The 55,878-nt window shown below is 73.2% G+C and carries 47 protein-coding genes and 1 pseudogene (1 of these 48 only partly in view); 24 read left to right on the forward strand and 24 right to left on the reverse strand.

The window, feature by feature from the left end:
- The first annotated feature begins 404 nt into the window (after positions 1 to 404).
- Complete coding sequence (locus tag ACIQGV_RS38170) at positions 405 to 998, forward strand: TetR/AcrR family transcriptional regulator (protein ID WP_402503734.1); 594 nt, start codon at positions 405 to 407, stop codon at positions 996 to 998.
- 772 nt (positions 999 to 1,770) lie between these two features.
- Positions 1,771 to 2,214, forward strand: coding sequence for a peptidoglycan-binding protein (locus tag ACIQGV_RS38175; protein ID WP_402503736.1), 444 nt, complete (start codon positions 1,771 to 1,773; stop codon positions 2,212 to 2,214).
- 256 nt (positions 2,215 to 2,470) lie between these two features.
- Here ACIQGV_RS38175 and ACIQGV_RS38180 read toward each other — a convergent pair whose 3' ends face one another.
- On the reverse strand, positions 2,471 to 2,959 hold the full coding sequence (locus ACIQGV_RS38180; protein ID WP_402503738.1) for a hypothetical protein: 489 nt from the start codon (positions 2,957 to 2,959) through the stop codon (positions 2,471 to 2,473).
- A gap of 385 nt (positions 2,960 to 3,344) precedes the next feature.
- Here ACIQGV_RS38180 and ACIQGV_RS38185 point away from each other — a divergent pair, with 385 nt between their 5' ends.
- Positions 3,345 to 3,947: a hypothetical protein gene (locus ACIQGV_RS38185; RefSeq protein ID WP_402503740.1), complete on the forward strand. Its 603-nt coding sequence runs from the start codon at positions 3,345 to 3,347 to the stop codon at positions 3,945 to 3,947.
- A 768-nt stretch (positions 3,948 to 4,715) separates the two neighbouring features.
- Here the strand turns inward: ACIQGV_RS38185 and ACIQGV_RS38190 are convergent.
- Positions 4,716 to 5,545 (reverse strand): IS5 family transposase gene (locus ACIQGV_RS38190; RefSeq protein ID WP_402503844.1). Its coding sequence is split into 2 segments (ribosomal slippage): positions 4,716 to 5,209 and positions 5,209 to 5,545, totalling 831 coding nucleotides; the frame shifts between segments, so codons are not numbered across the junction.
- Positions 5,546 to 5,889: 344 nt separating this feature from the next.
- On the opposite strand from ACIQGV_RS38190, the gene ACIQGV_RS38195 reads away from it, so the two are divergent.
- A complete protein-coding gene (locus ACIQGV_RS38195) occupies positions 5,890 to 6,483 on the forward strand; it encodes an Imm21 family immunity protein (protein ID WP_402503742.1) in 594 nt (197 codons plus the stop codon).
- A 59-nt stretch (positions 6,484 to 6,542) separates the two neighbouring features.
- A complete protein-coding gene (locus ACIQGV_RS38200) occupies positions 6,543 to 6,932 on the forward strand; it encodes an ABATE domain-containing protein (RefSeq protein WP_402503745.1) in 390 nt (129 codons plus the stop codon).
- 60 nt (positions 6,933 to 6,992) lie between these two features.
- Here the strand turns inward: ACIQGV_RS38200 and ACIQGV_RS38205 are convergent, their stop codons facing one another.
- Positions 6,993 to 8,153, reverse strand: a complete 1,161-nt coding sequence (locus ACIQGV_RS38205; RefSeq protein ID WP_402503747.1) for a PP2C family protein-serine/threonine phosphatase — start codon at positions 8,151 to 8,153, stop codon at positions 6,993 to 6,995.
- Positions 8,154 to 8,420: 267 nt separating this feature from the next.
- Here ACIQGV_RS38205 and ACIQGV_RS38210 point away from each other — a divergent pair, with 267 nt between their 5' ends.
- On the forward strand, positions 8,421 to 10,118 hold the full coding sequence (locus ACIQGV_RS38210) for a hypothetical protein (RefSeq protein ID WP_402503750.1): 1,698 nt from the start codon (positions 8,421 to 8,423) through the stop codon (positions 10,116 to 10,118).
- Here ACIQGV_RS38210 and ACIQGV_RS38215 read toward each other — a convergent pair.
- The 6 genes from ACIQGV_RS38215 to ACIQGV_RS38240 form a co-directional block, all read right to left on the reverse strand.
- Entirely contained in the window at positions 10,105 to 10,947 is an 843-nt protein-coding gene (locus tag ACIQGV_RS38215) for a DUF817 domain-containing protein (RefSeq protein WP_402503751.1), read from the reverse strand. The two genes, ACIQGV_RS38210 and ACIQGV_RS38215, sit on opposite strands and share 14 nt — an antisense overlap.
- A gap of 105 nt (positions 10,948 to 11,052) precedes the next feature.
- A complete protein-coding gene (locus ACIQGV_RS38220) occupies positions 11,053 to 11,760 on the reverse strand; it encodes a hypothetical protein (protein ID WP_402503753.1) in 708 nt (235 codons plus the stop codon).
- Positions 11,761 to 12,054: 294 nt separating this feature from the next.
- Positions 12,055 to 13,794 (reverse strand): acetyl-CoA carboxylase biotin carboxylase subunit family protein, encoded by a 1,740-nt coding sequence (locus ACIQGV_RS38225; protein ID WP_402503755.1) that lies wholly within the window; start codon positions 13,792 to 13,794, stop codon positions 12,055 to 12,057.
- 421 nt (positions 13,795 to 14,215) lie between these two features.
- Complete coding sequence (locus ACIQGV_RS38230; protein WP_402503757.1) at positions 14,216 to 15,535, reverse strand: NAD(P)/FAD-dependent oxidoreductase; 1,320 nt, start codon at positions 15,533 to 15,535, stop codon at positions 14,216 to 14,218.
- Positions 15,517 to 16,872 (reverse strand): MAB_1171c family putative transporter, encoded by a 1,356-nt coding sequence (locus tag ACIQGV_RS38235; RefSeq protein ID WP_402503759.1) that lies wholly within the window; start codon positions 16,870 to 16,872, stop codon positions 15,517 to 15,519. The genes ACIQGV_RS38230 and ACIQGV_RS38235 overlap by 19 nt, the downstream gene beginning before the upstream one ends.
- Positions 16,865 to 17,452 carry a hypothetical protein gene (locus ACIQGV_RS38240; RefSeq protein WP_402503761.1) on the reverse strand — a complete coding sequence of 196 codons (588 nt, stop codon included), beginning with the start codon at positions 17,450 to 17,452 and terminating at the stop codon, positions 16,865 to 16,867. The genes ACIQGV_RS38235 and ACIQGV_RS38240 overlap by 8 nt, the downstream gene beginning before the upstream one ends.
- Positions 17,453 to 18,102: 650 nt before the next feature.
- Here ACIQGV_RS38240 and ACIQGV_RS38245 point away from each other — a divergent pair.
- Both ACIQGV_RS38245 and ACIQGV_RS38250 read left to right on the forward strand, forming a co-directional pair.
- Entirely contained in the window at positions 18,103 to 18,807 is a 705-nt protein-coding gene (locus tag ACIQGV_RS38245; protein ID WP_402503763.1) for an XRE family transcriptional regulator, read from the forward strand.
- Positions 18,808 to 19,154: 347 nt separating this feature from the next.
- Positions 19,155 to 19,886, forward strand: coding sequence for a helix-turn-helix domain-containing protein (locus ACIQGV_RS38250; RefSeq protein WP_402503766.1), 732 nt, complete (start codon positions 19,155 to 19,157; stop codon positions 19,884 to 19,886).
- 340 nt (positions 19,887 to 20,226) lie between these two features.
- Here the strand turns inward: ACIQGV_RS38250 and ACIQGV_RS38255 are convergent, their stop codons facing one another.
- The 4 genes from ACIQGV_RS38255 to ACIQGV_RS38270 all read right to left on the reverse strand — a co-directional run bounded on the left by ACIQGV_RS38255 (position 20,227) and on the right by ACIQGV_RS38270 (position 25,720).
- Positions 20,227 to 22,293 carry an ABC transporter substrate-binding protein gene (locus ACIQGV_RS38255; RefSeq protein WP_402503768.1) on the reverse strand — a complete coding sequence of 689 codons (2,067 nt, stop codon included), beginning with the start codon at positions 22,291 to 22,293 and terminating at the stop codon, positions 20,227 to 20,229.
- On the reverse strand, positions 22,293 to 22,547 hold the full coding sequence (locus ACIQGV_RS38260) for a hypothetical protein (protein ID WP_402503771.1): 255 nt from the start codon (positions 22,545 to 22,547) through the stop codon (positions 22,293 to 22,295). Before ACIQGV_RS38260 ends, ACIQGV_RS38255 begins: the two co-directional genes overlap by 1 nt.
- An 885-nt stretch (positions 22,548 to 23,432) precedes the next feature.
- The gene (locus ACIQGV_RS38265) at positions 23,433 to 24,257 is read right to left on the reverse strand and encodes a hypothetical protein (RefSeq protein ID WP_402503773.1); all 825 of its coding nucleotides are present in this window, start codon (positions 24,255 to 24,257) and stop codon (positions 23,433 to 23,435) included.
- A 77-nt stretch (positions 24,258 to 24,334) separates the two neighbouring features.
- Positions 24,335 to 25,720: a DUF6777 domain-containing protein gene (locus ACIQGV_RS38270; RefSeq protein ID WP_402503775.1), complete on the reverse strand. Its 1,386-nt coding sequence runs from the start codon at positions 25,718 to 25,720 to the stop codon at positions 24,335 to 24,337.
- A 181-nt stretch (positions 25,721 to 25,901) separates the two neighbouring features.
- Between ACIQGV_RS38270 and ACIQGV_RS38275 the strand changes: the two genes are divergently transcribed.
- Complete coding sequence (locus ACIQGV_RS38275; protein WP_402503777.1) at positions 25,902 to 29,216, forward strand: ATP-binding protein; 3,315 nt, start codon at positions 25,902 to 25,904, stop codon at positions 29,214 to 29,216.
- A 20-nt stretch (positions 29,217 to 29,236) separates the two neighbouring features.
- Here the strand turns inward: ACIQGV_RS38275 and ACIQGV_RS38280 are convergent, their stop codons facing one another.
- The 4 genes from ACIQGV_RS38280 to ACIQGV_RS38295 form a co-directional block, all read right to left on the reverse strand.
- Positions 29,237 to 30,820 carry a DEAD/DEAH box helicase gene (locus ACIQGV_RS38280; RefSeq protein WP_402503780.1) on the reverse strand — a complete coding sequence of 528 codons (1,584 nt, stop codon included), beginning with the start codon at positions 30,818 to 30,820 and terminating at the stop codon, positions 29,237 to 29,239.
- Positions 30,821 to 30,907: 87 nt separating this feature from the next.
- Positions 30,908 to 31,111: a cold-shock protein gene (locus ACIQGV_RS38285; RefSeq protein WP_252425628.1), complete on the reverse strand. Its 204-nt coding sequence runs from the start codon at positions 31,109 to 31,111 to the stop codon at positions 30,908 to 30,910.
- Positions 31,112 to 31,297: 186 nt separating this feature from the next.
- Complete coding sequence (locus tag ACIQGV_RS38290) at positions 31,298 to 31,681, reverse strand: ArsR/SmtB family transcription factor (protein WP_402503782.1); 384 nt, start codon at positions 31,679 to 31,681, stop codon at positions 31,298 to 31,300.
- Between the two features lie 191 nt (positions 31,682 to 31,872).
- Complete coding sequence (locus tag ACIQGV_RS38295) at positions 31,873 to 32,247, reverse strand: hypothetical protein (RefSeq protein WP_402503785.1); 375 nt, start codon at positions 32,245 to 32,247, stop codon at positions 31,873 to 31,875.
- 271 nt (positions 32,248 to 32,518) lie between these two features.
- Here ACIQGV_RS38295 and ACIQGV_RS38300 point away from each other — a divergent pair, with 271 nt between their 5' ends.
- Both ACIQGV_RS38300 and ACIQGV_RS38305 read left to right on the forward strand, forming a co-directional pair.
- A complete protein-coding gene (locus ACIQGV_RS38300; protein ID WP_402503787.1) occupies positions 32,519 to 33,199 on the forward strand; it encodes a HEAT repeat domain-containing protein in 681 nt (226 codons plus the stop codon).
- The gene (locus ACIQGV_RS38305; protein WP_402503789.1) at positions 33,186 to 34,190 is read left to right on the forward strand and encodes a HEAT repeat domain-containing protein; all 1,005 of its coding nucleotides are present in this window, start codon (positions 33,186 to 33,188) and stop codon (positions 34,188 to 34,190) included. Before ACIQGV_RS38300 ends, ACIQGV_RS38305 begins: the two co-directional genes overlap by 14 nt.
- Before the next feature lie 509 nt (positions 34,191 to 34,699).
- Here ACIQGV_RS38305 and ACIQGV_RS38310 read toward each other — a convergent pair.
- The gene (locus ACIQGV_RS38310) at positions 34,700 to 34,906 is read right to left on the reverse strand and encodes an acyl-CoA carboxylase epsilon subunit (protein WP_402503792.1); all 207 of its coding nucleotides are present in this window, start codon (positions 34,904 to 34,906) and stop codon (positions 34,700 to 34,702) included.
- A 69-nt stretch (positions 34,907 to 34,975) separates the two neighbouring features.
- Positions 34,976 to 35,548: a TetR/AcrR family transcriptional regulator gene (locus ACIQGV_RS38315; protein ID WP_402503795.1), complete on the reverse strand. Its 573-nt coding sequence runs from the start codon at positions 35,546 to 35,548 to the stop codon at positions 34,976 to 34,978.
- A 95-nt stretch (positions 35,549 to 35,643) separates the two neighbouring features.
- On the opposite strand from ACIQGV_RS38315, the gene ACIQGV_RS38320 reads away from it, so the two are divergent.
- The 11 genes from ACIQGV_RS38320 (at position 35,644) to ACIQGV_RS38370 (ending at position 51,149) form a co-directional block, all read left to right on the forward strand.
- Positions 35,644 to 35,790, forward strand: a complete 147-nt coding sequence (locus tag ACIQGV_RS38320; protein WP_402503797.1) for a hypothetical protein — start codon at positions 35,644 to 35,646, stop codon at positions 35,788 to 35,790.
- A gap of 194 nt (positions 35,791 to 35,984) precedes the next feature.
- Positions 35,985 to 37,376: an MFS transporter gene (locus ACIQGV_RS38325; protein WP_402503799.1), complete on the forward strand. Its 1,392-nt coding sequence runs from the start codon at positions 35,985 to 35,987 to the stop codon at positions 37,374 to 37,376.
- Positions 37,377 to 38,128: 752 nt separating this feature from the next.
- Entirely contained in the window at positions 38,129 to 39,388 is a 1,260-nt protein-coding gene (locus ACIQGV_RS38330) for a tryptophan 2,3-dioxygenase (RefSeq protein ID WP_402503800.1), read from the forward strand.
- A gap of 30 nt (positions 39,389 to 39,418) precedes the next feature.
- A complete protein-coding gene (locus tag ACIQGV_RS38335) occupies positions 39,419 to 40,294 on the forward strand; it encodes a hypothetical protein (protein WP_402503802.1) in 876 nt (291 codons plus the stop codon).
- A 21-nt stretch (positions 40,295 to 40,315) separates the two neighbouring features.
- Positions 40,316 to 40,612, forward strand: a complete 297-nt coding sequence (locus ACIQGV_RS38340) for an acyl carrier protein (protein ID WP_402503805.1) — start codon at positions 40,316 to 40,318, stop codon at positions 40,610 to 40,612.
- A complete protein-coding gene (locus ACIQGV_RS38345; RefSeq protein WP_402503808.1) occupies positions 40,612 to 45,030 on the forward strand; it encodes an amino acid adenylation domain-containing protein in 4,419 nt (1,472 codons plus the stop codon). The genes ACIQGV_RS38340 and ACIQGV_RS38345 overlap by 1 nt, the downstream gene beginning before the upstream one ends.
- 8 nt (positions 45,031 to 45,038) lie before the next feature.
- Positions 45,039 to 46,571: a hypothetical protein gene (locus ACIQGV_RS38350; protein ID WP_402503810.1), complete on the forward strand. Its 1,533-nt coding sequence runs from the start codon at positions 45,039 to 45,041 to the stop codon at positions 46,569 to 46,571.
- Positions 46,572 to 46,599: 28 nt separating this feature from the next.
- On the forward strand, positions 46,600 to 47,670 hold the full coding sequence (locus ACIQGV_RS38355; RefSeq protein WP_402503813.1) for an SAM-dependent methyltransferase: 1,071 nt from the start codon (positions 46,600 to 46,602) through the stop codon (positions 47,668 to 47,670).
- The gene (locus tag ACIQGV_RS38360; protein ID WP_402503815.1) at positions 47,643 to 48,992 is read left to right on the forward strand and encodes an MFS transporter; all 1,350 of its coding nucleotides are present in this window, start codon (positions 47,643 to 47,645) and stop codon (positions 48,990 to 48,992) included. The genes ACIQGV_RS38355 and ACIQGV_RS38360 overlap by 28 nt, the downstream gene beginning before the upstream one ends.
- Entirely contained in the window at positions 48,989 to 49,759 is a 771-nt protein-coding gene (locus tag ACIQGV_RS38365) for a GNAT family N-acetyltransferase (protein WP_402503817.1), read from the forward strand. The genes ACIQGV_RS38360 and ACIQGV_RS38365 overlap by 4 nt, the downstream gene beginning before the upstream one ends.
- A 97-nt stretch (positions 49,760 to 49,856) precedes the next feature.
- Entirely contained in the window at positions 49,857 to 51,149 is a 1,293-nt protein-coding gene (locus tag ACIQGV_RS38370; RefSeq protein WP_402503819.1) for an acetyl-CoA carboxylase biotin carboxylase subunit family protein, read from the forward strand.
- A gap of 114 nt (positions 51,150 to 51,263) precedes the next feature.
- Here the strand turns inward: ACIQGV_RS38370 and ACIQGV_RS38375 are convergent.
- Positions 51,264 to 52,009 (reverse strand): annotated as a pseudogene (locus ACIQGV_RS38375) (class I SAM-dependent methyltransferase).
- Positions 52,006 to 52,320, reverse strand: coding sequence for a hypothetical protein (locus tag ACIQGV_RS38380; protein ID WP_402503821.1), 315 nt, complete (start codon positions 52,318 to 52,320; stop codon positions 52,006 to 52,008). Before ACIQGV_RS38380 ends, ACIQGV_RS38375 begins: the two are co-directional and overlap by 4 nt.
- 186 nt (positions 52,321 to 52,506) lie before the next feature.
- On the opposite strand from ACIQGV_RS38380, the gene ACIQGV_RS38385 reads away from it, so the two are divergent.
- Entirely contained in the window at positions 52,507 to 52,728 is a 222-nt protein-coding gene (locus tag ACIQGV_RS38385; protein WP_402503823.1) for a hypothetical protein, read from the forward strand.
- Between the two features lie 1,111 nt (positions 52,729 to 53,839).
- On the opposite strand, the gene ACIQGV_RS38390 is transcribed toward ACIQGV_RS38385, so the two are convergent.
- Together ACIQGV_RS38390 and ACIQGV_RS38395 are read right to left on the reverse strand one after the other, a co-directional pair.
- Entirely contained in the window at positions 53,840 to 54,085 is a 246-nt protein-coding gene (locus ACIQGV_RS38390; RefSeq protein WP_402503825.1) for a hypothetical protein, read from the reverse strand.
- A 66-nt stretch (positions 54,086 to 54,151) separates the two neighbouring features.
- A complete protein-coding gene (locus tag ACIQGV_RS38395; protein ID WP_402503827.1) occupies positions 54,152 to 54,469 on the reverse strand; it encodes a hypothetical protein in 318 nt (105 codons plus the stop codon).
- Positions 54,470 to 54,706: 237 nt separating this feature from the next.
- On the opposite strand from ACIQGV_RS38395, the gene cutA reads away from it, so the two are divergent.
- Positions 54,707 to 55,042, forward strand: a complete 336-nt coding sequence (gene cutA / locus ACIQGV_RS38400; RefSeq protein ID WP_402503830.1) for a divalent-cation tolerance protein CutA — start codon at positions 54,707 to 54,709, stop codon at positions 55,040 to 55,042.
- Between the two features lie 3 nt (positions 55,043 to 55,045).
- Here the strand turns inward: cutA and ACIQGV_RS38405 are convergent, their stop codons facing one another.
- Positions 55,046 to 55,878 carry the 3' portion of a transcriptional regulator gene (locus ACIQGV_RS38405; protein WP_402503832.1) on the reverse strand. 409 nt of this gene lie beyond the right edge of the window, so only the last 833 of its 1,242 coding nucleotides appear in the window; its start codon lies off the right edge, out of view; it ends in the stop codon at positions 55,046 to 55,048.

The following is a 55,878-nucleotide window of genomic DNA, read 5'->3' on the forward strand; positions in this document are numbered from 1 at the left end:
GGCAACGCAATGTTCACGATCGTCGCATCCAGCACGACCATCAACTGCGCCAACGCGATGAACACAAGAGCCTTCCACCGACCCGGATCAGGGACACCGGTGGCTGTGACGGTTGGCTGAGACATGAGATACCCACTTCGAGACGTCGGGAATGCGTGCAGCGTCGGCGGGGGACGGAAAGTCCTTGCCGGGCCCGGCGGCGGCAGTGCGTGCGTCGGCCGCCGGGCCGGCAGGCCGCGCCGACCCCGTCCCCACGGGTGCGGCGCGCGACGGGAACACCCCCGCTCAGAGGCGTCCCGGTCTGGGATGAGCTCGGTCCGAGGAGTAACATGAACCTCGGTTCAAGAAACATCATGAACCACGGTTCATGTTGTTGCAAGTCCATTTCGCACCGAGGAGTGCCCATGACTCGGACGCAGTCCCCGCGCGCCGACGCCGTCCGCAACCGCAAGAAGATCCTCGACGCCGCGCGCGAGCAGATCACCCGTCATGGATCCGACGTCGGGATGGACGAGATCGCCGCCACGGCCGGCGTGGCCGTGGGGACGCTGTACCGGCACTTCCCCACCAAGAAGGACCTGGTCACCGCGGTCGTGAACGAGCACATCGCGCAGCTCACCGAGGCCGCCGAGTCGGCTCAGGCACGCCAGACGGCCGGATCGCGCGCGCTGGAGGAGATCACCGACCTGCTGACGCGGCTCATCGAGGCGACAGCCACCAACCACGCCGTGAAGGCCGCCGCCCACTCCCTCGGGGCCGACCTGGTCGACAAGGACGCCAAGGCGCGGGGCGCCGCCGCCATCGCCGCCCTGATCGCGGCAGGCCAGTCCGACGGGGACATCCACCAGGACGTCACCGTCGACGACATCTTCCTGCTCTTCTCCACGGCCCCCGCCGACCAGTCCCCCGCCGAGCGCGCCCGCTGGCTCACGCTGATCCTCACCGGCCTGACCACGCACAGCCGCGTCACGGACGGCACCGCGAACCCCTGCCGGTAAGAAGGCGTCGACCGCCCCGGACCACCCTCGTCCGCGGCTCGGGCCCCACGCTCGCACCGGGCGGCCGCGCCCCCGGTGCGCTCTGCGGGGCGCGGACCCGGCAGGCGGGGGACGACGTCGCAGTCGGGCGAGCTGTGCGAGAACGCGTGCGGGGCGTTCGAGCCGGTCGGCTGATGCCCGGTGTGAGCCGGCCCCGCCACCCGGGGGGACGGGGTGGCGGGGCCGTCGGCTGCCCGGGCGCCTCGGGGGGACGGGCGGCCGGGCATGGTGTTCCGGTGCCCTGGATCGCGGGGCGTATGCACGGCCGGACGGCCCGGAGCCTCACAGGCGGCCCCGCCGCCGGGAGGCCGGCCGGAGCATCCGCATGAAGGCCGCCGGCACCGGCGACCTCACCGGCTCCGGCGACGTGGCCCGCGCCGGCCTCGGCCGTGTGCCCGGCTCCGCACCGTTCCTCCCGGCCGGCGTCGGAAGGGAGCGCGTACCGGGACGTACGCCGGGACGTCCCTGGGACGCCGAGGGACGGACCGGGCGCGCGGCGGCCCGCGGAACGGGCGAGGCCCTGCGGACCGGCGCACGGCCTTCCGCAGTGGTCCTCCCAGCGGTCCTTCCCGGGACGTCGGCAGTGCCCGGGACGCCCTGCGGAAGGCGGAACCCGAGGGGCCGGAGCGCTTAGGTTTCTCGGCGTCGTACGGCAACACGCCGGCCGCTCACATCCGTTCGCTTCCGATCGCCACCGCCCGCATCGGACCACACCTCGGGGGACGACCACACCATGAAGCTCAAGCGCACACTCGCCACCCTCGGCGCCGCCGCCGCGATCACCGCCGGCATGTTCACCGTCAGCCCGGCCGCGCAGGCCGCGATCCCCGGCTGCACGGCCTACACGACGTACTTCAGCGGCGACTTCTACACGAAGATCCCCACGATCGGCACCAACGGCACCCCCTACTGCACCCTGCGCTCCGGCGCCAGCGGCATGCAGGTCTACTACCTCCAGGAGACCCTGAACCACTGCTACCGCCAGGATCTCGGAACCCTCGACGGCAAGTTCGGCCCGAGGACGGCGGCCGCCCTCGCCCGTGTCCAGGCGAGCCTCGGCCTGACCGCCGACGGCATCTACGGCCCGCAGACCGGCGACAAGCTGAAGTGGCACTGGCTGACCCTGAGCGGCACCAGCCACTGCACGACCCTGCCCGAGGCCCGCCCGCACACCTGATCCGCCCCACGGGGAACAGGCCCTCCCGGACGGGGGTCGGGAGGGCGGTCACGGGAGCCGGACGTGCTTGACGTCGGCTCCCGTTCCCCGTTCCCGTTCCCCGTTCTCGGAGCCGTCCGTCCTCCACCGGCGTGAGCGGGTCCGGTGTCCGCCCTGTGTGCGCACTGTGCCAGGGGCGACGCGCCCTCTTGTCCGCGGTGGGTGGGGAGAGGTCCGCCGTCGGCCGGTCGCCGATGCGCCGCCAGGGCTTTCGGGGTCAGATCTCGTCGATCTCCCAGGCGACCATGCCGGTGGCTCCCGCACGGCCGTCGACGTCGATCCGCAGAGGCCCGTCAGCCGTGATGCGCTGCTGGACGACGGAACCGTCGCACGGCACGGCGGTCTTGTCGCCCGCCCCCTCCGGGGTGAACAGCGCCTGTGCGCTGCCCTTGCCGACGCACACCAGGTTGAGGCGGTACACCGCCCCCTCGGTCAGGAGGGGTTCGGTGTGGATCCCCTCCTGGATGCGTTCCGCGCCGGATTCGATCACCGTCCCGGTGCGGAACCCGTCGAGAGCGGCCCCGAGCTGCTGTGTGAGCTTCTCCTCCGACGCGCCGGACGCGGTGAAGGCCGCCGACGCGCTCGGAGCGGGCGAAGGCGCAGTGCCTGCGGTGTCCTTGCCGCCCGAGGTGCAGGAGGCGAGCAGGAGTGCCGACGCCGTGACGGCGCAGGCGGTGAGGCAGGTCCTGGAGGTGAGGGAGGTCATGGGGCAGTGTCCCAGCAGCCGGCCCCGACAAAGCCTCCGGGCGTGCCGGTGGGCGATCGGGCGGACAGCGGCCCGAGGAAGGCCCTGTGGGCGTTGTCGCGTCGGCGTGTGTCCCGGGCCGAACGGCCTGCCCGGCGGCCCACCGCTCCTGCCCGGCGTTCCTGCGGCTGCCGATCGGTTCCTTCTTCCTTCTTCCTTCCTTCTCGATGTCCGCGCCCTTCTCGATGTCCGCGCCGATCAGCGCGCCCCCGGTGTCCTGTCGGTCCCGGAGCCGGAAACCGCGGCGTGTTTCCCGGCAGGCCCTCGACGGGCCGCGGTACGGCTCCTCGGCCGCGCGCCGTATCTCGGTCGCCGCGGCGGGGCCGGGCCTGGCAGGGTGTCCGTCATGAGCTCCGAGCCCGCGCGCCCCGATCCGGTCCGCCACCGCGACCACGGCACGTGGCTCGTCCAGTTCACCGGCCGGGTTCTCGTGGTCTGCCCGAGGTGCGGTGGCCGCGCGCTCGTCGTGCCTCTGCCCGGCACCGCGGCGCCGAAGTACTTCAGCGAGCTGCTCTTCCAGCCCCGCCGCCTCGCCTGCGCCGGCTGCGGCGCGGTCGCCGACCGGACGGCCCAGGAGCGGGGCGCCGGCCTGGTCGGCGCGGTGCCCGGTGGCACCGAGGATCCGTTCTTCCGGCGGCCGCTGTGGCTCCAGACCCGCTGTGCGGGACGGATTCTGTGGGCCTACGACGAGGAGCACGTCGACGCCCTCGCCGCCTACGTGGGCGCCCGGCTGCGCGAGCGTCGCGCCTCCCCGACGATGGCGATGTTCGCCCGGCTGCCGGCCTGGATGAAGTCCGCCGAGCGGCGTGACGAGGTGCTGGCCGGCCTGGCAGACCTCCGGACCCTGGCGGGGCTCTCGGCTCCCGCCGACCGTTCCGACGCGGCCCACGAACGTGGCGACCGCCCGCGCCATCACGGCAGCGTGCTCTTCCGCGGCGGCCCGTTCTAGGCGACTGCGTCGGCCGGCGAAGGCATCCGGCATCCGGCAGCCGCCGGCCTCGGTCGTCGGTCACTGGTCACTGGTCATCGGTCGCCGGTCATCGGTCGCCGACCGCCGGTCGCCGGTCGCCGGTCGCCGGTCGCCGGTCGTCGGTCGTCCACTGTCGTCCGGTCTGTCACCCCTGCCGGTGGACCGGCCGCGTGGCGCCCGCGGTCCCCGTCCCGGGTGGAGCACAGTGAGGCGTGTGTCCTCCCGACTCGTGTCCTTGCTGATCCTGCTGGCCCTGGGTGCCGCAGGCTGCACCACCGTGGCTCCCGCTCCCCCGGTCGCCGACGGCCGTCACCGGCCGGTCCCGGTCGCTCCGGCCGGTGTCTCCTCGCCGTCCCCGGTACGGACGCCGGTACGCCGGCCCGTCGGGCACACGGCGCTCGTCCGGACCGGCCGCGAGCGGCCCGAGCCGCGCCGCCAGGCACAGCGGAAGCTCCCGAAGACCCCTCCACGGGCCACGGTGCCCCGGCCCGTGGAGGCAGCCCCGCACCGCGTCGTACCCGCTGTGCCTCCGCGGGCCGATCGCCCCCGACCCCGGGCTCAGCCGCAGCGCGCGCTGCCCGAACGCCGGCCGGCACCCCGGCCGCGGCCCGCACGTCCGGGTCCTGTCCGGCCGCGGCCCGCGCCGGACCAGATGCGGCAGCTGTGCCGCCAGGCCCACGGCATCGCCGGGCCCGGCATCGTCGGCCTCTGCCACCGGCACTTCGGCTAGGAGTTGTCGTCAAAGTGTCAGGCCCACATCAGGATCGAGGCGAGGGTGACGGCTGCCTTGTAGGACTGGGCGGTCTTGTCGTAGCGGGTGGCGATGCCTCGCCATTGCTTGAGGCGGTTGAAGCACCGTTCCACGACGTTGCGGTGCTTGTAGGCCTCCTTGTCGAAGGCCGGAGGGCGGCCGCCGAGGCGGCCGCGCCGTGCCCGGTTGCGGATCTGGTCGGCCCGCTCGGGGATGGTGTGCCCGATGCCCCGGCGCCGCAGCCAGGTGCGGATCGCCTTCGAGCTGTAGCCCTTGTCTCCGATGACGTGATCGGGCCTGGTCCGGGGCCGGCCCGGTCCGATCCGGGGCACCCGGATGGCGTCCATCACCGTGGTGAACTGGGTGCAGTCGTTGGTGTTCCCGCCGGTCAGGACGAACGCCAGCGGGCGGCCGGCCGCGTCGCAAGCGAGGTGGACCTTGCTGGTCAGGCCGCCCCGGGACCGGCCGAGGGCCGGGCTTTGGTGCCCCCTTTTCGGGCCCCGGCGGCGTGCTGGTGGGCGCGGACGATGGTGGAGTCGACCGACACCAGCCAGTCGATGTCGCCCGCGGCGTCCGCCTTCGCCTGGGCGGCCCGCAGCATCCGGTCGAACGTTCCGTCCGCCGCCCAGCGGCGGAAGCGGGTGTGGAGGCTGGTCCACGGGCCGTACCGCTCGGGCACGTCCCGCCAGGCGACACCGGTGCGGAACTTCCACACGATCCCGTTGAGGACCGTCCGGTCGTCCAGCCGCGGCCGCCCCAGCGCGGGCCTCGGCAGCAACGGGCGTATGAGGTCCCACTCGGCATCGGACAGTTCATGGCGACGTATCACCACTCCATGATCCACAATCCAAGATCACTTTGACGACAGGCTCTAGGGCCCTTCTGATGGATCTCTGCAGGAGTGGGAGCGGCGTACGGTGCGGAGGGTCGTGCGGCGGAGTCACCCGGCCCTTCGCGCCGTGCGGCTGGGGGCACCTCCCACGCACTTGAGGCAGTGGGGGAATGCGTACCGGACGCCGCGACGCCGCGGAGATCCACCAGAAGGGCCCTGGGGCGGGGGCGTGCACGCCCCGCTGCTGCGCAGCTCGGTCTCCGGCAGCCGGTCGTCCGCCCGGCGGTCGGGCCGGCCGCCTCTCGGGCCGTGTCAGTGGGAAGCGGCAGACTGCGCGCATGGATGTTTCTCACGGCTCCGGTCGATGTGACCGTGCCGAGCCGGTCTGGGTCCGGTCGGCGGGCGGCCCGCTGATCGTCGTTGCGGAGTCGTCCGTGCACGCCTGGAGCGGGTGCACGGAGGACGGGTCCGTCGTCGGCGATGCCGGCGGCCGGGACGACTACGACCGCGCCTGCGAGGTGGAGGACCTGGCCGGGGTGATCGGCGTGGGCGCAGGATCAGCCACTGCGCTTGTCCTGGCCGACGAACCGGCAACGACATGCTTCCTGCCGGAGAGGCTGCTGTTCGTGCGGTGGCTGGCTGCGGACTCGGAGGACGAGCTGTTCGCGGCAGCCGAGGCTCTCCTGGCCGATCCGGACACCGTGTGGGAGGACGGCGGGCTGTGGGTCACCGACGGTCCGGCGGTCTTGATGGACGCGGCCGATGCGGGCGCCGACCTGGGCGTGGAGCATCCCGGCGGGAGCCGGCCCGACCAGGCGCCGGTGCGGCTCCCGGCAGGCCGGTGGAGCGTGCGTGCGGCCCACCGGACAGGCGAGTTCCCGTGGGTGGGCTGCGTGCGGCTTGTCGCCGAGGACGGGCCGGCCACCGGCTGAGGCGCGGGGGCGCGAATGGTCCTTGCACCCCCGGCATCGTCACCCGTCAGGACGGTGACGTGAATCCTGGCCATGTCTTCGTGTGCGGCCGTCCGGCGCCGGACCTCACGGCCAGGCTGCGGGCCCGGCGTACGAACCGGTTCGAGATGTCCGTGACGCCGGACCGGCTCGACGCCCGGTGTCCGGAGTCCGGGCTCGTCGGCACGGTCACGCCCGGCACGGAGAACGACGTGCGGGAGGCGGTCTCGGTGCGCGAGGCCGTCCACCGGCCCGTCACCGGCCGCCGTCCGGGCGAGGGCCTCGACCGGGAGGCCCTCGCGGTGCTCGACGCCGCCGCGCGGCGGACCCCGGCGACACCACAGCTCACCCGGACCGGCCGGTCCGGCGCCTTCCGGGGCCGTCGTCGCCTCGGCCTGCGCGGGCGCCACGACGGCAGCCCCGCGCGCTGAGCAGCTCGCCCGGACAGGCCGTGTCCTCGCCCTGCGGACGACGTGCTGACGCGAAGATCCTCACCGGTCCGCCGCCGCCCGCCCCGTCGGCGGCCTGCCGGACCGGTCGGCCAGGATCATCGCCACGTCGTCCGCCAGGTCACCGCCGGTGTGGCGGATCAGCGCCTGATGGATCTGTTCCAGGAATTCCTGCGGGGCGGGGCCGGCGCCGATCTCCCCGGCGGCTTCCGCCAGAGCGAAGAATTCGCTCTGGCGGTTGCGGGCCTCGATCACGCCGTCGGTGTACAGCAGCAGACGGTCACCGGGTTCGAACGCATGGCTCTCAGGCTTCTCCGGCAGGTCGGTGACGAGGTCCTCGAGGCCCAGAGGCGGCGACGGCACGCCCGGTACCAGCAGTGAGGCGCTGCCCCGGTGCAGCAGCAGCGGCGGCGGATGTCCGCGGTTGACCAGCTGCACCACGGGTTCGTCCGGCACCTGCGCGACGAGCGCCGTGACGAACCCTTCCAGCAGAATCTCCTGACCGTACGCACCCGGCACCGCGATCTCCCGGCGCAGCGCGGCCGCGCAGCGGTTCATGACCTCCACCAGGTCCTGCTCGTAGTGCACGGCCTCCCGGAACGCCCCCAGCGCCACCGCGACGGCCCGCACCGCGGACAGTCCCTTGCCCCGGACGTCCCCGACGATCATCCGGACGCCGTACCGCGTCTGCACGGCCTCGTACAGGTCACCTCCCACCTGTGCCCCGGTCCCGGCCGCGAGGGACAGGCTGCCGACCCGGAGCGGGCCCAGGCGCGCGGGCACGGGCCGCAGGACGACCTCCTGGGCCGCCACGGCGATACGGCGGACCTGGTCGAGCTCTCTCTGTCTGCGCTCCTGCATGGCACGGCTGGTGATGACCCCGGCCACGGTGACCAGGATCAGGGCCAGGAAGTTGCTGTAGACCTGCAGAGTGCCCCACGCCCCGTTGTAGGTCGCGGTGATCGCGCTGATCAGCAGTGCCAGGGCCGCCGCCGCGGTGGTGCCCCTGGGCCCCAGGGTCACCGCCGCCAGTGCCGGGACGGCGGTGAGGAAGGGGCCGGTGTAGATGAAGTGCGCAGGCGTGAGTTCGATGACCAGCACGGCCAGCGCGATCAGAAAGGGCACACACTGCATCAGCACCAGCAGGACCCGGTCACGGCCGTCCGCTCCTGGTACCGGGGGTGAGCGCAGGGGCGACCTCATGCACCAAGCCTGCCTTGCCGGAACCCATGGCTCCACCCGGTCCGCCGTCCGGACGGCGCGGAGACCGGCCCGCTCGACCCCGCTGCCCGGGCCGAGCCGCCTTCCCGCTCGGCGGCGGCGCGGCCGCTCCTGCACGCGCTTCAGAGGGAAAACGGGGCGAGTTCACCCGCCATCGGGCTGTCTGCCGCGTACGGTGGGCCCGCTGCCGCTCCCGTCCGTCACGGTGGGAACCGGCAGCGGGGACACGGCAGAGGAGAAAGAAGCGGCATGACGGAGGCCACGGCCGGTGAGCCGGACCAGCGGATCCTGGGGCGCAGGTGGACGGTGCGTCTGGACGCCGCCAAGCGGGGCAGCACGGCCGTACGTGTCTCGTGCAGCCGCCCTTCCTGCGCCGAGCAGCATCTGCCGTCCGCGGCCGCCGGCCGTACGGCCGCGGTGGCCCACCTCGGGGCCCATCTGAGGGCGGCCGCCGGCCCCCGGGCCGACGCGTACTGCGCGTGCCGGGCCGACGGCTGCCACGCCCACATCCGTTCCGACGACCGGCCGACACGTGTCCAGCCCTGGCGGTGCGGCGGCGCGGTCGTCCTGGCCGTCGTCACCGACCGGGAAGGCCGCTGGTGGCAGGCCCTGGAGTGCTGTTCACGCTGCGCGGCCGCCACGCCCGGCGCGAAGGTCGTCCCCACCGCCCGGCCCGCCTGCGGTCCGGCGGCCGGCGCCGCATCCGCATCCGCATCCGCATCCGCGGCCGCGGCCGCTCCCGGGAAGCGGTCGGCCGCCCCTGTCGGCACACCGCAGTTCTCCGACCGTCCTCCCGCGCACCCGGCCGGCCCGCAGGAGGTGCCGGCACCCCGCTCCGCTCCGGTACGGCGCCATTCCCCGCAGAAGAAGATCGCGCAGCGGACCATCCCTCGCGACCTGCGGCCTGTCGCCCTGCGGGACGAACTCGTCGAACTCGGTGACCTCTTCCGCGCCTACCAGAAGCGGACCGAACCCGACCTGGCGCTGCTCGCCGACCTCCAGGAACGCAAAGCCCGCGCCTTCACCGCCTGGGCCGACGTCGCCTGCGAAGGAGCCCTGCGGTGGGAGGCCCGGCGTGCCGAGCAGGCCGCTGCCACCGCCCGCCTCCAGCACCAGCAGCGCACCGGCGGCATCGCGGGCGGCGACGGACCGGCGGTGGCCCGGCTGCTGACCGTCCCGGCGCAGTGGGAGCACGCGCGCTCCGTCCTCACGCACGTGGCCGACCACGCCCCGCTGCCCGGACCGGAGGCACGGCTGCTGGTGTCGATGCTGACCCTGCGCACCGCGCACACCGGCACCGGCAACCTCGTCGGCCAGGACATCACCGCGCTGGGCCTGACCGATCCGCAGGGGCTGGTCGACGAACTGACCGGCTGCGGCTGGCTGTCCTTCCCCGGCACCACCGCCGACCTGCTCGCCTCCCGGCCGGAGAGCCCCACCCCGGTCAGCGTCCCCTCCCTCGTGCCCCGCGAGGACGGGACGGGCCCGTTCACGTTCGGCAAGAAGATGCGTCCCAAGCTCTCCGGGTGGGCGCAGAAGGTCGTCTCGGACAAGAAGCTCCGCAAGGCCAGGGCCACCGCCGGCACCCGGCTGCTCGCCCTGACGCTGGCCGCCCGGACCGACGCCTCGGGGCTCCTCGGTCCCGGCGGCCGGGGCATCGCGTTGAACGCTCTCGCCGCCTGGGTGCCGGTGGATCCCGGCGAGTTGCAGCACCTGGCCGACCGGCTGACCGCGGCGGACTGGCTCACCGACGCCGCCCTCACCGACACCCGGCTCACCGGGCGGCTGACCGAACGCGTGCTCCCGCTCACCTGTCCCCTCCCCATGACGGCCGGCGTCCACGGGCCCTCGTGGAGCGAGGCGGCGGGGCCGGGGGCGACCACGCCGGTCACCGCGCACCGTGAAGTCGAGGGCCCCGTGGGCGGGCAGGGGGTCAGCCGGTCCTGAGGGAATCGGGCACCGGGGGCGGGCTGTCCTGCGGATGGCCGTCGGTGCGGTCGGCGGCGCGGTCGGGCCCGGCCGCCGTGAGGTGTTCGACCAGGACGAACGTCACGCTGATCAGGAGGGACCAGGCGCCGAACTTGGTCAGCGGTACCGGCTGCCAGCCGGCGAGCTGCTGAGGATAGCTCCAGGCTCCGGCGTAGGTGGCGGCGTTCTCGGCGACCCAGAGGAAGAAGCCGATCAGGACGAAGGAGACGGCGAGCGGCATGCGGTAGCGGCGGGCGCCCACCCGGAAGCCGACCCAGGTCCCGGCGGTCGCGGCGATCATCGCCAGCGTGAGCGGCCAGCGCAGGTCGGGCATCCAGTGGTGGGTGAAGAAGTTCAGGTAGACGGCGGCGGCCACCAGCGTCGTGGCGGCGGCGCGGTAGCGCGTGAAACGCAGCAGCATCAGCCGTCGGGCCCGGCACACGTAGCCGGCGACCGCCGCGTACATGAAGCCCCCGTACAGCGGCACCCCGGCGACCTTGGTGAGCGCGTCCTCCGGGTAACTCCACGATCCCATGCGTACCTTGACCAGTTCGAACAGCAGCCCCAGCACATGGCACACGGCGATCACCGCGGTGTCCCGGCCCGTCTCCCAGCCCGCCCTGCGGGCGACGAGGGTGAGCAGCACGCCGTAGAGCAGCACCAGGTCGTAGCGCGCGACCGGCAGCTCGGGCAGGAGCCGGGAGCCGGCCATGCCCGCGAGCAGGAACGCGGCGAAGGAACAGCAGCGTGCCTGGAGCAGTCCGAACCGCACCAGCTGTTCCAGGCCGTGACGGAGCCGTCTCGTCATGCGACGCACGCCCCCTTCTTCGGACGCCGGCGAGGGATCCGATCCTAGAGGGTCATTGAACGTGTTCAAATACCTGGAGCGCCCTGTCGTGCCCTCGGCCGGACGTCACCGGCGCCCACCGCGGTCCGGGCTTCCCCGCCGATGCCGGGCAGTGACACGTACCCGCTCGCCGCCGAGTGGATCTGTGCGGGCCGGGTGCCTGCTCCGGAGCGGCGGGTGCGGGGCGGGGCTCCTGCTCAGTCGGCGGCCGGTCTCCATCGGTCGGCTTCTCGCGCCGCGGCACGCGCGCCGAGGAGTCCGACGGCGAGTGAGACCACGGCGCAGTTCCTCCACCTGCACGCGGTGCGCCGCCGCGGTCTTCGGCTCGCCCGTGCGGGCGCAGGCGACGCGCAGTGTCCGCAGGTCCTGGCAGGAGCCCTCGACCGACACCCACGGCTTCCTGGGCGGTCCTGGATCGTGCAGGGTGCGGGTCAGCAGGATCGACCCGGAGGGGAGGGAGCCGCGGAACCGGTCGGTCTGTGCCGCGGTCATGCTGCCGGTGGTCAGCTCGATCACGGTGTCCTCGGCACGCCGCTGGGTGGCGACGGCGGCCTGGGAGAGGTCTCCGAGGCGGCTGGTCCACACCTGCATCTGCGCGACGATCCCGATGCCGATCACCATGGCCAGTGCGAGGCGCACGACGACACCGGGATGCGCGTGGGTCCGTCGTCCGCCGATCAGGCGGCCCGGGTGGCCGCGGCGTCTGCCGTTCTCGGCGATCCGGGCGCCCAGGCGGCGGGTGGCGGGTGGCGGGTGGCGGGTGGCGAGGGCCACGACGGAGGAGCGGAGAATGTCGGGCAGGGGCAGCCTCCACGGGGGGTGCAGGGCAGGCGGCAGCCGGGCGTCCCGGCCGTGGAGTCGCCGTCACGGGTGCGGCGTTCGCGCAGGAAGCGGCCGATGCGGCCGCTCTCCCTGGCGCAGGCGCCGGTGGCGGGGCGGACCTTCGAGCGCGCCGCGGGCGGCGAGGGGCCGGCTGGGCCGGGCCTTCGGTTCTGCCGTCCTCCGCTTCGGGTGTTTCCGCGATGAGTCGGGAATTCGGTCCCTCCGGTCCCTTCCCGTGGCACGTTCCTACTGTGACCTGCTGTCTTCGGTGAGGGCCGACAGCGAGGGAAGAGGTCCGGGCCCTGGCCGGCCGGCGAGTAGAGCGCGTCTGTGCGCCTGGGCGTGAATCTTGCGGATGCCGGATCGTGTGCGGTTCAGGGTGCGCGAGAGGTCGGCCAGCACCTCTGACGCCTCACTGAGCCGGCTGTCCAGACCGGGGGCGAGCGACTGCCGCTTCTCGTCCGCGCAGTACGTGGATCCGATGGACGCGCATGTCGAGACCAGCTCCGCCATCAGGCCCTCGAAGGCATGGATGTCGTCGGCCGTGAAGCCGTGGGACGGGTGCGGCCGGGCCGGATCCGCGTCCTCGGCCCGGAAGCGGGGAGAGCTCTGCCGGGCCGGCCGGCCCGGCAGAGCTGCTCCGGTCGCCGCCGTGGCGTCGTCGGCGCCCACGGTGTCCGGGCGGAAGGAGGCGGCACCGCCCGGGACGCCGGGGGTGAGGTCCTGTGGGACCTGATCGGCGCCCCCGCCGGCGTGGACGGTGGAGGCGACGGGGGCGAGGGCGACGACCAGTGTCCCGGCCGAGCGGTCCAGCGTCGCGGCGCAGTCCGATGCGTTGTCGCCGAGGGCGACCCAGTGGGCCAGGCGGTCCTCCCGGCCGGCGAGTTCGAGGGGGTTCACCCGGTTGTCGAGGTGCTGTGTGAGCACCGAGCGCTCGACCTTGGCGTGCGGCCCGGGGTCGCCGAAGGCCAGCTCTCCGACGCGGCCCCGGGTCGCGGGGTACGCGAAATGGACGGCGGCCGCTTTCTGACGGGTCGGCGCCAAGGCGGGCGGTTCACCGTTCGCCAGGTCGGCGGCCACCTGCGGCAGGCTGATTCCGGTGGCTCGTTTGACGAGGAGCGGGATCAGGTCGCCGGCCGGGTGGGCACCGACGTCCATCACACAGGGGCCCCGAGAGGTGCATGCCATCTCGATGTGCAGGACGCCCGGCGCGATGCCCAGCGCGTGCGCGGTGCGGTCCACCGTCTGCCTGAGCTGGCGGTTGTGGAGGAGTTCGTCGTGGGCGTAGACGCCATGGCGTATCGCCTGCCGTGCGGGGGCAGGGCCGACGGTGGTGCGGGTGACGGCGACGAGCCGGGTCTCGCCGTCCTCCAGGACGACGGCCTCGGCCCAGATGCGGGGTCCGCTCAGGTGCTCCTCCACCAGTACGGTGTCCGGGTGCGGGTCGCCGCCGGGGACGGCCTGCCGGAACCTGGCACAGAGGTCCATGACGTCGCTTCGGCTGTGCGCCGGCCCGACGGCGCCGTCGGGCCTCCCGGACCATCTCAGATCGACCGGGTATCCGATGGCGTCCGCGTGCAGGGCCGCCGATTCCGCGTCATGGGCCACCGCCCACCGGGGCTGGAGCACGTCCGGCCCCAGAAGGCGGCGGACCGCCGCCGGCGAACTGCACGCCGCCAGGGCGTGAGCTCCGGATGCCCGCGGCAGCCGGCTCCGGACGAACTGCGCGGCGGTGGCGAGGTGCTGCCGCTCCATGGCGAGGACCCCGCCCACTTCGTCGTGGGCGGCGAACCTCCGCAAGGTCTCCAGCGCGGCGGGCTGATCGGTCAGATCCACCGTCAGATGCTGTGCGAGGTAAGGACGTACCCAGTTCGGCACGTTCATGTCCGCCAGCACGACGGGGTGGGCCGCTGCGATCTGGGCCACCGTGAACTCGGCGTAGGCAGCCGGACCTCCGACTCCGAGGAGCAGCAGTGGCTTGGGCATGTGCACACCTCCGGGGCGGTCGAGCGGCCTGCGGGGTGGGCCCGTGCGCTGCGGTCCAGCCCTCGAAGGCCCCGGTCGCCCAGCACATGGCGATGCGGGTCAGGTCTGGTCCGCCGCGCATGAGACGGGCGACGCCGGCCTTCCGTCGGCCGTACAGGCTGCAAGCAGTCGTCTTCGGTCGAGCCGCGGGAGAGGGTCAGCTGTGGCCGTGTGGTCGGCGGGAGCCGGTTTCGTTCTCCTCCGGGCGGTCCGGCCGGCCTCGTGGGCCGACCGGACTTCAACGATAGTGGAGATCGACGGACGAGGCCGCTCATAACTCGCCACAATTGTTGAACACAAAGGCGGCGGTGCTCCCGTGGACGGCCGCTTCAGCCGTCGGCTGCCGCTACCGGATCCGCCGGTTCACGCCGGTGTGACGGACTCAGCGCCGAGCCAGCACGCGAGCGGTGCGCATGAGCACGCGAGGGCTGGTCAGAGCGCGGGGGTGCTTGCGCATGTTGACGACACCCATGAACTCCCGGTTCACCATGGGGTCGAGCACGGAAGCCTCGACCACCTTGTCCCCCGCCCAGCGGATCAGCCGATAGCCGGGAGGATAGGGACCGGTGACATGGGGCTGGGCGAGGTCGGCGGTCGCCGACACCTGCCACGCCGCGTCGACGACGACCGCGAGTCTGCGGAAGTGGTCCCACGCCGGCAGACGGGGTGAGGCGCCCGACCGCAGGTGCGCCGACAGCGAGGAGGCCCCGAGCGCGGCCAGGGTCAGGCCCTGGCCGTAGGCGGGATTCACGGAGGCGACGGCGTCTCCCAGGGCGACCAGCCCTCCTGGGAAGCGAGTGAGACGGGAGTAGTTGCGCTTCCGGCTCTCACGGAAGCGGAAGGTCTCGATGTCTCCCTCCATGCGGCAGTTCTCGGCGACTTCGCGCAAGGGGGCGACACATCGCTTCATGCGCCGCAGGAACTCCTCCGGCTCCCGGCCGGGCCGGTGGTCGCCGTAACCGACCACGACGACCGACCATCGGTCGCCCTCGACGGCCACGAGCCCCGCGGGCTCGCTCAGATGCTGCTGGTAACCGCTGGCAGGGCCTGGCGCGGCATGCGCGATCACGGTGCCGGGAAGTTCGTCGCCGCGGTGGAAGGAGGCGGTGGCATAGCCCAGGTCGACCTGCATGCGGTCCGTCGGCGCGGGCGCCCATCCGTGCTCCGCCAGCCAGCTGCCGAGCCGGCTGGAACGGCCCGTGGCATCCACCACCAGGTCCGCGTCCAGTTCCTCCACGGTCGCGTCGGACTCCTGCGCCTGCGACGCGGAGAAGCGCACACCGACGACGCGGTCGCCGTGGAACAGCAGTCCGCGCGCCCGCCCCCGCAGCGTGGTGACGTTGCCGAGTGCCAGTACGCGGCGGCGTACGTGTTCCTCCAGGAACGGGCGGGTCGCTCCGACCATCGTGTTGTCGGGCACGCAGGGCTTGAGCACACCGTCCAGGTAGTACTGCAGGGCAGGTCCGGTTCCCAGCCGGGCGCCACCGGCGACCAGGTCGTCGGTCAGGCCGGGGAACCAGCGTTCCAGCTGCGTGTGGCCCATCGAGAGCAGGGCGTGCAGCTGTCGCCGGTGAGGCGCACCGTGGCCCGGATCGTCCGCGGTGTCGGGTTCGAGGACGACCACTTCCTCCGCGTGGTCGGCCAGGACCCGTGCCGAGAGCAGGCCCGCCCAGCTTCCGCCCATCACCATGGCTCGTCGCACTGAAGTCCCCTCGTCCGTGGGCGTGTTCGCCCGTTGTCGCGGCCGTCCCGCGACCGCTGCTTCCCGTGACCCTGGTGCGATGCCGTGGCGGAGCCCGTGTTCTGCGTCCGCTTCAGCGCTTCGGCGACGAGGGGATGCGACAGCGCTCCGGAGACACGGAGCAGCCGGTCGCGCTCCTGTGCGGCCGGGGTGTCGTCGCCGGGGAGAGGGACCGGCGGTTCGCCGGAGGGGCCGGGCCGGGTGTACCGGCCGCCCTGCTCCTGCCGCTCGGCGTGCAGTCTTCGGACGGCATCGCACAGTGCCGCCGCGGTCGCGGCCGCCGGCACGTCCTGTTCCTTCAGGGGCGCCCAGTCCGGACGGGACGGATGCTCATGGAGGTGACGCACCGCCTCCATCGGAGCCGCGGACACCCAGGGCCTCAGGGCGCGCATTCCGTCCAGGATCTCGATCACACGCCGATGCAGCCGGAAGCTCACGTTCATGGTGGGCCGGCCGTCGTGGACGGAACCGCCGCTCAGGGCGAGGTCCTGGTCGACCCTGGCGACGGCCAGGTCCCACAGGGGCTGCAGTGCCTTGTAGTCGCGCCGCTCGCGCCGCCACGCGTCGAAGGCCGCCCCGGACAGCCCGTAGTAGAGGATGACGGTGCCGATGCAGCCGCAGGTGGATCCGAGGACTCCCACGGTGTCGAGGCTGTGGTTCCCCACGGCGGCCAGCGCGATGGCGGGGGCGGAGCACACCACGTATCCGAAGACACAGAGCATGGCGAAGGCGAAAGCGCGCAGTGCGTGCTGGATCTGCGGATCGTCGAGTCTCATCGTGCGGCACTGGCGCCATGTGTTCAGCGTGCCGCTGGTCAGCGTCGCCAGGAAGACCGCCAGGAAGAGCAGCACCATGGGGTCGTCGGCGAAGGCGGTGTTGAACCGAAGGGGGTCGGCCGGACCCGAGAGATCGGCGAGCGCGAAGAAGACGATCATCAGGCCCGCGCCGCCGGCGTACCAGCCGCTCCACCTGATCACGGAGTGCCGGAGCCCTGAGGGCTTCTGCCGCAGCAGCGGGTCCCACAGCAAGGTGATCAGGTGCCCCATCGCGAAGCACACCAGGATCCCGACGTAGACGGGCAGTGTGGCGAAACTGGGTCGCCCGGTGATCTCCCCCAGAGTGCGGTAGCCGACCGGCGAGGCGATGACATAGATCAGGGCTCCGCCCAGCTGCATGGAGACCGTCAGAGCCAGGGTGGGTGTCGCATCGCGCAGGAGGGCCAGGGCCTTCCACAGAGCCATCACGAACGCCGTGGCCGCGATGCAGAGATAGACGACGTTGGACAGGCTTTCAGACACCGGTCCTCCGGTGCGCGAGAGCCGACGTCACATAGTCGGTCCGGCGCTCCTGGGTGCGGAGTTCGAGATGTCTCTGGAGCATGACGGTGGCGAAGGTCTCCGCCCGCCGCTCGTGCGACTTCCGGTAGTGCGACCTGCCGAACACCTGGAGGGGACCCGGACCGAGCTCCGGGAGGACCTGCCGGGCCAGCCTGCCCAGGACCTTCTGGACGGGTTCGGGCTTCAGCCCGGGGAACAGATGCCGCACCGCCTCGTCGGGGACGAGCGGTTCGAGGGTGTCGTCCGCCGGGTGCTCCTCCCACAGGTGGAACAGTTCGTGCAGGCTGACATGCAACCGGGTGAGTTCACCGGCTCCGGCGTCGACGACGATGTAGTCCCGGTCCCGGCCGCGGGCGCAGAAGCCGGAGACCTCGGCCGGCAGCGGCACCTCGACGAGGGTGATGGGACGGCCCCGCTTCGCTGCGACGATGTCGACGAGGTCCTGCAGGCTCCGTACGCCTGACAGGCCGATGCTCCGGCGGATGAGCCGCGTCGTCGCCCAGGTGGCGGCGAAGGTGGCCAGCTGATCGTGGACCGGCATCCGTAAGGCGGGGAAGCGGCCTCGGCGGCGGGTCCCGCCCGCTCCGCGCGTGCGGGGCGACCACCGCGCACCGCGTCGTTCCGTTCTCACGTTCTCGCTCATGGGCGGGGGAAGGGCCTGTCCCGCTGCTCGGCCGGCACAAGGGCTCCCCGCGGCAGGAACGTCCGTGCGTCGTCATCCGTGCCGGAGCCCGCGCCCGGCGCTCGCCCCGGCCGGTGAGGACCGAGGACCGGCGAAGGACCGAGGACCGGCGAAGGACCGGGAACGGGCGAAGGAGCGGGGGCCGATGAGGTAAGTGTTGCCCTGGAGACCGTGACCGATATGCGTGGTGGCGCCGTCCTGTCCGTGCATACGCGCATCGAGCCGCGGCACCCCCTGCCCCGTAGTCCGAACGAACGTTCCGGCCCAGATCCTCACCGAAGGTTCCCGCGTCGGTCTACGGGAAAGTTTTTGCACCTGTTCACGCCTCACTCGTCACAGAGCTCACAGCACTTACGGAAGGGAGAGGGAAGGTGGACGCTCGGATCCTGCACCCGCTGACTTGGCTGTTACAGCCGAAACGGGCCGCGATCCCGCCGGAAGAGGTCGGACTGCCGGCCCGTCCGTCCGGCCGGCCGGGCCCGAAGCAGACGGGTCTGACCCAGGCCCAGATGGATCAGCTCCTGAACCGGGCGGAGAAGACGTACGGACGCTTCGAACGCGGCAGGCTCCCCCATCCGCCGGACGATCTCCTGGCCGGGATCGGCCGCCTGCTGCGGCTGAGCACGGACGAGTACACCACGATGTGGCTGTACGCCCGAGGACACCGGCCGACCGTCCCGCTGGGCCCGGAGACCGGCCTGTCGGTGTCCTGCCTCTGGCAGGAGGCGTGCGACGGGCAGAGACACATGATGTACGTGACCGACCTGGCGTGGAACCTCCTCGCCCACAACACCGCCTTCGCCGACATGTTCCGTGACCGCGCGGTCCCGGCCAACACCGCACGGTGGATGCTGCTCTCGGACGAGGCCCGGCACACCCTGACGGGATGGCGCCGGATCTGGGCGCCCTCGGTGTCCGCGCAACTGCGGGCGGCTCTCGCCGAGCACACCGACAACGACGTGCTCCGGAAGATCGATCAGGAGGTGCGGGCGGACCCCGTGGCGGGCCCCATATACCGCCGTCCGGACGTCGCCTCGATCGCCCCGGACGGTGTCGCACGTCCCTTCCGTCATCCGCTGCACGGAGCCGGCACCGTCAAGCTCGTCGCATCCGCGCCGTTCTCGTCTCCGGGTGCCCGGGCCATCGTCGTGATCTTCTCGGCGGACCGGCTCGCGGCGGCCGACTGCCTTGCGGAGCCGCTGAGTCGGCGATGACCGGTCCCCTGCGGTGTGTCGCTCCTCACTGGCTTCTCGAGGCGGGCGGTCCTCAGAATGCAGCTATGAGCGTTCCTTCACAACTGACGGAAATCGCCCCTCTGGTTCATGTCTGGAACGGCGAGCGGATCGGTCGGCGGCCGGATCCGGGGGAGGAACCCGGGGAAGTTCATCAACTATTGTTGAACCATCACACTCCGAGTGCCGCATTCTCCGGCACGAGCGAGCCCCGTTGACACAATTGTGTCAACGGCGTGTAGCGAAAGGCACCCATGACCGGTACCCTCCCCACAACCGCTTGTGTGCGGCCTGCTCCCGCCGACGACGAATCAGGAGAAGGCCCGGCCATGCGTGCCGCCGCTGACGCCTCCGGGGCGGACGACCTCGCACAGGTCGTCGCGTCGATCGACCAACTGCTGTCGTCGCTGGGCATGAGCCGCGACGACCTCGACCTGGACGCGATCTCCTTCCAGACGGCGCTTCCCGTCGACCGGATCCGGCCGCTGCTCGACGGCGAACGGACGGAGCCCGACGACCTGCACGGCACCTTCAGGAGCCGGCTCGTCTTCCTGCGCGAGACGCGCCTGAAGCCTGACGGCAGGCGCTGCACGCTCGAAGAGATCGCGACGGGCACCGGCGTGTCCCACGGCCAGGTCGGATACCTGCTCAACGGCGAACGCAGGCCGGGATTCACGGTTCTCGCCGCCCTGGAGAAGTTCTTCGACGTCAGTCCCGGGTTCTTCACCGCCACACAGTGCCAGGTGCTCTCCAGGGCCCTCCAGCCGGTCCACGAGTCCTTGACCCACCTCGCCCTGCTCAAGGGCAAAGGCATCTCTCAGATCGCACTGCGCAGCAGCATCACTCCAGGTACGTCCGGCCGGCTCGGCCTCGAACTCCGTACCGCGCTGGAGGCGGCCGTCAGCCGGCCCGAGTCCGAGGACCCGGAGGTCCGGGAACTGACCGACACCATGCTGTCCTTGCCGTCGAAGAGCCGTCGTCAGATCCTGCCGCTCGTCAAGGACCTGCTCGGCCTCGTCCGGCCGGGCGACCCCCCTTCCGAGGACGATCCCCGCCCCTGACCCGTCCTCGCCCTGCAAGGCGGCGTCACCGAGACCGTCGTCCTGGAAAGGGACGTGCTCCCCGCCCGGCCGGAACGAGCCGCCGCCGGACGGCACGTCCGTCCGAAGGACGCGGACACCGCGGGGGGCGGACTTCGACGACCCGCCCCGGACACCGCGATGACCGGCCGGCGCCTGTGCGTGTCCTGACCGGGCACCGGTCGGGCACCGTGTCAGCCGGTCCGGTACAGGTACTTCCAGGCGCCGTAGGCGGTGGAGCCGATCCTGCCTGTGCGGTAGTGGCGGGAGGCGGCGGGGCAGGTCCTGTGTCGGGCCTGTCCCGCCGTGGGTCGTTCTTCGGTCAGTCGAGGGGCTCGGTGCCGCTGTCCAGGGGGCGGCCGAGGCGGTGGACGGTGGTGACGGTGGCGGTGTTGGTGCGGTTGCCGTTCTTGTCGATGCCGAAATGGCCGCCGGCTCCGGCCACGGCGTTGTTGCGCAGGGCGTAGAGCTCGTTCCTGACGGCGTAGCGGTTGGGGAGGCCGGCCGTGTCGCCCGCTCCGTTCGCCGCGGCGTTGTGCAGGGCGGTGGCCAGGGTCAGGACGGCGTCGTGGGCGACCAGCGGCCAGTAGCTGCTGGTGAGATGACCGGCGGGGAACTGCACTCCGTGGTGGGAGGCGGTGAAGGCTTTCACGAAGGCGTCGTAGAGGGCGCGGTCGGGGTTGTCGGAGCTGCGGAGCTGGGCCGCGCTGGGGAAGGAGGCGTACAGGACGGTGATGGGGGCGTCTGCGTCGTGGAGTTCGGGTGTCTTGGGATCGAGGGCTGCCGCGTCGGATCCGGTGACAACGGTGATGGGCTGGGTGTGGCAGCTGCGTCTGGCCAGTGCCTTGAGGAAGTCGGGCAGGTACCTGACGCGGGCGGCGTAGTAGACGGTGTCGATCGTCTTGCCGGTGCTGCACAGGTTCTGGCTGATGGTGGGCAGGATGGCCGCGGGTCCGCCGCGGGGGTCGAAGAGGAAGTCGGAGTTCTTCTCGAAGTGCTTCTCGAGGCCGTCGATGGTGCGGAAACCGCGGTTGAGGGATTCGGTGTAGAGGTCCCTGGTCCCGTTGGGCGTCACGGCCGTGCTGACCAGTGCCGCGGTGCGCCGGCGGGTGTCGAGTTCCTTGCTGATGGCGGTGAGCTGGTCCGCGTTGCTGAGAGCGATGCGGGCCAGTCCTTCGATGCGGCCCTTGCGGTCGACGGCGCCGGTGGCGTCGAATCCGTCGGCGGTGATGAGATCGCCGACCATGGGCAGATCGGCGTCGCTCAGCGCCCGGGTGGCGTCGACCGTCTCCTGCTGGCTCAGCCCGAGGCCGGCCACCGCCACCAGGTTGTGCTCCTTCTTCATCCGCTTGAGCTGGGTGACCGTCCGGGCCCACTGCTTCTCGCTGCTGCCCATGTTGGCGACGACCAGCCTGATCTTGGGCCTGCTGTCCTTCTTGTTCTCTTCCTCGACGGCGGTGTAGGCGCCCTCCAGCTCGGCGACGTACTGGCCGATCGTCAGGCTGTCCGCACCCGTGGCGAGCGGGGTCAGGAACGCGAACGTGACATAGTCGCCGGCCTCCGACACGCTGCCGTTCTCGGCGCCGATCGCGGTCATGACCGGCTTGAGGTCGTCGCCGAAGACGGCCGGGTCGTCGCGGCCGTCGGAAATTCCGATGCACTCCTCGTCCACCGTGACCAGGCCGGGGTCGAGGGTGCCGCAGTGCCGCGCCGGGTCCGGCGACGTCGAGGGCTTCGACCGGTCCGGCTCCGGGTCCGGGTCCGGCTGACGCAGCTGCCATACGCCCACACCGGCGGCGAGGGCGATCACGGCACCGGCCGCCACGCCCGCCCACAGTCCGCGGCGGCCCTTCGGCGGCCTCGGGGCGGGCCCGGCGGACCTGGAGGGGGGCCTGTGCGGCGGGGGGACCGACGCCGGGGCCGGCTGGGGCGGCTGCTGGTGCGTCGGCGGCGCCGTCCGGGGCGGCTGCGGCTGCTGCTGGGCCGGTGCCTCGGGCGGCTGCTGATGGGCCGGTGCCTCAGGCGGCTGCTGATGGGCCGGTGCCTCAGGCGGCTGCTGATGCGGCGGCGCCGGTGGTGCCTTCAGCTCCTCCCAGCGTGCGAGCCACGGGGCGAGTTCCCTCCCCCTCAGGCCGCAGGCGCGCAGATAGCTGTCCGTGAAGTCCCTTCTCGGCAGCTCGTCCATCCTGAGGGTGGTGGAGATCGTGGGGGTCGTCAGCCTCATGGGGCTGTCCTCGGCGGTGCTGGCGGTCGCCACGTCGCGTTGGGTGAGGTTCCGGCCCTCGCGTAACTGGACCAGCGCCTCGCGGAATTCCTTCTGGTTGCGCACTCCCGACGGGTCCGGCCACATCCTCTGCCCGCCCTGCTGGTCCTCCGGCGGTCGCGACATCACGCGGCTCCGAAAGAGCCGGCGGGGCGCTGCCCGTTCAGCCGGGAACAGATCTGCGCGGCCGCGGCTCCGGCTGCGACGACCAGGCCGGTGGCGTCGCCTGCCGAGTGTCCGCCGCTCACGAGCACGACCACCACCAGAAGGATCACGCCGTGGACGGTGATCCGGTGGGCGGGTGTGAGCCGGGCTCCGCAGAGGGCCTGGCCCGACGGCCTCGCCCGCCGGCGCTCGTGTCGCGCGGTGCGTGCTGACATTGTCCTCCCCTTCCTGTTTCGGCGAAGGTGCCGACGAAGGCCCGCGAGACGGTTACCGGCCGTGCCGCGGACAGCACCCAGTCAATGCCGTCCGGCCTGCCGGGGTAACCCGATGAACACGACTGGATTTAATCCGAAACATTGCGCACCGCTCAGGGAGCTGCCGTTCTCTTTTCCGTTCGATTTCGAGCTTCTCTTTCGAATCCGGCGGCAGGCGGCAGGAAGGGTCCGGCCCGGGGGTCCGCAAGCCGCGGCAGTGCGGACCCCCGCCGTGCCGGCAGGGAGCCCACGGTCCTTCGACGCACCCCTGAGCTGCCTCTTCTCTGTTCGGAACGCTTCCGAAGCCGAAAGATCTTGCGCAGCGGCCGGGTCGGTGGTGAGCTGATCAAGTGGAACCTCCGCCACCGAATACCGTCGTCCTCCCCTTCCTGGGCCTCGGCAGTAAATCGGCGGAGGGCGAGGGGACTCCTGTTACCGGCGGGGGTCCCCTCGCCCATGACCGCCGGCAGAGAGGTCGGGCGGCCATTCCGGCCCGGTCGGAATAGGGCCCGCCCATGGAATTGCGAATCATTATGATCCCCGGCAGACCCGGTGCGCGACGGCGGCCACGAAGCTGCCGCTCGACCGGGTCGGCCGAGAAAAGCGCCCGACCGAAAGGCCGTGCACCCGGCGGTGGCGGACCTCGGTCCGCCCCGCGCCCGGTGCACGGAGGCAGGCGCCGGTGACCGCCGGCCTCTTCCCCGAGGCGCTGCGCCTGGGATGCGCGGGGCCAGCCCGGCCGGCTCGGGGCTTCGCGTCTCCCCGTACGGGCAGGCTGTCGAACTCGGCGATCGCGCCCGGGACGGCTTGAGGAGTGCGGCTCCGCGGGGCCGGCGGCCGGCGGCGTCAGAGTGTGGCGCAGCCGATCGAGAGCGGCAGACGGGCCGACCAGCGCCCGGAGGTCACGTCGTACGCCTGGGCATGGCCGTTCACCTGTCCGCCGTACGCGGAGCAGTCGATCAGCGTGGTCTTCCGGCCGAAGCTGCCGCCGGCGAAGCCCGTGTGCCTGGTGGCGGTGACGGTGCCGGACCACAGTTCGTGGTTGTCGCTGTCGCGGCGGACGACGAGGCGGACCCGGCCGAAGTCGTAGTGGTCGCCGTTGAGCCGGATGCGCGGGATGTCCTGGTCGCCGGTGCTGGTGCAGGTGTCGCCGTCGCACTTCGGTGACGGGTACCACCGGGACTTCCACAACCGGGTGGACACCCGCCTGTCGTCGGCCCGGGCGTTGTCGTCACGGGCCTGGTCGCGGACCTGCGGTTCGACGCACACGATGTCGCCCCGGTACGCCTCTCGCCAGACATAGCCGGTGGCGCAGGCGTCGGGTCCGTAGCCGTTGTTGCCGGGTGAACGGCGGTCGTCGGCCCGGGCGTTGTCGTCACGGGCCTGGTCACGGACCTGCGGTTCGACGCAGACGTGGTCGGTGGGACGGGCCTCGCGCCAGACGTGGCCCTGCCGGCATGTGTCGGGGCCGTGGTCCCCGGCCAGGCTCCGGATGTCCGAGCCGCCACCCGGTGCGGCCGCGGGCGCCCCGGCTGCACCGGTGTCGTCGCCGCTGCCGTTCCTGGTGCTCTCCTTGGCCTCGCAGGCTGCCCCGGTGGCCGTGAGAAGGCCGACGAGGACGGCCGTGGCCACCCGGCTCCTGACCCGGTACCGGGTCTCGCTGCGGTACATGAATCCCCCTTGAACGGTCTGAGTCTGTTCTTTCATCAGGTGGCTCCGGCTCTCCGTGAGGAACCGTCGGGGCCCGCTCAGCACCGGCCGAGCCCGCCGGCGGCCGGGTCCTCCTGCAGCGCGGTGGCCGTGAGCCAGCCGAAGCCCCCGGACCTGAGGCTGAGTTGCACCCAGGTGTCGCCCTCGGGGCCGTAGTCGTAGCACGTCGCCGGGTACTGGCTTCCCGCTGCCACCTCGCTGACCTCGGGGCTGGTGGACGAGGGGAACTCGTGAACCGGGGCGTCCGCGAGGGTGGTCACCATGGCCTCACCCGTGACCTCGGTCGGCGAGGGGGACTCGGAGGGCGGCTCCGTCCCGGACGGTGTCGTCACAGGTGATTCCGTCCCGGACGGGGTCACCTCCGGTGATTCCGTCCCGGACGGGGTCACCTCCGGTGCCACGGTGAGCGTCACGGTGGTGCCCTCGGGAGCCTGCTCGTCCGCGGCCGGGTCCTGGCCGAGGACCGTGCCGGGAACGGCGCCGCCGGAAGGCCCGTCCTCCGTCCGGACCTGGAACCCCTGTGCCGTGAGGGTGTCCATGGCCTCCTCGACCGGCATGTCCGTCACCGGGGGAACGCGGGTTCCGGGATTCTCACCGTCCTCACCTGGGTCGTACGGCAGTGGTTCGTCGCGTGTGCCGTCGGTTCCGGGAAGCCGTGCGACTCCTGCGTCCTTCCTGTCGACGTCGACCAGCCTGTAGATCCTGACCTCGTCCTCCGTGTCCGTGGGTTCGACCTTGACGATCTTCTCGGGGTTGTACGACTTCCACCTCTTGTTCCTGTCCTTGAATTCGACCTCGGCTCTGTCGACATCGTGCTCGAACGTGCCGAGCGGGTTGCCGCAGCTGCACTGGACGACCGGCCGACCGTTCAGGTCGACCAGGACGGCGATGCCCGCTTCCAGAAGGGCGTCGAAGGGAACCGCCCTGCCTTTCTTGAAGTCGTGGTTCTTCACCAGGGTGTCGTTGCGCAGGAGCACGGGCGTGAGCTTCTTGACGAAGCCCTCGATCTCGCCGGCCTCGATGCCCTGCGCCTCGGCCCACTCCACCGCCTTCTGACGGTTGGCCGGGTCCATGAGGAAACGGACGAGTTCGTTCTTGGCGCAGCTCCTCTTGTTGCGCGACCCGCCGTACAGGCCGGGCCGGTCGCCCTTCTTCGTACCGCCGCCGAGGGCCAGCGCGCCGCTGACCGGAATGTCCATGGCAAGCCTGGCGGCCTCCTCGAAGAAGGGTGCGGCGGCCGGCGCTCCGCGGGCGATCGCCCTGACGGCGACCTTCTTGACCACAGCCCCGCACGCGGTGGTCGTCAGGCCGAGAACGACCGTGACGAGGATCGCCGCCGAGGCGACCCGGACACGCCGGGCACGCCTCGCCCTTCCGGCGCGGGCGGTCCGTCCGGACCGCCCGGTCCCCCGTATGTGTCTCATGTCCGTCCCTCTTCCTGTGGGTCCGATCCGGCAGCCGTGCGGCTTGTGCACGCCGATTGATGCACCCGGTGCACGGCGATCGGTGCCGGTTCGGTCAGGACAGGGGCATTGCTGCTGATGAAGGGCCTATGGTGGCTTTTCCGGTCCGGTCCGGACACCAGGGGGCTGCTGGGGGGCGGACATGGGGCAGTCGGAACCGGCACCGCGGCGGGTGTTCGCCGACCGGCTGGGCGAGCTGCTGGCACTGGCGGCGGACCTTCCGGTCAAGAGCGCGGTGGCCGAGGCCAACCGGCGCCGTCCCGCCGGGCGGGGCCGGCCGATCTCGGGGCGCCGGGTCAGCGACTGGAAACAGGGCCGGCACCTGCCCGAGTCGGAGGTGGCGTTCCTGGTCCTGGTCCGCGTGCTGATCGAACACTGCCGCGGCCGGCGGATCCCTGCCGGCGAGGTCGGTGCGGGACTGCTGGACGAGGAGCAGTGGCGGCGCCGGCTGCGGGCCGCCCGCGCCTGCCCGCCCGAACCCGGGCCCCCGGTCCGGCCGTCCCCCGTACAGGATCGACGGACCGGGCGGGCGGCGCCCGGCCCGGGTCGGCGGGAGCCGGACCGGGGTACCCCGGCAGTGCCCGTCCCTGATCGTGGTGAGCGGCCGGTGCGCCCCCTTGCCGTCGGCCCGACGGACATCGGCCGGGGCCTGTCCGGTGAGGTGCACGCGGGCAGAGGTGGCCCCCGCAGCTCGCCCACGGCATCGGTCCTTCACCTGACCGGCGCGCATGCCTTGACCGTGCACGCCCGCGGAGCACTGCCCGGGCGGGAGGACTTCGTCGGGCGCGCGGCCGAACTCGCCGCTCTCGCGGAGCGGATCGGGGCCGCGGCGAGCGGCACCGGATCCGTGGTGCTGCTCACCGGCCCGGCCGGCGTCGGCAAGAGCACCCTCGCGGCCGAGGCGCTGAGCCGCCACGCCGATCCCGCGCGCTTCACCGTCGTACGGGGCCAGTGCCCCCGAGACGCGGTGGCGCCACCGCTGTGGCCCTGGCGGCGAGCGCTGCGCCTCGCGGGAGTCGTCCCCGGGGAACCGGCGCAGCGAACTGCCGCGTCCGCGCCGGGAGCCGGGGCCACGACGGAGCAGCGGCCGTGGGAGGCGACGGAGCCGGCCACCGCGGCAGCGGCGCGGTTCCTGGAACTGGCCAGGGCGGGTGAGGCGCTGGCCGCGGCGGCCTGCGAACGCCCGCTGGCCGTCCTGCTGGAGGATCTGCACTGGGCCGACACCGCCAGCCTCGACCTGCTGCGGCAGGTGACCGGAGAGGCGGCCGGGTGCGGGCTGCTGGTGCTCGGCACCTTCCGGGAGCCGGCCTCCGAGGAGACCGCCGGAGCGCTCGCGGACCTGGGCCGCTCCCAGGAGGCTGCCGTGCTGCGGCTGGCACCGTTCACCCGGGAGGAGGTCGCGCAGTGCCTGGGTGAGCAGAACGCCGCGGATTCCCACCGGCGTACCAGGGGGCTGCCGCTGCTCGTCGCGGCGCTGCGTGCGCACGCGGCCGATCTCAGCACCGTCGTCAGCGGACTGCTGACCGGGCTCACCGCCGAACAGCGGGACGTCGTGCGTGCCGCGGCCGTCCTCGGTGAACGGCTGGATGCCGTCCAGCTCGCCGCGGTCCTGCCGGAGTCGGGCGAGACCGTCGTCGCGCAGGCGCTGGCGGCGGCCTGGCACGCCGGTGTCCTCACCGCGGCGGAGACCACCGATGCCGGACGCACGTATCACTTCACGCACGATCTGGTGCGCGACGAGGTGCTCGGCCGGACCGTCCCCGCCGTCGCCCGTGCCCTGCACCGAGCCGCCGCGCGGGCACTGGAGCAGACCGGGGACACGGCCGAGGCGGCCCGCATCGCGGCGCACTGGCGACGGGCGGGCAAGGAGCCCGGCCACCGTGCCGCCGCCGCACACTGGTCCCGGATCGCCGCGGATCAGGCTCGTGAACGGCATGCCTACGCCGATGCCGCCCGGCATCTGGCGGACGCCGCCGCCGTACTGGGCCCGACGGACCCGCAACGTGCCCCGGCACTCGTCGAGCTGGCCCGCGCCGAGTACCTTGCCGGGCGCTACGACATCAGTCTGCGTCACTGCACCGAAGCGGCCGGCGCGGCGAACGAGACCGGCCGGCCGGACCTGCTCGCCGAGGCCGCCCTGGTGCTGCGGGGCGTCACCTTCCCGCACGCCTCGCGGACGATCAGCCGGCTGTGCAGGGCGGCGCTGGCCGTCGAGGATCTGCCGGGCGCGGTGCGTGCCCGGCTGCTCGCCCAGCTCGCCACCGCTTCGGCCGATCTCGGCTCACCCGGGACGGCGGCCGGGCATGCCCGCGCCGCCCTCGAACTGGCCGAGGTCACCGGTGACCCGCGGGCCGGACTCGACGCGGCCCGGGCGATGGAGATGACCCTGGTCCGTCCGGACGACTCCGCCGAACGCCTGCGGCTGGGTGAGCTGTCCGTGTCCCGCGCCGAGCAGCTCGGCGACCCGCTCGCCGCGGTGCTCGGTCACGAGTGGCGCATCCAGGTCGGGTTCCTGCTGGGGCGGCTGGATCTGGTGGACGAGGCGATCCGCGGTGTCGAGGCGATCGCGGCCGGGTCCGTGATTCCGCTGGCCCGCTGGCATCTGCTGCGTGTCGGCGCCGCCCGGGCCGTCCAGGAGGGCCGGTTCGCCGCTGCCCGCCGCTGCAACGAGGACGCCGCCGAACTCGCCCTGGCCGGCGGGGACCGGACCGCGATCGGCATGAGCCACGTCCTGTGCCAGCAGCTGGCTCTGGTGCGCGGCGACCCCGCGGAAATGCCCGCGGAGATGTGGCACGACCTCGACCGGGCGCCGGGGCAGCCGCTGATCCTGTCCTTGCGGGCACGGGCGCTGTTCCTCGCCGGGCGGCTGGACGAGGCACGGGATGCCTACGCCCGGCTGCGCCCGCTGCTGCCGGTCCCGATGACGCACCCGGCGTGGCCGGCGGTGCTGCTGCACCTGGTCGACCTGATCGGCCTGATCGGCGATGCCGAGGCCGCGCGGCTGGTGTACGACCAGCTTGCGCTGTTCCGGCCGTACCCGGGAGCGCTCGGCACTCCCACGGCGTACTTCTCCGGTTCGGTCAGCCGCGAACTGGGCCGTCTCGCCCTGGTCGCCGGCCGCCCGGCGCAGGCCGAGGAGCTGTTGCGCGAGGCGCTGCTGCGCAACCGGGCCCTCGGCGCACGGCCGTACGTGGCGCTGACCTGCCTGGATCTCGCCTTCGTCCGACGCGACCGGGGTGCCCTGGAAGAGGCGGCGGCCCTCGCCGGGGAGGCGCTGGTCATCGCCGGTCAGCTCGACCAGCCCGGCCCGTCCGCTGCCGCCGTGCGCCTCATCGACGAGATCGCCGCCCTGCGGGCCGACGCCGGCCCGCTCGCTCCGCATGGACGCGAGGTCGCGGAGAACGAACGGGCCGAGCACCTCACGGGCCGGACACAGGGCAGGGTGAGCCCTTCCTGAGTCCGGTCTCCGTGCGGCCGTCAGGTGCGCGGGGTGCGGCGGCCGCCTCGGCGGCTGGAGCCCCGGGTGCCCGAGCCGGGGGTGCTGCCCGTGGTTCCGTCGGATGCCGTTCGGCGGGCGGCACCGCGGCCGCCGGCCGCGGAGGCGGTGCCGGAGGTTTTCGCCTTGGCGCCCGTCCGGCGGTCCGGGGTGCCGCTTCCCGTGCCGGTCGTCGCGCCGGCTGCGCCGTTGCTCCTGCGGCGGCGGCTGGGGCGGCTTCCGGGCTTGCGGTCCTGGCGGGAGGCCGACGGGGTCGCCGGCGGGGGGACCTCGATCGTCACCGCCACGCCGGAGGGCTCGCGGGCGCCGGTGATCGTGGCCAGTTCCTCGTCGGCGGAGGTGATGCGGGCCGTGCGGGGGCGGATGCCCGCGTCCGACATGAGGCGGGTCATGTCCCGCTTCTGCTCGGGCAGGACCAGGGTGACCACGCTGCCGGAGCCGCCGGCGCGGGCGGTGCGGCCGCCGCGGTGGAGGTAGTCCTTGTGGTCGGTGGGGGGATCGACGTTGACGACGAGGTCGAGGTCGTCGACGTGTATGCCGCGGGCTGCGACGTTCGTCGCCACCAGGGCGGTGACCTGGCCGTTCTTGAACTGTTCCAGGGTGCGGTTGCGCTGGGGCTGGGAGCGGCCGCCGTGGAGCGCGGCCGCGCGGACGCCGACGGCCAGGAGGCGCTTGGCGAGGCGGTCGGCGGACCTCTTGGTGTCGAGGAAGAGGATGACCCGGCCGTCGCGGGCCGCGATGCGCGTGGTGACGGCCTTCTTGTCGGTCTCGTCCTGGATGTGGAGCACGTGGTGCTCCATGGTGGTCACCGCTCCCGCGGACGGGTCGACGGAGTGGACCACGGGGTCGGTGAGGAACTGCTGCACCAGGCGGTCGATGTTGCGGTCCAGGGTGGCCGAGAAGAGCATGCGCTGCCCGTCGGGCCGTACGCGCTGGATCAGCTTGGTGATCTGCGGCAGGAAGCCCATGTCGGTCATCTGGTCGGCCTCGTCCAGCACCGTGATGGCCACGTGGTCGAGCACGCAGTCGCCGCGGTCGACCAGGTCGTTGAGCCTGCCGGGTGTCGCCACGAGCACTTCGGCGCCGCGGCGGAGCGTGCCGGCCTGCTTGGTGATGGACAGACCGCCCACCACGGTGGCCAGGCGGAGGTTCACGGCGGTCGCGTACGGGGTCAGGGCGTCCGTGACCTGCTGGGCGAGTTCCCGGGTGGGGACCAGCACGAGGGCGAGGGGGGCCTTGGGTTCCGCGCGCTGTCCTGCCGTGCGGGCCAGGAGGGCCAGGCCGAACGCGAGGGTCTTGCCGGAGCCGGTGCGGCCCCGGCCGAGCAGGTCACGGCCGGCGAGCGAGTTGGGCAGGGTGGCGCCCTGGATGGGGAAGGGCGTGGTCACGCCCTGCGCCGCGAGGGTCTTCAGCAGCCCGGCGGGCATGTCCAGGTCCGCGAAGTCCTCGACGGCGGGAAGTGCGGGTGTCGTGTTCTCCGGCAGCCGGAATTCCTTCGGCGACGACGCGGACGGCCGGGGCGACGCGGCGGCGCGTCGGTTCGGCTTCTGGGGCCTGCGGGACATGCGGTGATCTGCCTTCCTGGTCATAGCACAAACCGGGGTCCGCACCATGGTGGTGCGGACCCCGGTCAGCGGATACGCGTCCGGTGATCAGGCGGGGACGATGTTCTCCGCCTGCGGGCCCTTCTGGCCCTGCGTGACGTCGAAGGTGACCCGCTGGCCCTCCTGGAGCTCACGGAAGCCCTGGGTCGCGATGTTCGAGTAGTGGGCGAAGACGTCGGGGCCGCCGCCGTCCTGCTGGATGAAGCCGAAGCCCTTTTCGGCGTTGAACCACTTCACGGTTCCCTGTGCCATGACCTTCTCCTTTGGTAGGCAGAGGCCCCATCCGGAGACGCCGGTAAAACAAATAATGCGCCTGAAGGATAAACATTCCCGTCAGGCGCACATAGGTTCATGGGTACCACAACTGCAACTCCTAAACCATAGCACGGTTCGGCGGCCGCGTGGTGGATCACCCTGGTGCGCGGGCCGGGGCCCGGGTCAGCGGACGGTCTCCGCGGCGGACTGGTCGGTGGCCGCCGGCACGGGCGGGGCGCCGTCGGTCTGCTGCAGTTCGACCAGGAGCTGGTTCTGTCCGGCCAGGAGTTCGGTGAGGATCCGGCGGGCCGCGCGAAGGAGCTCGGCCACGTCGCCGCCGGCGAGTGCGTAGCTGACGGTGGAGCCCTCACGGATGGACACGACGATGCCGGCCCGGCGCAGGACGGCCAGCTGCTGCGAGAGGCTCGACGGTTCGATCTCGATGTCGGCGAGCAGGTCCCGCACCGCGACCGGCCCGTGTTGCAGCAGTTCCAGAACCCTGATGCGTGCCGGGTGCCCGAGCATGCGGAAGAACTCCGCTTTCGCCTGATAGAGAGGGACTCGCATTGCGATCTTCCTGCCGGTCGGGGATGGCTTCCCGTGGCGCGGTGGTGCCGGAGCGGCCGCGCCACGGGTCCTCTCTGCTCATCTTGCTCGGGCCGGGCGACTCTCGTTCATGAGTTGGAATTCTTCCCATGTGATGACTTGAAGAATTCTTCAAGTCACGAGCATGCGTCGGCCCGGTTCTCGTGGCCGGGCTAGACCTCGAGTTGTTCTTCGACCCGCTTGAGCTGGTGGCGGGCCATGGCCAGGTTCGAGCGGGCCTTGTCGATGACGAGGTAGAGGAACAGGCCGTTGCCGTTGCGGCCGGTCACCAGCCGGATCAGGTGGTACTGCCCGCCGAGCGTGATCAGGATGTCCTCGATCTCGCTCTGCAGGCCCAGGTGCTCCATGGTGCGCACCTTGGCGCGGACCACGTCGGTGTTGCCCGCCGCGGCGATGTTCAGGTCCAGGTCCTTGCCCCCGCCCAGGGTGCCCAGGGCCATGCCGCTGGTGTAGTCGACGACGGCCGCGCCCATCGCCCCCTCGATCCCGGTCATCATTTCCTTCAGCGACACTTCCACGCTCGCCATGAGCGCCTCCCCTTGGTTGTCGGCTGTGACGGGTCCCGGTCGGCGACCCGTCCCGTGAAGCACCGTAGGTCGGTCGGCCCGATGGAAAGCGGGTCTGCTCGGGAATTACTCGGAATGATCAATATGGATATCGAGTTGATCGATTCGGACCGGAGGCAGGGGGCGGACTCGGCCGGTGACATCCGGCCACGTTCCTGGGCCCGGGGGCTCCGGTTGACCTTGACACGGTGGCAAGGGCTTCACTGCGGTCCAGGAGGTGGTCCTGGTGGTCATGTCAGGAGAGACAGCCGGTGTCGTGCGTGTTCTTCGAGGACTGGAGAGCGGCAGTTCCTCGGCCCGGCTGCGGGCGGCGCTGGAGGCCGGGTCGGGGCCGGACCCGGGGTTCGTCGGGAAGCTGGTCGAGCGGTGCGCCGTCGAGCCCGAGTTCTTCGTACGGGAGATGCTGACCTGGGCACTGACCCGGCAGACGGCGGCGACGACGGTCCCGGTGCTGGTCGGTGAGGTGCGTTCGGGGAGCGCCCGGGCCCGCAGCCAGGCGCTGCACACGTTGTCGAAGATCGGGGACCGGCGGGCATGGACGGTGATCACCCCGGCGCTGCTGTCCGACGCCGACGACGACGTGGCGCGCAGTGCCTGGCGGGCCGCTGTGGTGCTGGTGCCCGAAGGGGAGGAGCACGGGCTCGCCCTGGGGCTGGCGACGCAGCTCGGGCGCGGTGGGCACGAGACGCAGCTGAGCCTCAGCCGGGCGCTGGTCGCGCTCGGCGAGACGGTGCTGCCGGTCCTGGGCGCCGCGGTGTCGGATCCCGATCCCCGCGTGGGCGCGCATGCGATCGCCACCGAGCGGCTGTGGCACGACCCGGACGCGGGCTTCGCGTCCGCGGTCGAGGAGGCGAAGCGCGCCGTGGCCCTGCGGGGACGGCCGGAAGGGGCGGTGGGCGGTGCTGATCGGTGAGGTCGCACGGCGGTCGGGGGTCAGTGCCCGCATGCTCAGGCACTACGAGTCCCTCGGTCTGGTCCGGCCGACCGGGCGTACGGGGTCCGGGTACCGGGAGTACTCCGACGAGAACATCCGGCGGATCTTCCACATCGAGAGCCTGCGGTCCCTGGGGCTGTCGCTGAGCGACGTCGGGCGCGCGCTCGGCGATCCCGGTTTCGCGCCGGCGGAGCTCGTCGACGACCTGGTCCGGCGGACGCGGGACCGTATCGCGGCGGAGACGGAGCTGCTGACGCGGCTGCGCCGGATCGGTGCGGCGGAGCCCTCCGGCTGGGAGGACGTCCTGCAGATCGTCGCGCTGCTCCAGGGGCTGGGGTCCAAGAGCGCGGGGACGCGGCAGCGTGCCGCCCTGTCCGCGGCCGAGGAGGCGTCCGTGCCGGTGGAGGCGCTGGTGGAGGCGGTGCTGAACGAGTCGGAGCCGAATGTCGCCGGGGCTCTTCGGTGGGCTCTGGCCCAGTCGGGCGAGGACGGGGCGGCGCTGCTGGCGGAGGGCCTCGGCTCGTCCTCGGCCGAGGTGCGCGAGCGCGCCGTGCGGTCCCTCGCCGAGATCGCGGGCGACGAGGCGACGGCGCTGCTGCGGGACGCCCTCGGGCATCCCGACGGCGTGGTGCGCGGGTACGCGGCCCTGGCGCTCGGGGAGCGCGGGGTGGCCGACGCGGTCCCGGTCCTGGTCGACATGGTCGTCGAGGGGATGAACGACACCGACGCCGCCGACGCGCTGAGCGCGCTGGCGGGTGATCCCGTCTCGGCGGACCGGATCGCCGCCGGGCTCGTCGGCCGCCTCGTCCGGGGCCCCGTGGAGGCTGCTGCGCGCCGGCGGCTGACGCAGGCGCTCGGGGACGTCCCGGGGGACACCGCGTCGCGGGCCCTGGTGGATCTGGCCCGTGACGAGGACCGTGCCGTCGCGCTGACGGCGACGTATCTGCTCGGGCTGCGCGACGGGGTGTAGCGGCCCGGTCCGGCGGGCCTGTGCCCACGCGGGGGCGGCCGGCAGGGACCGGGCGCCGGTGTGCACCCGGCAGGTGCACCCGGTCGGTGACCTCCCTGGCCGGGGTCCCCGGCGCGAACGGCGCGGCCGCTCCCGGACCGGGCGGCGGATTTCGGGCCGGGAGGCAGGTCCCGGACCGGGAGGCAGGTCCCGGACCGGGCGGCGGGTCCCGGACCGGGAGGCAGGTCCCGGACCGGGAGGCAGGTCCCGGACCGGGAGGCAGGTCCCGGACCGGGAGGCAGGTCCCGGACCGGGCGGCAGGTCCCGGACCGGGCGGCGGGGGTGTCCGCGCCGGTGGACGTCCGTGCCGAGGGACGACGCGCCGCCGGACGCGGTGGTGCGGGCCCGCCGGGCGGTCCGGACCGTCCTGCTCCGCCGGACCGTCCGGTTCCGCTGCGTGCCCCCGGCGATGTCGCCCGGGGCGCGGCCTGTCCGCCGGTGCGGGGCGGCGCGCGGCGGACGCGCCCGGCTCAGGCGCTCATCCGCCAGGAGTGCGGGAAGCCGTAGGGGGGCCGGTGGTCCGGGCGGTGCCAGCGGGCGGGCAGGGTGCGGGGTGCCGCCGGGCGGTGCCCCGCGCGCCGGGCGGCCGCACGGGCCAGAAGAACCGCCGTCAGCGCGGCCAGCTCCTCGGGTTCGGCCTCGCCCTTCTCGATGCGCAGGAACTCGTCGTCGCTCATGTGGGTCTCCGTCCTGGTCGCTGCTTGCCCGGCAGCATGCTCAAAGGGCGGACGAGAACCGCTGGAGGATCACTGGGGCAGCAGGCGGTGGGCCAGTTCGCCGATCAGGTCGTCGCCGGTGTAGGGCGCGAGCACCTCGGGGACGGTGAGGTCGTCGAGGATCATCCCGGAGACGGCGAGGTAGAGCAGCACGACGTCGGTGCGGTCGCCGGGCAGGCCGGCGTCCAGGTGGAAGCGGACGTTCTCCTCCAGCACCTCGGCGCGGTTCTTGGTCAGTTCGCGCCCGAGTTCCGGCCGGCGGGTGCTCTCCAGACGCAGTTCCAGCATGGCGATGTAGCCCGCCCGGTCGGCCTCCATACGGGCGCGGACCTGGCGCAGCAGCAGGGCCACGAGATCGGCGGAGGGCTCGGCGCGCATGATCTCGGCGACCTGGTCCGGGTCGGGCGTGATGCGTTCGTGGGTGCGCCGCATGATCTGCAGGAGCAGCTCGTCGCGGTTGCGGAAGTAGTTGGAGCAGGTGCCGACGGGCACGGCCGCCTGGGCGTCGACGGCGCGCAGGGTCAGGCCGCGCGAGCCCTCGCGGGCGAGCACCTCGATGGCCGCGTCGAGGAGGGCGTTGCGGCGGGCCGGGTTCTGTCTCATGGGAACCTCTCCGAAGGCGTTGACACCACTTCAAGTGAAGTACTACATTCAAAGCACTGCACGAAGTACACCGCAACGGCCTCCGAGGAGTCAAGATGCGAGTACGTTCCTTCGACCGTTCCCCGACCATGACGTTCGCGCAGGTCGGCCGTGGTGGACGCGACGGGTTCGGCGCCCGCGCACCCAAGCCGCGGTCCGTCCCCCGCCCCCGTCCGCTCCCCAAGCCGGGCACCCGGCGGTGAACCGCCGCCCCCTCCGCCCGGCACACGAGAAGAGCCGTCGGCCCCGGTGACACCCGGGACCGGCGGCTCTTCTCCTTTGCGCCCTCTGCGGCGCTCGTCCAGCGCTCCTCCAGCGATCCTTCACCGGTTCTCCGGCGGGTGCCGGGACGGTGGCCGGCGACCGGCAGTCGCCGGCACGTCGTCAGGAGGCCGCCATGACCGCGCAAGTGTCCGAGCCGTCGGTGCTGTGGAAGGCACCCGCGCCGCCCGGCCGGATCCGGGGCCGGTCCGCCGCCGCGCTCGCGGTGATCGCCGGCTGCAACGCGATGATCCAGCTCGACGACCCGATCGTGAACATCGCCCTGCCCGGCATGCGCGAGGGGCTCGGGCTGTCCGCCGTAGGCGCCTCCTGGGTGATCAACGCCTACCTTCTGGCGTTCGGCGGACTGCTGCTGCTGGGCGGCCGGGCCGGTGACATCCTGGGCCGCCGCAAGGTGTTCCTCGTGGGCGTCGCCCTGTTCACCGCCGCCGCCTCGGTGCGCGGGCTCCTCCCCTCCGCCGAGGCCCTCGTCGCGGTGCGCGCGGTGCAGGGCGCGGGTGCCGCGCTCGCCGCGCCCAGCGGGCTCGCGCTGCTGCTGAGCACCTTCGGCGAGGGCGCCTCCCGCAAGCGCGCCATCGCCGTGTGCACGGCCGTCGGCGCGGTCAGCACCGCCGGCGGACTGCTGCTCGCCGGTGCGCTCACCTCGCTCAGCTCCTGGCGCTGGGTGCTCTTCCTCGACGTACCGCTGGGTCTGGCGATCCTGCTGCTCGCGCCGCTGGTGCTGGACGAGACCCCCCGCCACCGCGGCCGGTTCGACCTGGCCGGGGCGCTGCTGTCGGCGCTGGGCGCCGCCTCGCTGGTGTACGGACTCGCGCAGGCCGCCGAACGTCCGTGGAGCGACCCGGTCGTCGTCGGCTGCGTGGCCGGCGGACTCGCGCTGCTGGGGGTGTTCGCGGCCGTCGAGCGACGTGCCCGGCAGCCCGTCGTGGCGCCCCGGCTGTTCGCCGACCGCTCCCGGCTGCTCGCCTATCTCGGCACGCTCGCCGTGCCCGGCGCGCTGATCGGCACGTACTTCTTCCTCAACCAGTACTTCCAGCAGCAGCACGGCTGGTCGGCGCTGGCCACCGCCTGCGCGCTGCTGCCGCTGCCGGTCACCATGGCCGTCACCGCGACCGTCGCCGTGCGTCTGGAGCAGCGCACCGGCGCACGCCGGATGTGGGCCGCGGGCGCCGCGCTGCTGGCGTCCGGGAACCTGTGGCTGGCCACGCTGGAGACGGACGACGGGTACGTGGTCGCGGTGCTGCCGGCGCTGGTGCTGCTCGGCGCCGGCATGGCCCTCAGCGTGCTCCCGCCGACCGTGCTCGCCACCTCGGGGCTGCGCGGCGACGAGGCGGGAGCCGCGGCCGGCGTGCTGAACTCCCTCCAGTCCGTGGGTGGTTCGATCGGCCTGGCCACCCTCGTCATGGTCGCCACGCACACCGGCGGCATGGCGGGCGGCTTCACCGCCTCGGCGTCCTTCGCCGGGCTCGTCCTGCTGGCGGCACTGCTGCTGGGGCGCCGTCGCTGACCCCTGCCGGGGAGACGATCCGGACGGGGCGGGGCCGGTACCGCACGCAGCGGACCGGCCCCGCCCCGTCCGGCGCCCCTGGCCTCCGGCCCCGGGGCCGGAGGCCAGGGGTCGTGGCCTGGGCCGAAGCCGGGGGCCGGGGATCGTGACCAGGGCGGGGGCCTGTACCAGGCGCGCCCAGGGCTGGGGCCAGGGGCCGCGCCCGTGGCCGAGGCTGTGCCCGCCCCCGTGGCCAGGGCCAGACCGTGCCCGTGCCCGTGCCCGGGGCCGGGGGCAGGGCCGGAGCCGGAGCCGGAGCCAGGGGCCGTGACCGTGACCGGGGCCAGGACCAGGACCGGAGCCGGAGCCGGGGGCCGTGACCGTGACCGGGGCCAGGACCAGGACCGGAGCCGGAGCCGGGGCCGAGGCCGAGGCCAGAGGGCCGGAGCCGGGGCCGAGGCCGAGGCCAGAGGGCCGGAGCCGGAGCCGGGGCCGTGACCGTGACCGGGGCCAGGACCAGGACCGGAGCCGGAGCCGGGGCCGAGGCCGAGGCCAGAGGGCCGGAGCCGGAACCGGGGCCGGGACCGGGGGCCGGGGGCGGAGCCAGGACCGGGGGCGGGGGCCGGGGGCGGTCGTGCTCCGGTCGTCTCCCGGCCGCGTTCTGCATTCGTGATCGTCCGCCGAACCGGCCCATGTGGAGCAGGACTTGAGCGGTCCTCCAGGGCCTTGAGCGAATCTCCAAGGAACCTCTCCCGGATCTGAAGGAGTTGCGCATGGAAGGCACCGAGGAATCGCTCCGGCGCGAACTCTCCGAGTGGCGCGGGTGCGGTACGGCGCGGGATTTCCCGTACGACGCGGTGATCGCCCGGCTGCGCCGGGTCGGGAAGCACTTCCTGTCCGGGGCGCTGCTCGGGCTTCTCGCCGAGTGCCGGGACGCCCTCGGCGGACGGACGGGGCAGGAGGCGCGGGACGTCTTCCTCGCCCGGTTCCTCGACGTCGTCCTGGACAAGTACGACGACCGCTACGACTACCCGAGCTACACCGCGCTGCCGCTGCTGCGGCCCACCGGACCCGAGGAGCCGGCCGGGCTGCGCGACCGTACGGTCCTGCTGCTGCTCGCCGACCTGGTCCGCTTCGAGCGCCTGGCCCTGGAGGGCACCGCGGCCCACCCGGACGGCATGCTCCCCGACGCCCAGCTGCTGGGCAAGCGGCTGCGGCTGGCGGTACGGGTGATGGAGCCGGCCGCGCTGCGCGTGCTGGACGGCGCCGTCGACCCCGTGTCCGTCGCGGCCACTCCGGGCCGCACCCCGGCCGGTGCGCTGGCCGACGCGGTCCTCGCCGACGCGGACACCGAGGAACGGCGGATGCTGCTGACCAGCGTGCAGCCGGTGTACGTGCTGCACGACGAGTACCTCTTCCTGCGGGTGCTCCAGTCGTTCGAGACGACGTTCCGCTTCATGTCGCGGACCCTGGACCGGGCCGTCGGTGTGCTGCGCGGCGAGTGCCCCGGCGACGCGGCGACGCTGATCGCCTCGGTCGCCGACGTACTGCGCGAGTCGCTGCCGCTGTTCTCGCTGCTGGCCACCATGCAGCAGGCGTCCTTCCAGGAGTTCCGGCAGTACACGGACGGTGCCAGCGCCATCCAGTCCGAGGGCTACAAGACCTTCGAGTCGTACTGCTCCACCCCGCTGCGAGCCAGGCTCGACTCGCCCGCGTTCACCTCGGTACCGAAGGTTCGCGAGGCGGTGCTGGCCGGCCGCGACACCGTGCAGGACACCTGGGAGGACGTCATCTCCAGCGGCTGGCTGACGGAGCCGGACGCCGCCGCCGTACGCGCCGCCGCGCAGCAGCTGGAGGCGGTGCACCAGCGCTGGAAGCAGACCCACTACCGACTGGCCGTACGGATGATCGGCGCCCGCAGCGGAACCGGCGCCACGGAAGGCGTGCCGTACCTGAAGTCGGTCGTGGCGAACCGGCTCTTCCCCGCGATGCAACCGACACCCGCCCTCGAACAGCAGCCCGCCGCGGGCTGAGACCGAGCCGACCGAAGGACACCGAAGCTCATGACCAAGCGAGCCACCACCGGACGTCCGGGGGCCGCCCGCCGCGCGCTGAACCCCGACGCGTCCGACCGCCAGCTGGTCTACGAGTTCGACCGGGGCAGCAACTACGAGGAGGACACCCGCCTGACCACGGCGCTGTCCGCGCTGGTGCCCGAGGACCTGCTCGTCCACCCCGACCAGCGGCTGTTCCAGAGCGTGCACCTGATCACGGAGTACGCCTGGGCTGCGATGCACCACGAGATGTGCCGGGCCGTCGAGCTGCTGGGCGCGGGCGACTTCCTGCTGGCCACGCAGGTGCTGGAGCGCGCGGCCGCCCTCGGCCGTATCCCGGTGCTCGCGCTGAACACGCTGGTGGAGCATCTGCCGCAGACCGCGCTGCTGGCGATGCGCGAGACGTTCCCGGAGAACACCACCGGCCTGGACTCCCCCGGTGCGCGCAATCTGCGCCGGGCCTCCCAGCCGCTGTGGCATGCCTTCACCGAGGCGCTGGAGCGCGTCGCCCGTACCCCCGAGGACCTCATCGCCGTGCAGGGCCGCACCGCGCCGCCCGCCGACGGCGACCGGGCGGCCGTCGAGCTGGCTCTCGTCCGGCAGGCGCTGATGCGGCTGGACGCCTCCGTCGGCGACTGGAAGCAGCTTCATCTGCGTCTGGTGTGGGGCCAGCTGGGCGGTCACCCGGAGGCCGAGCCGCTCACCGGGCCGCACCCCGCCGCCGACGGCGCGGAGGGCGGCGGCTGTCCCGTGCTGCCGACCAGCCTGCGCGGGGAGTCGACGCTCAGCCTGCGCAAGATGGCCCGCCGCACGCTCTTCCCGCAGCTGTGGGAGTCCGTGGACGCCACCTACCGGCGTCTCGTCCCCGCCGAACCCGCGTCCTGACCCACGACGAAGGAACCCGCCATGACATCGACGCTTACCCCCGACGGCACGCCCGTGGAGTTCACCGCGCTGGTGCGCACCGCCTGGGCGGAGGGCCTGGGCCACGAGGAGTTCCAGGACGACGAGAACTTCTTCGAGGTCGGCGGCCACTCGATGTGCGCCGTGCGGATCGTGCGCGCGCTCAAGGGGCGCCTCGGCGTCCCGCTGACGGTGCGGCAGTTCTTCGCCCGTCCGACCGTGGCCGAGCTGGCCGGGTACCTCGCGGAGAACGTCCCGGCGGCGGGACAGGACCCGGCGGACGCGAAGGCCGGGGCGTGATGGCCCGCACCGCGTCCGCCGCGCAGCTGGAGATCTGGCTCGCCGACCGGTGCGAGCCCGAGTCCGGCCGCTACAACATCCCGTTCTCGCTGGAGTTCCGCGGCCGTCTCGACGAGCACGCGCTGCGTGCCGCGCTCGCCGACGTGCTGGTGCGCCACCCGGCGCTGGCCGGACGGTTCGAGACGGCGGGCGGCGAACTGCACCAGGTGCCCGAGCCGTACGCCGTCGTCCCGCTGCACGTCGCCGAGCGCCCCGGCCGCTACGACCGGGGCGCCGCGCTCGCCGACGCCTCGCAGGCCGCCGGGCGCCCGCTGGACCCGGGCACCGCGCCGCTGCTGCGCGCCGAGGGGGTGCGTCACGAGGACGGGGCGCTGGTCACACTGACGGTGCATCACATCGTCGCGGACGGGCGTTCCGTGGAGGTGATCGCCGAGGATCTGATCGCCGCCTACCGGGCCCGCGCGATGGGCGGCGACCCCGGCTTCGCGCCGGTGGTGACGCCCGAGCCGCGCCCGGCGCCGCAGGCTCCCGACCCGTACTGGTCGGGGCTGCTGGCGGGTGATCCCGCGCTGCTCGGCCCGCTGCCGGACCTGGTGCGGCCCGAGGACGGGCTGCGGGGCGCGGCCGGGTTCACCGAGCGCCCGCTGTCCGCGGGCCGGCTGGCCGCGCTGCGTACGCTCGCCGCCCGCGAGGGCGTCAGCCCCGCCATGGTGCTGCTCGCCGTGTGGAGCCTGCTGCTGCACGCCTGGTCCGGTGAGGAGGACGGGGTGCTCGGCATGCCGTTCGCCGGACGCGACGAGCCCGGCACCGAGGACGCGGTGGGTCTGTTCACGCGTGTCCTGCCGGTGCGTACGGCGCACGAGGCGGACCGGCCGTTCGGTGACTGGGCCGCCGCGCTCGGCGAGCAGGTGCTGGAGTCGATGGAGGCGCACGCCGAGGCGGGCGACCCGCCGCCCGGCTCCACGCCCGTGTACTCGGCCGTGTTCCTGCACCAGCCGCGTCCGGCCGCGTCCTGGAGGATGCCGGACGCCCGGGTGCGGCTGCTGCACCCGCAGACCGCGGTGGCCAAGTACGACCTGGCGTTCGCCGCCGTCGAGGCCCCCGACCACCTCGTACTGCGCATCGACTACGACCGGGCGCTGTACGCGCCGGCCACGGCCGAGCTGATGGTGCGCCAGATCGACCAGGCGCTGCTCGCCGCCGCCGGGCCGGACGCCACCTGCCAGGACGTCCTCACCGCTCTCACCTCCCCCGTCTCTCCTGTTTCCCCCGTCTCCCCTGCCGCCCCCGTCTCCCCTGCCGCCCCCGCGGCTCCCGCCGTCGCGCCGGCCGCCGTCACGGTGCCGGAGCTGGTGCTGGAGCAGGCGCGGCGGGCGCCCGACGCGGTGGCGCTCGTGCACAACGGTGTGCGCGTGACGTACGGGGAGCTGGTGCGCGAGGCCGCCCGCAGGGCGCACTGGCTGCGGGTGCGGGGCGTGCGCACCGACGACATCGTGGCGCTGCTGCTGCGGCCCGGCGTGGAGACGGTGACCACCATGCTCGCCGTCGGCCTGGCCGGGGCCGCGTATCTGCCGCTCGACCCCGCCTACCCCGACGCCCAGCTGCAGATGGTCGCCGGTGACGCCCGGCCGCGGCTGATGATCGCCGAGCCCGACGAGTGCCACCGGGTCACCGGACTGCCCGTGCACACGCCCGAGGAGGTCAAGCGGCTGGCCGCCCCGATGCCGGTGACGCCGCCGCAGACCTCCGCGGGCCCCGACACCGCGTTCAACGTGCTGTACACCTCCGGCTCCACCGGCCGCCCCAAGGGCGTGGTGCTGCACCACGGCGGTGTCCTGCGGCTGATGCACCGCCCCGAGTTCGTCCCGCTGGGTCCCGACGACACCGTCTCCCATCTGTCCCCGCTGAACTTCGACGGTGCCACCTACGAGATCTGGGGCGCCCTCACGCACGGCGCGCGGCTCGCCGTCCTGGACAAGGAACTGGTGCTGAGCCCGCGCGAACTGCGCACCGCCGTACGGGAGCTGGAGGTGACCACGCTGCTGGTCACCACCCCGCTGCTGAACCGGCTGATCGAGGACGCGCCCGACCTGCTCCAGTCGCTGCGCCGGGTGTACTTCGGCGGCGAGATCGTCTCCGTGCCGCACATCCGCAAGGCGCTGCGCTGGGCGCGGCCCGGGACCCTGCTGCACAGCTACGGCCCGACGGAGAACTCCTTCACCTCCTCCTGGCATCCCATCGAGGAGGTCCCCGAGGGTGCCCGGACGGTGCCGATCGGGTCCGCGGTGCCGGACACCCGGCTGCATGTGGTGCTGGAGGGCACGCTGACGCCCGCCCCGCCGTACGTGCCGGGCGAGCTGGTGCTGGGCGGGGCGGGTGTGGCCCGCGGCTATCTCGGCGACCCGCGCCGCACCGCCGAGCGGTTCGTGCCGGACCCGTTCGGCGGTGAGCCGGGGGCCCGGCTGTACCGCACCGGGGACCGGGTGCGGTGGGCGGCCGACGGGCGGCTGGAGTTCATCGGCCGCGCCGACAACCAGGTCAAGATCCGCAGCCAGCGCGTGGAGCTCGGCGAGGTGGAGTCGGCGCTGCGCGCCCACCCCGAGGTGCGCGGCGCGTTCGTCACCGCCCGGGTCAACGGCCGCGGCGAGAAGGAGATCGTCGGGTACGCGGTGCTGGACCGCCCGGCCGCCCTGGACTCCGTACGCGCCCATCTGCGCACCGCGCTGCCGCAGTTCGCGGTGCCGGCGCATCTGCTGGCGGTGGCCGAGCTGCCGCTGACCGCGAACGGCAAGATCGACCGCAAGCGGCTGCCCGCGCCGCCCGACGTGGCGGCGGCCCCGGTCGCGCCCGCCGCCGTGGCGGCTCCCGTGCCGGGGGCCGGGGTGACCGGTGCGGTGCTGACGGCCTGGCGCGAGGTGCTGCCCGGCGGCGCATTCGGCGAGGACACCAACTTCTTCGACGCCGGCGGCCATTCGCTGCTGCTGGTCAAGCTCCAGGACGCGCTGCGGGCCGCCACCGGCGACGCGCCGTCCGTCGCCGAACTGATGCGGCACACCACCGTGCGCGCCCAGGCCCGGCTGCTCGGCGGCGGCGCGTCCGCGCCGGCCGAGCGGCCCGCCGCCGCGCCCGCGCCGCGCCGGACCGGCGGCCCCGCGGGCCGGGGCGCGGACGACGACGCGATCGCCGTGATCGGGATGGGCGCGCGGTTCGCCGGGGCGGGCAGCCTGGAGGAGTTCTGGGACAACCTGGAGGCCGGGCGGGACTGCTTCACCGAGGGCCCCGGGCCGGTCGTCACCGAGCACGCCGACGGCACCCGCCGGGTGGCCCGCTGGGGCATGCTCGCCGACGGCACCGGCTTCGACGCCGGACTGCTGGGCTTCTCCGCCGAGGACGTGGCCGGGGGCGACCCGCAGCAGGGCGTGCTGCACGAGGTGCTGTGGGCGGCCGTCGAGGACGCCTCGCTGCGCATCGGCGACATCGCGCGGCGCACGAGTCTGTACGCCGGGTGCCCGCGGTTCGTGCGCACCGACGGCGAGGCCCGCGTCGACGACGTCGTCAACGCCGACCCGACCTTCGCCGCCTCCCGCTTCGCCTATCTGCACGACCTGTGGGGCGAGGCGCTGATGCTGGACACCGCCTGCTCCACCGGCCTGTACGCGGTGCACCTGGCGTGCCGGGCGCTGCTGCGCGGCGAGAGCGACTACGCGCTGGCCGGGGCGGTGTCGCTGGACGGCGCGTCCGACGGCTCGTACACCTTCCGGCCGGGGCTGCTGTACGCCGAGGACGGGGTGTGCCGGCCCTTCGACCGGCGGGCCACCGGCACGGTCGGCGGGTTCGGCGCGGGCGCGCTGCTGCTGCGCAGGCTGTCCGACGCCGAGCGCGACGGCGACCCGGTGCACGCGGTGATCCGGGGCAGCGCCGTCAACAACGACGGCCGGGCGCGCGTCGGGTACTCGGCGCCGGGCGTCGAGGGGCAGGCGCGGGTGATCCGCCGGGCCCTGGAGTCGGCCGGGGTGAGCGGCGCGGACGTCGGCTACGTGGAGGCGCACGGCACCGGCACCCGGCTCGGGGACGCCATCGAGGCGACCGCGCTGGGCGAGGCGCTCGGCACGGACGGGCCCGCGGTGGCGGTCGGCTCCGTGAAGGCGTCGGTGGGCCACTGCAACACGGCGGCCGGTGTCGCGGGGCTGATCAAGACGGTGCTCGCGGTGGGTCACGGGGTGCTGCCGGCCACCCCGAACGTCGGCGAGCCGATCGACGAACTGGCCCGGCCGGGCGGCCGTTTCGGTCTGCTCACCGAGAGCCGCGCCTGGGACTCCCCCGCCGGCCGGCCGCGTACCGCGGGCGTCAGCTCCTTCGGCGTCGGCGGCACGAACGCGCACGTGATCGTGCAGGAACACGTACCGGAAAGGGTGTGAGCTCCGCCATGACGACGACGGTGATCCCGGCTGCGGACGGGGCGGTGGAGTCCGCCGCGCGGGCCGACGGGGCCGCCTTCCCGGTGCTGCCCGGGGCGGCTCGGGTGCTGGGTGTGTCCGCGCGGGACGAGGAGACGGCGGCGCGGGCCTGTGTGCGGCTCGCCGAGCGGCTCGAACGGGATGCCTCGCTCGCCGTGGACGATGTGGCGGTGACGCTGGCGCACGGCCGGGAGCGGTTCGCCGTACGGCATGCCGTCACCGGCACCGGGCGGGCCGAGCTGGCCGCCGCGCTGCGGAGGTCGGCCGCGCTCGCGCGGCCCCGCCGCGGCTCGGGGCCGCTGGTGCTGGACCTCGGCGACGGCCGTGCCCCGGCCGGGGCGTGGCGGCTGCCCCAGGTGGCCGCCGCGCTCGAGGAGGCCGCCGCGCTCGGCCTGCCGCCGGGCGCCGGCGCGGACGCCGCCCGCTCGGCCGCCGCGCTGTACGGCGTCGGCGCGTGGCTGGCCGAACGGGGGCTGCGTCCGGACCTCGTACGCGGCGACGGCCCGGCCGCCGGGGCCGCCGCGGCGGCCCTGGACGGCTCCCTGGCCCTGCCGGACGCGCTGCGCGCGGCGGCGTCCGGGGGGTTCGCCGGGTCCGCGGGCGGCGGTGCCACCGCGCGGACCGTGCGTCCCGGGGTGGTGGTCCGGATCGGCGTGCCGTCCGGGACGGCGGCCTCGACTGCGGCCATCTCAACGGCGGCCGTCCCGCCGGCCGCCCTGTCGGCGGCCGACGGATCCGCGGACGGGGGCACCAGCGCCCTTCTCGCGGCGGCGGCCGGTCCCGTCGGCGGCGGCTTCGCGCCCGCCGTCGCCAGTGTGGCGTCCGTGCTCGGCCGGACCGAGCCGGAGGACACCGCCGCCGGGGAGTCCGCCGAGCTGTGGCTCGACCCGGCGCGGCCCGGCTCCTACGCCGAGCTGTTCGCGCGGCTGTGGGAGCTCGGCGCGGACGTGGACTGCTCGCTGGGCGCTCAGGGGCGGCGGGTACGGCTGCCCGGGTACCCCTTCCGCCGGGGCGGGCCCGCCGCCGCGCCGCCCGAGGGGCTGCGCGCGCTCACGCCGCACGAGCAGCGGTGGCTCTTCCACGACCTCGTGCGCAGCGGCAGCGCCGCCGAGCACGTGCTGTGCGCCACGGCCGTGCTGCCCGGCCCCGCCCCCTCCCGGGCGGACGCCGAGACCGCGCTGGCGGCACTGCTGGAGCGGCATCCGGCGCTGCGCACCGTCTTCACCCGGCACACGGGCCGGTGGTTCGCGCGTACCTCGCGGGAGCCCGTGCCGGTGACCGTGCTCGCCGCCGGCGAACCGGCCGGCCGGGTGCGGGCCGCGGCCGTGGAGGAGTCCTTCGCCGCAGCCGACACGCCGCTGGTGCGCTGTGCCCTCGCGCCCGCGGACGGCCCGGACGGCTCCTGGGCCGTCGCCCTCGCCGTGTACGCCCCTGTCGCGGGGGACGCCTCCGCCGACGCCCTTCTCGCCGAGTGGGCCGGCCTCGCCGGACCCACCGTCTGACCATCCGACCGACCCGGAAAGGACCGCCATGACCGCCGTCCACGACCGCACCACAGACCTCGCGACGCCCGCCGACTGGGCGGGTGCCGCGCCCGCCCCGATCGGCGTGGACCATGCCTTCAACGGCTATGTCGCCGGCACCGTGATCAATGCCCTGGACCGCCTCGGCGTCTGGGAGCGGCTGGCCGCCGCGCCGCTGCTCGATCTGCGCGCGCTCGCCGTCGACCTCGGCCCCGCCGTGCGGGAGCGGGTGCTGCGCGAGCTGGTGCGGGCCGCCGCCACCTGCGGCTGGGTCCGTCTCCAGGAGGACGGCGACACCGCGCTGCTGACCTCGGCCGGCCAGGAGATCATCCGGATGCGCGGCTACTTCACCTGGGGCGTCGGCGGCTACAACGAGGTGTTCGCGCAGGCGCACCGCATCGTCACCGGCGAGGGCGCGTTCGGCACGGACGTGCTGCGCGACGAGGCGATGGTGGCACTCGGCTCCGGGCAGAACGACCGCTCCTTCATGTCCGGCACCCTCGACGAGGTCCTCGCCGACGTCGACTTCTCCGTGCTCGCCGACCTCGGCAGCGGTATCTCCGCCCGGGTCTCGCGGGTCGTCGGCGAACGCCCCGGCACGCGCGGGCTGGGCCTGGACATCAGCGCCCCGGCCACCGAGCTGGGGGTGCGGACCATCGCCGAGGCGGGTCTGACGGGCCGGGTCGAGGCGATCCGCACCGACGTGCTGGACGTGTGCCACCGCGACGCGCACCGCGACAAGCTCGCCCAGGTCGACACGGTGATGAGCTTCTTCCTGCTGCACGACCTGCTCGCCGACCCGGTCACCCGCCCGCACACCTTCACCCGGCTGCGGGAGGCGTTCCCCGCCGCGCGCACCTTCGTCCTCGCCGACACCATGCTGCGTCCCGACGCCGAGAACTCGGCCTCGCTGCCGGTGTTCTCCCTCGGCTACGAGCTGGCGCACGCCCTGATGGGCGTACCGCTGCACACCAAGGAGACGTACGAGGAGCTGTTCGCGGCGGCCGGTCTGGTGCCGCGCCGCATCGTGCCGTTCGGCACGCCGCACTCGTGGCTGTACGTACTGGAGGCGCGCTGATGCCCAAGCCGCTGGCGGTGCTGCGCGAGCTGTCGCCGCGCACCCGGATCGTCCTCGGCGTGAACGCCGTCAACTCCTTCGGCGGCGGTCTGGTGCTGCCGTTCCTGTGGATCTATCTCAGCGAGGTGCGCGGGCTGCCCGCGTGGGTGCCGTCGCTGACGCTGGCCGTGCAGGCGGGCACCGCCGTCGCGGGCGGTCTGCTGTGGGGTGCGCTGCTGGACCGGTTCGCGCCGCGCACCACGGTGCCGCTGGTGATGACCGTGGCAGGCGCGGGCACCGCCCTGTACGCGCAGGCCACGGGCGCCGGCACGGCGATGGCCGCGGCGCTGGTGTACGGCTTCGGCATCAGCGGCGTCGGCACCGCGCTGCGTTTTCTGTACGCGGGCGCGGACTCGGCGCGTGAGCGGGGGCTCGCCTACTCGGCGGACTACGCGGTGTTCAACGCCATGACCGGCCTCGGTGTGCTGGCGGGCGGTGTGGTGGCGTCGCTGGACGCGGGGTCGAGGGCGGCCCGGTTCGTCGCGCTGTACCTGGCGGACGGCGCGACGTTCCTGCTGGCGGGCGCGGCGCTGTTCTGGCTGCTGCCGCGCGCGCTGAAGGCGGGCGACAGCGACGGGGAGAAGAAGGCCGACGGTGCTCCCGTCGGCTACCACGAGGTGCTGACGCAGCGTCACATCGGGGCACTGCTGGCCGCGCTGGCGGTGTGCTCGCTGGTCTCCTACGGGCAGTTCCGCTCCGGTCTGCCGGGCTATCTCACCCAGGACGGGGCGCTGGGCGCGCAGGGCATCTCGGGTGCCTTCGCACTGAACATCGTGGTCGCGGTGGGTGCGCAGGTGCTGCTCGCGGAGCGGATCCAGAGCGTGCGCCGCAGCACGGTCGTCGCGGCGTCCGGCGCGGTGTGGGTGCTGTCGTGGACGCTGGTGCTGATCGCGGGCACGCAGTCCGGTTCCGCCGCGCTCGGGTGGGCGCTGGCCGGGGTGGCGGGACTGAGTGTGGGTGAGGCCCTGGTCTTCCCGGTGGTGACGTCGCTGCTGAACGACCTCGCGGCGGAGCGGGTGCGCGGGCGGGTCAACGCGCTGCTGTCGGTGGCGGTGTCCACCGGTTCGGTGGCCGGGCCCGCGCTGGCCGGTGCGACACTGCCGCTGGCCGACGGGCTCGGGCTGATGGCCGTGCTGCTGTCCGGCTGCCTCGCCGTCGTCGCCGTCGCACTGCGGCTGCGGGCCTCGCTCGGCGTACGGGCCGACCTGCCCGAGGACGCGCCGCAGCGCGCCGAGGACCGGCAGACGGCGTCCGCCGCGGAACCCGCGGGGGCGCCGGCATGAGGAACTGGCCGCTCACCGGCATCCGGGTGCGCACCCCCCGCGTCGAGCTGCGCTGGCCCGGTCCGGAGGATCTGGACGCGCTCGCGGACCGGGCCGTGGAGGGTGTGCACCGGCCCGGTTTCATGCCGTTCTTCTCGCAGTGGACGGACGGCAGCCCCGAGCAGGTCGCGCGGCGGCTGCTGCAGCGGCACTGGAACGCGATGGCGTCCTGGAGCGAGCAGGACTGGACGCTGTATCTGGTCGTCGTCCACGACGGCGAGGTGATCGGCTCGCAGAGCCTCGGCGGACGCGACTTCGGCGTCACCGGCGAGGTGCTGCTGACGTCCTGGCTGGCGCTGGACCGGCAGGGCGAGGGGCTGGGCGGGCACGCGCGGGCCGCCGCGCTGGAGCTGGCGTTCACCGGGCTGGGCGCCGAACACGCGCTGTCCGTGGTGCGGCGCGGCAACGACGCCTCGCGGGGCGTGTGCCGCAAGTTCGGCTTCGAGCCCGACGGCACCCAGGTCAACGCGGTGCGCGGAGAGCGTGCCGTCAGCGACCGGTTCCGGCTCTCCCGGGAGCGCTGGGAGGCCCACCGGGCCGTGACGGCCGAGGTGAGCGGTGTGTCCGCCGCGGCGCTGGAGCTGTTCGGCGTCGCCGGGCACGGACCCGCGCGGGTGCCCGCGGCCGTGTCCCCGCCGTCGGCGGGGACCGCCGTGCCGCGCCCGGCGCTGGCGAGCGTCCTGTCGGGCGTCCGCAGCGCCGAGGAGTCCGACGTACCGGCCGTGTGACGGCCGACCGTCCCCCAGGGGCCCCGGTCGTCCGCGGGCCCCTCCCCGTTCCTCCCTGTTCCCCCCTGTTCCTCCCCTCACCGAAGGAGCCGCCGTCATGTCCGACCGTCCCGTCATCGTCGTCGTCTACGACCGGGGTTCGGCGTCGCTGCTCGACATCGTCGACGGCCTGACCCCGATCGGCACGCCCGTGCTGGCGCTGTGGCCGTCCGAGCACGGCGCGGACGTACAGCCGCTGGCGCAGGAGATGCTGACGGTGGAGGTGCTCGACCCGGAGGACCTCGACGGCTCCGCCGAGCGGCTGCGCGCCCACGCGCCGGCCGCGATCCTGACGTACAGCGAGACGAAACTGGCCGTCACCGCGCAGCTCGCCCGGCGTCTGGGCCTGGCGTACCACACGCCCGCCACGGTGGAGCTGCTGCGCGACAAGTACGCGCAGCGGCAGCGGCTGCGGGAGCGCGGCGTGGACTCGGTGCGCTCCCACCGGCTGCGCGAGGCAGGTGACTGGCCGGCCGCGCTGGCCGCGGTCGGGCTGCCCGCGGTGCTCAAGCCCGCCTCCGGGCAGGGCAGCCGCAGCACCCACGCGGTGACGGACGCGGACGCCGGGGCCCGTCTCGCCGCCGAGCTGCTGACCGGGCCGGACCGGGAGAGCACGCTGGTGCTGGAGGAGTATCTGCACGGACGGGACTGCGCCCCGTACGGCGACTACGTGTCCGTGGAGTCCGCGGTGTCCGGGCAGCGGATCTCGCACTGGGCGGTCACCGGGAAGTTCCCGCTGGCGCCGCCGTTCCGCGAGACGGGCAACATCCGCCCGGCGGTGCTGCCCGACGACGAGCGGGCGGCACTGCTGGAACTGGTGACGGGGGCGCTGCGGGCCCTGGACATCACCACCGGGGTCACCCACACCGAGGTGAAGCTGACCCCGGACGGCCCGCGGATCATCGAGGTCAACGGCCGTCTCGGCGGCTGGCAGGTGCAGCTCGCCCGGCTGGCGGGCGACCTGGACCCGGTCGCCCTGGCCGCACGGCTCGCGCTCGGCGAGGACGTCGCACACGTACGGGCCGACGACGAGCGGGTGGTGTTCACGCGGGCGGTGGCCGCGCCCGTGGAGGGAGGCACGTACCTCTCGGTGCAGGGGCTGCGCACGGCGCTCGCCCTGGACGGCGTCGAGCACGTCGTCACCCGTTACGCTCCCGGCGAGACGGTCCCGGCCGGTGTGCACTCCGCCGAGATCGCCTGGGTGGAGGGCGCGGTCGCCGACCACGCCACGGCCCTGCGGGTGTCCGCGCAGGCCCTGCGCGAGCTGGCCTTCACCGTCGAGGCCCCGGACGGCACCCCGTACACGGTCCGCGAGTCCGTCCCGGAGCCGGAGCCGTCCGCGGTGCCGTGAACCGGCTCCGCCGCCGTGCGAGGCCAGAGTTCTCGCGGCGCGCGACAGGGCGGCGGGTTCGTTCCATTCGTGGGCGGGGACGGCCGACACCGGTGTCATTTCTCGTCCCGCCGGTCACCGCGGCGTTTGTCGGGCCACCGTGTACGCCGTTGGGCCGGTGAGCCCTGTCCCCGTGCCGTCGAGCATGTCCAGGACCTCGAAGCCGGCGCCCTCCGCGTAGCGTTCCAGTTCGCGGGGGAACAGGACGCGTCTGCGGATCTCGTCTCGGGCCTCGTGGCCCGAGGGGAGCATCCAGTGCCGGTGCATGGTGTTGATCTGGGTCCGCAGGTCCCAGGTGTGGCGGATGGTGACGGTCGCGGATCCCGCCGGGGTGTCGACCGTGACGGTGGTCGGCTCGGTCCGGATGATCGGGGCGACGGGGGAACACAGCACGAGCAGCGCTCCTGGCCGGGCGTGGGCGGCGAAGGTGGCGAAGACCTGGCTGATCGCCTCGTTGTCGTGCACGTAGGCAAGGCTGTTGCCCATGCAGGTCACCACGTCCATGCGCCTGCCGAGTCGCGCGGTGCGCATGTCCCCGGTGCGGACGTCCGCCCGGGACGGACCTGGTGGGCGTAGTCGACCATGCCGGGCTGGAGGTCCACGCCGATGCACTCGAAGCGCCTGGCCAGGATCTCCAGGTCCCGGCCGGTACCACATCCGAAGTCGACCAGGGTCCGGGCGTCCGGCCGGTGCAGCTCGATCAGGGTCTGGCACATTCCGGCGCTCGTGCTGTCGGACTGGATCACGTCGTAGAGTGCCGGATCGCGGTACAGGAGGTTGGTGGCTTCCACGTGCTCGGCTTCCGTGTCGGGGCTGGTCACATGAGGCTTCGCAGCCCAATCTCCAGGGCGAGCACATCGCACAGCAGATCGGGAACGACCAGCGCGGAGTCGGCGTTCCTCCGTGCCTGGGCGAGAGCCTTGCCGTCAACGTAGCCGAGGTCCACCAGGATGGACTCCTTCAGCATGTCGTCCAGAACGGGCAGACCGTAGGACCGCAGTCCCTTCTCCAGGACGGCCAGGAAGTTCTCCGGTTCGGCCGGCGCGGCCACCCACTCGGGCAGCCCGGCCCGCCGGATCCGCTTACGGAACAGCGCCTTGCCGCGCTTGTGCCCGTGCGGTAGCTGCTCCATGAACCGCACGATCCGCGCTCAGCGAGAAGTGAGCTTATCGGGAACCAGGAACTGAGATCCCGCGCCGTCAACTACCAGTCCGGAACGAACTGGTAGACCAGTAGCACTTCTGGTAGATGGCGGGACCGTTCGAGCCGTTCGATTCTTTGTCAGGAACGATCCTAAGCACGGTCCCACACTCGGCTCATGGACGTCATCGACCTGAACGAGCGTCGGCGCGCGGCCCAGGAGGCCGATCTGCCGGAGACCGCGACCTGCCCCTGCGGCGAAGCCTGGTTCGAACTCCGCGGCGGACCGATAGGAAGCGGCGTCGTCTGCATGACCCCGGACGGATCCGTGACCGGGTACGTCGGCTACCCGCACTGCATCGGCTACGGCAAGCCGTACCCGAGGCCGCCCGGCGCTTAGGTCCTGGTTATGCGTATCCCTCAGGGCGGCCCTGTCGCGGCGGCTCCCATTCGGCTACCTGCGCAGCCATCGTGGTCCCCCGCAGCGCTCGGCCTCAGTCCCGAGGCGCGTTTTTCGGTCGACTCGGCCGGTGGGGTCGGATGGACCCCTAGCAGCTTCTAGCGGTTCCTAGCGGTTCCTGACGTGACATTGGCGTGGCACTGTGGCCGGATCTCGTGGTGCAGCTCCTGACCAGGGCGTTTTCGCAGGGTGGCCCAAGTACATGGGGCTTCAGCGCGGCTATCGCCGAGGTGTCGTAGCGTTTCCGCATCCCCGGATCTGCTGACGCTCTACCGAAGGGCAGGAAACGTGACGACCTTCACGCCCACCCCGACAAGTGGGGCGATCCGTTGGCCTGAGTCGGCCTGAGTTGGCCCTGGTTGACCCTGGTTGATTTCCACCCGCTCAGTTCGGTGACGCAGCGTCATAGTGCGAGTGCGGCCTGCGAAGTTGGTCTCTGAGGGCCCATCAGTGCTCACGGGACTGCGTAAACTCTTGGAAGCGAAAGGAGCCCTGCCCCGACTGGTTCCTAGGCCAGTACGTCGGGACGGGCTCCCTACGTGATGTCACTCCAGATCAATCTGCATAGATAGGAAGTGGAAACTACATCATGAGTGAGAGTAACAAGGTCTCCCTAGATAGGGATACCCGACTGCTCCGTACCCGTTCCTACCTGCGGGAACATGCGGCACGACAGGGACGAATCGTCTACCGGCAGATGCTGCGAGGCGCCGCGTACGGCGTTGGTAGCGGCGCGGTAAGCCTGATCATCATCTGGTTCCAGACTCGGCGCTAACCCGCGAAGAAGTCCACGATGGCCCCTGCTTCGGCGGGGGCCATCCTCGTTCCCGGGCTCGGTCAGCGGCGTGCGCGACCTTCTGCCGCCACTCCTCCAGCGCCTGGCGGCACAGGACGCACAGTGGGCTCGCTCCGTCACGGCCGTACCGGTGGGTGGGGTGCTGGCAGCGCGCACGGGCCGACCTCGCTGGGTGCGCACTCGGGGGCCGGCGGGACGGGGTACGACAGGGTGGCGCTCATGCCCGCATCGTACGGGTGTTCCCCGCCTGACCGTTCACGCCCGGCCGACGCCGCGCCGGGTCGTGGGGGTGTGGGCGAGGCGGCAGGTGGTGCCGCGGCAGCCGGCACGGTAGGCCCGTCCGCAGCGGACACCGCCGGGGTCGATGCACAGCGTCTCGGCGGCCTCGTCGAGGGCGGTGCGGAACTCCTCGTCTCGTCGGGCGTATCCGTAGACCTGGCTGACGGTGACGCCGACCTTCTCGGCGGCCTCCTGGACACTGTCGACCTTCCCGGCCGCCACCAGCTTGAGGACCTTCCGGCGCTGCTGCTTGGGGAATACCTTGTCTGCGGCTTCCCGGCGGGCGGTTCAGCTGTGGTGGTTGTGCCAGGCGAGGCAGTCGTCGCAACGGCATCCGAGGCGCCACAGCGTGCTGGGGGCGTACTTGGTGTGGTCGAGCGGGGGCGGGTCGGTGTCGGCGGCCGCGATGAGGGCGGCGCCGGTCCACACCCGGCGGCTGTGGGCAGGGGCGGGCCGGGGCTCGAACGTGCTGCAGGGGAACCATCCGCTGGCCGTGAGGGTCTGGGTACTGGTGACGGCGAGGTCCAGGAGGACGGCGACGTCGGGGATGCGGTACCGGGCGTCGGGGTCGATGCGGTCGACGACGTGGGCGAGCGGGTGCTCCATGGGTGTCCTCTTCGGGGTGTCGGTCCCTACAGTCCCTGTGCGGCAGTTCGCGGGTCGCGCTGCGCGGTCGGGCGACACCTCCGCTTGCGCGGGGAACGGCGTCTGGGCGCCGCGTGATGGAACACCCCCGCTTCCGCGGGGAAGAGTAGGTGTGCAGCCTAGTCCTCGCTGGCATGCCGCTAGGAACACGAGGGCGCTGGGTAGGGTCGTGACACACCTACCTGGGAGGGCAGTTGCATGGCCAGTGACGTCGTGATCGCGCAGACGACCATCGACGACGAGGAGAGGGCGAAGGCTCTCGCTCGTGGTGCCGTGGAGAACCGGCTGGCCGCCTGCGCCCACATCGACCAGCCGTTCACCGCGGTGTACCGGTGGAAGGGTGCCATCGAGACGGCCCAGGAGTGGCGGGTCTCGTACAAGACGACCGTGGAGCGACTGCCCGAGTTGGCTGCCTGGGTGTCCGAGAATCACGGCTACGAGGTCCCAGAGTGGATCACCCTTCCGGTGACGGGGGGCTCGGGTGCCTACCTGGCGTGGGTTGCTGAGGAGACGACGCCGGAGGCCGCGGGGTAAGCGTCACGCGGCGAAGCGTTGCAGGTGCCGAGCGAGTTCGCGCTCACGGTCCGGGAGCTGGGTGGCGACAGCCTGGGCGCGAGTCTTGCCCATGGTGGTGAGGCGGGACTCGGTGGCGTCGGCGAACTGGCGGGAGACGTAGACGCCTTGGTCGAGGTCCCCTCCGCGCAGCAGGGCGGACGCCAGGTCACCGAGTACGACGACCCCTGCTTCCGGTAGTTCTCGGCCCAGCCGGTCAACGGCGTGGCTGGCGGTCTCGGCGAGTTCCGGCCTCCCGAGGAGTCCGTACACCGAAAGTGCCAGGGCGTCCAGGCGGTAGGGGGTCATGAAACGTACCCACGCCTGCTCGCCGGTGTGGTCGGCGAAGTCGTACGCGGTGCGGGCGCGGTCGAGGGCGCGGAGGGCGTACGACTCGTCGCCGGTGCTCGCTGCTTCCTCCGCGAGTCGGCCGTGCACCCAGGCGGCAGCGGTGGCGTTGCCTGGGCCGCGGACCTCGTGGGCGGCTTCGATCAGCGTCTTGGCGGCCTTCTCGGGGTCGGGTGTTCCGTAGCTGGCGTATGCCCGTGCCAGGGCCCGCAGCGGGGGGTGTCCGGCGGCCTTCGCGCAGTCCGTGGTGATCTCGTAGTACGAGCGTGCGCGTGCATGGTCGCCCAGGTCCCATGCGACCCAGCCCGCCAGGGCGGCCGTCTCGCCTGCTGCGATCGTCAGTGCCCGTTCGTGCTCGCCGGCTCGCGGGAGCGCTGCCGTGATCGCGTCGAGGTGGGCCTCGACCTCGCCTTGTAGTTGAAGCGCGGTCAGGTGGCCTTCGCGGACGTGCAGGTCTCCGGCACGGTCGA

Source organism: Streptomyces sp. NPDC093094, from assembly GCF_044754345.1.
Classification (GTDB): Bacteria; Actinomycetota; Actinomycetes; order Streptomycetales; family Streptomycetaceae; genus Streptomyces.

Excerpts from the sequence above, each read along its gene's own strand:
- ACIQGV_RS38170 (WP_402503734.1), top strand. The coding sequence starts at position 405 with ATGACTCGGACGCAGTCCCCGCGCGCCGACGCCGTCCGCAACCGCAAG.
- ACIQGV_RS38175 (WP_402503736.1), top strand. The coding sequence starts at position 1,771 with ATGAAGCTCAAGCGCACACTCGCCACCCTCGGCGCCGCCGCCGCGATC.
- ACIQGV_RS38180 (WP_402503738.1), bottom strand. The coding sequence starts at position 2,959 with ATGACCTCCCTCACCTCCAGGACCTGCCTCACCGCCTGCGCCGTCACG.
- ACIQGV_RS38185 (WP_402503740.1), top strand. The coding sequence starts at position 3,345 with ATGAGCTCCGAGCCCGCGCGCCCCGATCCGGTCCGCCACCGCGACCAC.
- ACIQGV_RS38195 (WP_402503742.1), top strand. The coding sequence starts at position 5,890 with ATGGATGTTTCTCACGGCTCCGGTCGATGTGACCGTGCCGAGCCGGTC.
- ACIQGV_RS38205 (WP_402503747.1), bottom strand. The coding sequence starts at position 8,153 with ATGAGGTCGCCCCTGCGCTCACCCCCGGTACCAGGAGCGGACGGCCGT.
- ACIQGV_RS38210 (WP_402503750.1), top strand. The coding sequence starts at position 8,421 with ATGACGGAGGCCACGGCCGGTGAGCCGGACCAGCGGATCCTGGGGCGC.
- ACIQGV_RS38215 (WP_402503751.1), bottom strand. The coding sequence starts at position 10,947 with ATGACGAGACGGCTCCGTCACGGCCTGGAACAGCTGGTGCGGTTCGGA.
- ACIQGV_RS38225 (WP_402503755.1), bottom strand. The coding sequence starts at position 13,794 with ATGCCCAAGCCACTGCTGCTCCTCGGAGTCGGAGGTCCGGCTGCCTAC.
- ACIQGV_RS38240 (WP_402503761.1), bottom strand. The coding sequence starts at position 17,452 with ATGCCGGTCCACGATCAGCTGGCCACCTTCGCCGCCACCTGGGCGACG.
- ACIQGV_RS38245 (WP_402503763.1), top strand. The coding sequence starts at position 18,103 with ATGGATCAGCTCCTGAACCGGGCGGAGAAGACGTACGGACGCTTCGAA.
- ACIQGV_RS38250 (WP_402503766.1), top strand. The coding sequence starts at position 19,155 with ATGCGTGCCGCCGCTGACGCCTCCGGGGCGGACGACCTCGCACAGGTC.
- ACIQGV_RS38255 (WP_402503768.1), bottom strand. The coding sequence starts at position 22,293 with ATGTCGCGACCGCCGGAGGACCAGCAGGGCGGGCAGAGGATGTGGCCG.
- ACIQGV_RS38260 (WP_402503771.1), bottom strand. The coding sequence starts at position 22,547 with ATGTCAGCACGCACCGCGCGACACGAGCGCCGGCGGGCGAGGCCGTCG.
- ACIQGV_RS38265 (WP_402503773.1), bottom strand. The coding sequence starts at position 24,257 with ATGTACCGCAGCGAGACCCGGTACCGGGTCAGGAGCCGGGTGGCCACG.
- ACIQGV_RS38270 (WP_402503775.1), bottom strand. The coding sequence starts at position 25,720 with ATGAGACACATACGGGGGACCGGGCGGTCCGGACGGACCGCCCGCGCC.
- ACIQGV_RS38275 (WP_402503777.1), top strand. The coding sequence starts at position 25,902 with ATGGGGCAGTCGGAACCGGCACCGCGGCGGGTGTTCGCCGACCGGCTG.
- ACIQGV_RS38280 (WP_402503780.1), bottom strand. The coding sequence starts at position 30,820 with ATGTCCCGCAGGCCCCAGAAGCCGAACCGACGCGCCGCCGCGTCGCCC.
- ACIQGV_RS38285 (WP_252425628.1), bottom strand. The coding sequence starts at position 31,111 with ATGGCACAGGGAACCGTGAAGTGGTTCAACGCCGAAAAGGGCTTCGGC.
- ACIQGV_RS38290 (WP_402503782.1), bottom strand. The coding sequence starts at position 31,681 with ATGCGAGTCCCTCTCTATCAGGCGAAAGCGGAGTTCTTCCGCATGCTC.
- ACIQGV_RS38295 (WP_402503785.1), bottom strand. The coding sequence starts at position 32,247 with ATGGCGAGCGTGGAAGTGTCGCTGAAGGAAATGATGACCGGGATCGAG.
- ACIQGV_RS38300 (WP_402503787.1), top strand. The coding sequence starts at position 32,519 with ATGTCAGGAGAGACAGCCGGTGTCGTGCGTGTTCTTCGAGGACTGGAG.
- ACIQGV_RS38310 (WP_402503792.1), bottom strand. The coding sequence starts at position 34,906 with ATGAGCGACGACGAGTTCCTGCGCATCGAGAAGGGCGAGGCCGAACCC.
- ACIQGV_RS38315 (WP_402503795.1), bottom strand. The coding sequence starts at position 35,548 with ATGAGACAGAACCCGGCCCGCCGCAACGCCCTCCTCGACGCGGCCATC.
- ACIQGV_RS38320 (WP_402503797.1), top strand. The coding sequence starts at position 35,644 with ATGCGAGTACGTTCCTTCGACCGTTCCCCGACCATGACGTTCGCGCAG.
- ACIQGV_RS38325 (WP_402503799.1), top strand. The coding sequence starts at position 35,985 with ATGACCGCGCAAGTGTCCGAGCCGTCGGTGCTGTGGAAGGCACCCGCG.
- ACIQGV_RS38330 (WP_402503800.1), top strand. The coding sequence starts at position 38,129 with ATGGAAGGCACCGAGGAATCGCTCCGGCGCGAACTCTCCGAGTGGCGC.
- ACIQGV_RS38335 (WP_402503802.1), top strand. The coding sequence starts at position 39,419 with ATGACCAAGCGAGCCACCACCGGACGTCCGGGGGCCGCCCGCCGCGCG.
- ACIQGV_RS38340 (WP_402503805.1), top strand. The coding sequence starts at position 40,316 with ATGACATCGACGCTTACCCCCGACGGCACGCCCGTGGAGTTCACCGCG.
- ACIQGV_RS38345 (WP_402503808.1), top strand. The coding sequence starts at position 40,612 with ATGGCCCGCACCGCGTCCGCCGCGCAGCTGGAGATCTGGCTCGCCGAC.
- ACIQGV_RS38350 (WP_402503810.1), top strand. The coding sequence starts at position 45,039 with ATGACGACGACGGTGATCCCGGCTGCGGACGGGGCGGTGGAGTCCGCC.
- ACIQGV_RS38355 (WP_402503813.1), top strand. The coding sequence starts at position 46,600 with ATGACCGCCGTCCACGACCGCACCACAGACCTCGCGACGCCCGCCGAC.
- ACIQGV_RS38365 (WP_402503817.1), top strand. The coding sequence starts at position 48,989 with ATGAGGAACTGGCCGCTCACCGGCATCCGGGTGCGCACCCCCCGCGTC.
- ACIQGV_RS38370 (WP_402503819.1), top strand. The coding sequence starts at position 49,857 with ATGTCCGACCGTCCCGTCATCGTCGTCGTCTACGACCGGGGTTCGGCG.
- ACIQGV_RS38380 (WP_402503821.1), bottom strand. The coding sequence starts at position 52,320 with ATGGAGCAGCTACCGCACGGGCACAAGCGCGGCAAGGCGCTGTTCCGT.
- ACIQGV_RS38385 (WP_402503823.1), top strand. The coding sequence starts at position 52,507 with ATGGACGTCATCGACCTGAACGAGCGTCGGCGCGCGGCCCAGGAGGCC.
- ACIQGV_RS38395 (WP_402503827.1), bottom strand. The coding sequence starts at position 54,469 with ATGGAGCACCCGCTCGCCCACGTCGTCGACCGCATCGACCCCGACGCC.
- cutA (WP_402503830.1), top strand. The coding sequence starts at position 54,707 with ATGGCCAGTGACGTCGTGATCGCGCAGACGACCATCGACGACGAGGAG.